The sequence below is a fragment of the Methylophilus sp. genome (assembly GCF_052437885.1).
Lineage (GTDB): Bacteria > Pseudomonadota > Gammaproteobacteria > Burkholderiales > Methylophilaceae > Methylophilus.
In genome coordinates, this window is sequence record NZ_JBQVPB010000002.1 from 286,821 (window position 1) to 332,088 (window position 45,268).

Consider the following 45,268-nt stretch of genomic DNA (forward strand, 5'->3'; position numbering starts at 1 on the left):
CTATGTGGTGATAGGCGATATAGGTGATCAGTGGTCGTATGAATTGCTGAATGAGGTGTTTCACTGCCTGGTGAATGGCGCACAACTGATCGCTATTCATAAAAACCGTTTCTGGCAGACCGAAACCGGGCTGCAAATGGACATTGGTGCATTTGTCACCGGCCTGGAATACGCCAGCAATACCAAAGCCATGCTCATGGGCAAACCTTCGCGGCATTTTTTCAATATCGCGGTCGATGCCTTGCGCCTGAAACCTTCAGAAGTAATGATGGTGGGCGACGATATTGATGCCGATGTCGGCGGCGCACAGGACGCTGGCTTGCATGGCATCCTGGTCAAAACCGGTAAATACCGTGAAACCTACACCCGGCTTTCGGCGGTAGACCCGGATGCGGTGATCGCCTCGGTGGCAGACCTGCCAGCCTTGCTCGGATGCCTGTCGGTGGCGCCGCAATAAAAGCGGCACAGCCCGCACTCGCCGTTTAACCATGCCCCATAGTATAATCGCGGCATGTCTGAATTGAATTCCGTTGGTATTGTTAAAGCGCAGGTGGCGCATTTCAACAAGCCACTCACCCTGCAAAGTGGCGCCGTGTTGCCACAATACCATCTCGCCTATGAAACCTACGGCGAACTCAATGCCAACAGATCCAATGCGGTGCTGATTTGTCACGCCTTGTCCGGCAATCACCACGTCGCCGGGCGTTACAGTGAAGACGACAAATACCCGGGCTGGTGGGATAACCTGATTGGCCCCGGCAGGCCGCTGGATACCAACAAGTTTTTTGTGATCGGCCTCAACAACCTGGGCGGCTGTCATGGCAGTAGCGGGCCGTCCAGTGTAGACCCGCTCACAGACCGGCCCTACAGTGCGACATTCCCGGTAGTGACGGTCGAAGACTGGGTAGAGTCGCAGGCGCGCCTGCTGGATCACCTGGGCATAGAACAATTAGCGGCAGTCATAGGCGGCAGCTTGGGGGGCATGCAAGCCCTGCAATGGAACATCGCTTACCCCGAGCGCGTGCGGCATGCGTTTGTGATCGCATCTGCCCCCAACCTGACGGCGCAGAATATGGCTTTTAACGAAGTCGCGCGCCAGGCCATCATCACCGACCCTGAGTTTTACGAAGGCGATTATTACAACCACGGCACCGTGCCACGCCGTGGTTTGCGCATCGCGCGCATGCTGGGTCATATCACCTATCTGTCTGATGATGTGATGGGTGAGAAATTCGGCCGCAAATTACGCCATGGCGAACTCAAATATGGCTTTGATGTTGAGTTCGAGATGGAGTCCTACCTGCGTTACCAGGGCGATAAATTCGCCGGTGAGTTTGATGCCAACACCTATTTGCGCATGACGCGCGCGCTGGATTATTTTGACCCGGCCAAAGCGTATGGCGGTGATTTAAGCCAGGCGCTGCGCAAGGCAACAGCCAAATTCATCGTCATCTCGTTCACTACCGACTGGCGTTTTTCGCCTGGCCGCTCGCGCGAAATCGTGCAGGCCTTGCTGGATAATGCTTTGCCGGTCAAATATGCCGAGGTCACCTCTGCGCACGGGCATGACGCATTCTTAATGCCTGACCCGCATTACCACGACATCATGCGCGCTTATCTAGAGCAGGTCAAAGTATGAAAAATGCAAATATTACAAATATTCGCCCAGACTTTGCATTAATAACAAACTGGGTACGTTCTAAAACCAAGGTTCTCGACCTGGGTTGCGGTGACGGCACCCTGCTCACCCATCTGCATGAGACACTGGACACCACCGGCTATGGCGTGGAAAAAGACGATGCCAACTGGCTGGCAGCGCTGAAAAATGGCGTAGATGTGATCCAGATGAACCTGGAAGACGGCTTGTCCGGCTTTGAAGACCAGTCGTTCGATACGGTGATCCTGTCGCAAACCCTGCAGGCCATGCACAACACCGAAACCATAGTAGAAGAAATGTTGCGGGTCGGCCGCGAGGCTATCGTCACCTTCCCCAACTTTGGCTACTGGCGCAACCGCCTGCAGATCGCCACTGGCAATATGCCGGTATCCAAGACCCTGCCGTATCAGTGGTATGACACGCCTAATGTGCACTTATGCACCATTCATGATTTTGACCAATTTTGCATCAACCATCATATCCAGGTGATAGAACGCAAAGTGATCACCGATGGCGAAGATGTACATGTGTTACCTAACCTGATGGGTAACCTGGCCATGTATAGACTAAAGACTGCCGGCAATTAAGTCCTGAATTTCCCGGCCCGGCCCGGGCACGCAAACACCTCAGACTCAAGCCCGGCAAGGCCAGCAGCAAGGTCACGCCTTGATCCGGGCAAACACCTGCCTGTATATCTATCTCAGTTTTACCTGTGTGCACGCCTACAGGCGTTGACTTATTTTTTTATTTATTCATAATGATAATCATTCCCATTACTATTTGTGCTGGGAGTACATGGTAAAGACGTTTGTGAGTAACGCGGCCAGTTAAAAAAATTCTGGCACTTATTAAAGATGCCAGTCATTAATAATTACTCAAAGGAAGTTAGTAAAATGAAAGCTAAATATCTGAGCATCGTTATCGGTGCAAGCCTGTTCGCAATCGCTGGTCTGGCACAAGCGAACACCACTTACGGCAGTTTTGTTGATGTTGCAAACTCTGTTTCATTTGACGGCTGGAACCAGCTGAACCGCAACCGCGTTGATGCCAACAATGTCGCTAACCCATTGACCGCTGCCCAGTTGGCCGCAGGTACAGCTGGTAACGTTGCCGGCTCTGGTGATGCATTGCTGACACAGGTTTCTGGCAGCTACTATCCGGCCGGTTTTGGTTTATACGGTGATGGCAACCTGACCTTCACTGACAATACTGTTTCAAGCAACATCGGTTCACTGGTATTCCAGGGCATCGTTAATGACTTCGATGCTTCATTCGGCGGCGATGCCTATACCATTACGTTGAGCTACAACGGTGGTAGCCAGGCAATCGCAGGGTCATTGGTCAACTTCACGAGCACAGGCACTGTTGACGATTACTACCGTTACTCGTGGGATCTGAGCGGTGTGAGCACCCCTATCACTTCCTACACTTTGAATTTCAGCGCCGGTTTCTCACAGGCACTGGCATTCCAGGTAGATCAAGTGGCAGCTATCTCTTCAGTACCTGAAGCTGACAGCTATGCCATGATGTTGCTGGGTCTGGGCGTGATGGGTGCTGTAGCACGCCGTCGCAGCAAGTAAGCGCCTGGCACTATCGCTGATAGTAAAGCCATACGCTCATAATAAAGCCATGAAAAAAAGCCCCGGCACCAGGCCGGGGCTTTTTATTTGCTGCTGGCTCAGCCCAGATGTAATGCTTTCAAACGTCTATAAAGCGTATTCCTGCTCATGCCCAGTTGGCGCGCCACCGCGGAAACATTGCCTGCATGTTGCTGCATGGCCGTAGCGATCGCTGCGTCGGATTGCGCTTTTAAGGTCAATGCCGGACGCAGCGGCTGCTCACTCACTGCCGTTTGCAGTTCGTCGAGAAAATCCTGCGTCAGATGCAGCAGGCTGATCGTGGCACCATCTGCCAGCGCGATGGCGGTACGCAATACATTATGCAACTGCCTGACATTGCCTGGCCATGGGTGGCGGGCAAACAATGCCATCACTTCGCTGCTGATCTCAGTGTGCGGCGACTGCTCTACCTGCAGGATCAAACCGATCAGGCGCTGCAGATCCTGGCGCTGGCGTAATGAGGGTAACTGCAGCGCCAGACCATTGATGCGGTAATACAGATCACTGCGGAACTCACCGGCTGCCACCTTATCTTTCAGTTTCTGGTTAGTGGCACTGATCAGCATGAAATCAACCGGGATGGATTTGCTGGAGCCTAGCGGCGTCACGCACCGCTCTTGCAACACGCGTAACAGGCGCGCCTGTAAAGACAGTGGCATATCGCCGATCTCATCCAGGAACAAGGTGCCGCCATCTGCCTGCTGGATCTTGCCGTGGTTGCCTTTGCGCTTGGCGCCGGTATAGGCACCTTCTTCATAACCGAATAATTCAGCTTCTATCAGGCCCTCGGGCAGCGCGGCGCAGTTGACCGCCACAAACGGCCGGTCACGCCGGTTGCTGGCATCGTGTATGGCGCGCGAGAACAGTTCTTTACCGGCGCCGGTGTCGCCCAGCACCAGTACGGGAATATCGCGATTTAACACCTGCTTTACCTGGCTGATGGCCAGTTTCAATTGCGGGTCGCCGGTATCCAGCATTTCCAGGCTGGCGGCTGATTCACGCGCTTGCGACACAACAGGCCTGGCACGCGTTGTATTCTGTAGCGATGTGCGTGCAAACAGACGGGCACCATTGCGCAGTTGCAGCGGGAAAAGCAGGTCACTGCCCTGGCAACGCTGCCTGAATGCGGCCCACGACTCATCAAACACATCAGCAAAAGGCACGCGGCGGTTGGCCAGCAAGTCTTCATCCAGCGGCAAGCCGAACTGAAACTGGCCGCTACGGTTGATGGCGCGCAACTGGCCTGCATCATCAAACAATGCCAGGCCTTCCCACAAGGTGCCGATAAACTCGGCACGTGCATGAAAATGCACGCCGATCTCGCCTTGTGCCGTGGCGTGGAACAAGCGGTTTTCCACCATTTGTGCCGCCATCTTCACCAGCGCCAGCGTGTGCTGCTGTGGCTGGTTCAGGTCGTTGGAAACATCCAGTGTGGCTACCAGCTGGTTATTCGCGGCAAAGATAGGCACCGCCGAGCAACTCAGTGAATGGTGATAAGCCATAAAGTGTTCGGCACCCTGCACGCTGATAGGCGCCCGCTCTACCAGGGCAGTGCCTATGGCGTTGGTGCCTCTGTGCTCCTCACTCCACGAGGCACCGGGTAACAGAGAAGCGCGTATGTCACCCTGCTCCACGCCTTCACCCATGGTGCGCAGGATCACACCATCGCTGTCAGTCAGGATCACCAGGCTGCGCGTATGCGCGATCTGACCGCTCAGGGTCAGCATCTCCGGCTCGGCATGTGTGAGCAATAAACGGTTTTTTTCCAGCCGCTGCGTTAACTCGTGTGCGGTAATGATCTGGTCATGCGCGGGCGCTTGCTCATCCACGCCTTTGACCATGCAGCGACGCCAGGAGCGTTCTATCGCTTCGGCGATCGCCAATTGATCGTCGCGCATGGCTGGCAATGATGTTTGCGCGGAGGCTGGAGAAAACTTGGACATGCACACCTGTATCACGTGATTGAACAACTGTACCAATCTGACACACCCGTGCACAGTTTTCACCGTTGCAACAGACCATGCCAGCACTGATACCAATAAATAACCGTTTGATTTTAATTCATTTTTTTCATAAACCCAAATAAAACACGTTGTTGGCACAGGCGTTGCAATCATTGCCCTGCAGGTAGCAAAAGAAGCTTTTGCCTACTGGCGTGCAAATCACTTATTCCAGCTTCAAACACACCATTTTGGAGGTATGTATGCAACACCAAATCAAGTTTGCCATCAGCGCACTGTTGCTGGGCAGCCTAAGTACCAGCGCATGGGCCAATGCAGAGCTGGATGCTTTAATGAAAGACGATAACCAGTGGGCCATGGCGCGTAAAGATTACGCGAATCAGGGCTATAGCAAGTTGTCGCAAATTAATAAAAGCAATATTAAAAATCTTAAATACGCATGGTCGTTCGCCACCGGCGTCAACCGTGGTCATGAAGGTGCGCCACTGGTCATAGGCAACACCATGTTTATCCACACTGCGTTTCCTAACAATGTATATGCGCTCAACCTGGACGATAACCAGAAGATACTGTGGTCTTATTTTCCCAAGCAGGACCCGGATGTGCAATCAGTCTTGTGTTGTGACAACGTGAACAAAGGCCTGGGTTACGGCGACGGCAAGATCTTTCTGCAACAGAATAATGGTGTGCTGGTGGCGCTGGATGCGAAAACCGGGGCCAAATTATGGGACGTGAAAGTCAACGACCCGAAAACAGGTGCTGCCAATACCAATGTGCCGCACGTATTTAAAGACAAGGTAGTCACCGGCTGTTCAGGTGGCGAATTCGGTGTGCGTTGCCATATTTCAGCCTACAGCATCAAAGACGGTAGCCTGTTATGGAAAGCCTATAGCACCGGGCCGGATAGCGAGATGCTGATAGGTAAAGACTTTAACAAAGACAACCCGCATTACAGCGCTTTGTCGGTTTACCAGGATGTGAACGGCGGTAACAAAGAGGGCGGTTCTTTCAAGCCGCTGGATAAATCGCAACTGAAATACCCTGAAGCTGACCTGGGTGTGCGCACCTGGCTGAAACCGCAACAGCAAAAGGATGGCTGGCAGAACGGCGGCGGCCCGACCTGGGGCTGGTACTCCTATGACGCTAAACTCAACCTGATGTACTACGGCACCGGCAACCCCGGCACCTGGAACCCGGACGTGCGCCCCGGAGATAACAAATGGTCGATGACGATCTTCGCGCGCGACCTGGACACCGGCATGGCGCGTTGGGCTTACCAGATGACCCCGCATGACGAGTGGGATTATGACGGCATGAACGAAATCATCCTGTGGGAAGCCAACGGCAAACAACTGGCCTCGCATTTTGACCGCAACGGCTTTGGCTACACCTTTGACCGCACCAACGGCAGCTTGCTGGTGGCAGAAAAAATGCATCCTTTCGTCAACTGGGCCAGCAAGATAGACCTGAAAACCGGCATCCCGGTCAAAGATGCCAAGTTTTCTACCCACCAGGATTACAACGCCCACGGCATCTGCCCCTCGGCATTGGGAGTGAAAGACGAACAACCGGCTGCTTACTCGCCCAAAAACAAAATGTTCTATGTGCCACTCAACCACGTCTGCATGACGTATGAGCCGGTTGAGTCCAAATACGTGGCCGGCCAGCCCTGGGTTGGGGCGACTCTGACTATGTTTGCCGGGCCTGACGGCGTGATGGGCGGCTTTATGGCGTGGGATGCCTTAAAAGGCAAATCACAGTGGTACAACAAGGAGAAATTCTCTGCCTGGGGCGGTGCGCTGGTGACGGCGTCTGACCTGGTGTTCTACGGTACGCTGGACCGCTGGGTAAAAGCACTGGACGCCAAAACCGGCAAAGAGCTGTGGAAGTTCCAGGTAGGTTCAGGTGTGGTAGGCAACGTCATCACCTACGGCCACAAAGGCAAACAATACGTGGGGGTATTGTCTGGCATCGGCGGCTGGGCAGGGGTAGCCATGAACCTCGGCCTGACCAATGAAACCGATGGCCTGGGGGCTGCCGGGGGCTACAAGGAACTGACCAAGTACAACGCTGCCCCTGGTGGTGGCGCCATGAACGTATTCAGTCTGTAATCATTATTTTTTCAAGGGACACTATGCATTTATTCATCAAAAGTCTGGCCATCACTGCGCTGCTGGGCGTGACCGCTACTGGCATGGCCGCAGGCAACGCCGAAGCACTGGCACAGAAAAGCAATTGCCTGATGTGCCACGGCGTAGATAAAAAAATCCTCGGACCTGCTTATAAAGAGGTGGCCGCCAAGTATAAAGGCGACAAATCAGCCGAAGCCAGGCTGATCCAGAAAGTCAAAGCCGGGGGTAGTGGCGCATGGGGTGATATGCCCATGCCGCCTAATAGCCCGCAAGTGAAGGACGAAGATATCAAGACCCTGGTCCAGTGGATATTGAGTCTGTAGGCTTTTAACCGAAGTAACGTAATACCAGTTGATCTCCGAGTGTGCCAACCCGCAAGGGTTGGCTTTTTTTTGCGCTGCCCGTGGCGGCCAAATAAAAGCGATTACAATGCTGGCATGACCATCACAAACACTCTGTTTAACCGCCGCATGCTGATGTGTGTGGCGCTGGGCTTCAGTTCAGGCTTGCCGCTGTATCTGTTATTGCAATTATTACCAGCCTGGTTGCGCAGCGAGGGGCTCAATCTGAAAACCATTGCCGCCTTTGCTTTTATGCAACTGCCGTATACCTGGAAGTTTTTGTGGGCGCCGTTGATGGACAGATACACCTTGCTCGCCAGGCTTGGCCGCAGGCGTAGCTGGATACTGGCCACCCAGCTGGCTTTATTCGCCAGCATCATAGGCCTGGGCATGTGCCAGCCGCAACTGGATATTTCTACCGTGGCATTGCTGGCAACGCTGGTGGCCTTATTCTCTGCCAGCCAGGACATTGTGATCGATGCCTATAGACGTGAGATCCTCAGTGACCAGGAGCTGGGCCTGGGCAACAGCATACACGTCAACGCTTACCGCATTGCCGGCCTGGTGCCAGGCTCGCTTGCGCTGATACTGGCCGACCATATGGCCTGGTCACAGGTATTTCTGATCGTAGCTTTATTCATGCTGCCGGGTATAGGCTTTACCTTATGGTCGCAAGAACCTGTCGCCACCAGTATGCCTAAGACCTTGCTGGCTTCAGTGGTAGAACCGTTTAAAGAATTCATGCACCGCAATGGCTGGCAGTACGCGCTATGGGTGTTGCTGTTTATCCTGCTTTACAAGCTGGGCGACAGCATGGCTACCGCCCTGGCCACGCCGTTTTATATCGACATGGGCTTTAGCAAAACCGATATCGGCGCCATCGCCAAAGGCAGTGGCCTGGTCATGCAGATCGCCGGCGCTTTCGTCGGTGGCTTATGGATGCTCAAGCTGGGCATCAACCGCGGCTTGTGGATATTCGGCGTGGTCCAGGCATTATCCATACTTGGCTTTGCCTGGCTGGCGCACAGTGGCCCATTTATCGAGATAGGCGCCGCTGAACGCAGCATGCTGGCGATCGTGATAGGCGCAGAAGCTTTTGGCATCGGTTTGGGCACGGCCGCTTATGTGGCCTATATGGCGCGTGAGACCAACCCGGCTTATACCGCGACGCAACTGGCATTATTCACCAGCTTATCTGCAGTACCGCGCTCTATATTCAATGCGCTGACTGGTGGCATGGTAGAGAGCCTGGGTTGGGAACAGTTCTTTTATGTGTGTACGCTATTGGCTATCCCGGGCATGCTGCTGCTGTTCAGGGTAGCACCATGGCGGCAACGTGATGGCTCCCTGGCTTAGCTGAGGGCCAGGCTGGGTGAGCGCACTTGTTCTGCTTTACCAGCCTTGCTAGCGAATAAAAAAGCGCCCTGATCAATCAGGGCGCTTTTTCTTGCTACATCACCATCACTTCAGATCAAATCTATCTGCATTCATCACCTTGGTCCAGGCCTGCACAAAATCCTGCACGAACTTCTGTCTGGCATCGTCCTGCGCATACAGCTCTGCATAAGCACGCAGGATAGAGTTAGAACCAAACACCAGATCGACCCGGGTCGCCGTCCATTTCAGCGCGCCGCTAGTGCGGTCGCGTACTTCATACAAATTGCCAGCTACCGGCTTCCAGGTGTATCGCATATCAGTCAGATTGACAAAGAAATCATTGCTGAGCACGCCCGGCCTATCGGTAAACACACCATGCCTGCTGGCGCCATAATTGGTATCCAGCACCCGCAAGCCACCGATCAACACGGTCATTTCCGGCGCGGTCAACCCCATCAGCTGGCTACGATCCAGCAGCAGTTCTTCAGCCGTAGGCACATAGTCGGCCTTCTGCCAGTTACGGAAACCATCATGCACAGGTTCCAGCACCGCAAAAGAGTCAGCATCGGTCATGTCGTCTGTGGCATCGCCCCTGCCTGGTGCGAAAGGCACTGTTATCGTCACACCTGCTGCGCTGGCTGCCTGTTCTATGGCAGCAGAACCACCGAGCACGATCAGGTCTGCCAGGCTGACAGGCTGGCTGAACGCTGATTGTATGCCGGCAAGTACCGCCAGTACTTTCTGCAACCTGGCTGGCTCGTTTCCTTGCCAGTCTTTTTGTGGCGCGAGCCGTATGCGTGCGCCGTTGGCACCGCCGCGATAATCCGACGCACGGAAAGTGCGGGCACTGTCCCAGGCGGTGGCTACCAGTTCAGCGGTGCTTAAGCCGCTCGCCAGGATCTGCGCTTTCAGGGCCGCGATATCAGCCGTGCTCAGGCTGGCATTGCCAGCAGGTGTCGGGTCCTGCCAGATCAGGTCTTCCTGCGGTACATCCGGCCCCAGATAACGTGCTTTGGGGCCGAGGTCGCGGTGCGTCAGCTTGAACCAGGCACGTGCGAATACTTCGGAGAAATAGGCCTGGTCACGGTAAAAACGCTCGGAGATCTCGCGGTAGGCGGGGTCTTTGATCATCGCCATATCCGCATCGGTCATGATAGGGTTATAACGGATGGTAGGGTCCTCCACATCCACTGGTTTGTCTTCCTCCTTGATGCTCACCGGCTCCCACTGCCATGCCCCTGCCGGGCTCTTGCTCAATGCCCATTCGTGCTCAAACAGCATCTTGAAATAACCGTTATCCCAACGGGTAGGATGCGTGGTCCAGGCACCTTCGATACCGCTGGTGACCGAATCACGACCGATGCCACGGCTGGTATGGTTATTCCAGCCCATGCCTTGCTCTTCGATAGTTGCTGCTTCAGGGTTGGGCCCCAGGTTGGTAGCCGCGCCATTACCATGCGCTTTACCTACGGTATGGCCACCGGCAGTCAATGCCACGGTCTCTTCATCGTTCATCGCCATGCGGGCAAAGGTTTCACGGATATCTTTTGCCGTGCGCAACGGGTCGGGGTTACCATCCACGCCTTCCGGGTTGACGTAAATCAGCCCCATCATCACCGCTGCCAGCGGGTTTTCCAGCTCACGTTCGCCAGAATAGCGGCTGCCTTCGGCACCGGTTTTGGCCAGCCACTCTTTTTCATTGCCCCAATAAATATCTTTTTCAGGATGCCAGATATCGGCACGGCCACCGGCAAAACCAAAGATCTTCAGGCCCATGGATTCATAGGCGATGGTGCCGGATAACACGATCAGGTCGGCCCACGAAAGCCGGTTGCCGTATTTTTTCTTGATCGGCCACAGCAGGCGTCGCGCTTTATCCAGGTTGACGTTATCCGGCCAGCTGTTCAGTGGCGCGAAGCGCTGGTTGCCGGTGCCAGCACCGCCACGGCCATCTGCCACGCGATAAGTGCCGGCCGCATGCCAGGCCAGACGTATCATCAAGCCGCCATAATGGCCCCAGTCGGCCGGCCACCACGCCTGACTATCGGTCATCAGGGCATGCAGGTCGGCTTTCACAGCAGCCAGATCCAGTTGCTTGAATGCTGCTGCGTAATCAAACTGCTCGCCCAGCGGGTTGGTTTTGCTGTCCTGCTGATGCAGGATATCCAGATTCAGGGTATTCGGCCACCAATCAGTATTTGAGGTGCTGCTGGCGGTATTCGCGCCATGATGAAACGGACATTTTCCGCCAGAAGTGTGCTGAGTATCGCTTGTGTTTTGAGTATCAGTTGTGTTTTGAGTAGCCATGATTGCTCCTTTATATTTTTATATTTCAAGCGTAGGTCGGCCTGTTGCTCCTGCTGCCCATACTTAAAATATACCATCAGTAAAATCTGTCATGCCTGCCAGCCATTTCGGGCTGTGGGTTGTTAGGCGTGTCAGTCTGAATCTTGTTTTCTGCGCTGGTGTTTTCCCCTAGCACGACAGCCATTCTAGACAGCTTAATTTCATTTGTATAATTGTGTGTTTTTATTTAATTGATTAGTTAAATTAATCAATATAGAATCCCTGCTATCCCTCAGATTAGCGGAGCAGGCATGACCTTGATTGAATTGAAATTTGTGCTGGCAGTGGCCCAGGAACGCAACTTTCGCCGGGCAGCGGAAAAATGTTTTGTCACGCAGCCGGCCCTGAGTCTGGGCATCAAAAAGCTGGAAGAAGAATTGGGCTTGTTGATCTTTGAACGCAACCGTAACGACGTGACGCCCACGCCTATAGGCGAACAGATCATTGCCCAGGCCAATACCGTGCTGGAACAGGCGGCCAAGATCAAGGAAATGGCCAAGCATGGTAACGACCCGCTCAATGGCCCGTTCAAACTGGGCATGATCCACTCGGTCGGCCCTTATCTGCTGCCGGAGATGATCCCGCCGCTGGTGAGGACAGCGCCCAACATGCCGCTGGAAGTAGAAGAAAACATCACCGCGACGCTGGAGCAGCAGTTAAGGAATGGCGTGATCGATGCGGCGGTGGTGGCTTTACCGTTTAATGTGCCTGGCATTGAGATCACCCCGCTGTATGACGAAGATTTCAATGTGGTGGTGCCGGCCAATCACCCTTGGGCACAGCGTAAAACAGTCAATCCAGATGAGTTGAGCAATGAGAAGGTATTGCTGCTGAATAGTGGCCATTGCTTTAGCAACCAGGTCACGCAGGCTTGCCCGGAGCTGGGCCGCAAGGGCGAAGTGTTACAGGGTAATTCTCTGGAAACCATACGCAATATGGTGGCTTCTAACCTCGGCATCACGGTGTTGCCGGCTATGGCGACCGTAGCGCGCTACCAAAACCCGTTGATACGGGTGATCCCGTTTACCAAGCCGGTTCCCAGCCGCCGTATCGCCCTGGCCTGGCGCAAAAGCTTTGTGCGTACCGCTGCGATAGAAGTATTGGGAAAAGTGATGTCAGACATCGGGGCGCAGGCAAAACTCAGCAGCAAAGCCTGATTGAGCAGGGTTTAATAGACGATCGCGACACGGAACCCGGTCACGGCTTTTTCTTCAATACCCAGCGTGGTTTTCACCGCTTGTTCCTGTTGCGCCGCCAGGCCTGCAGCCGCTTTGGCCGAGGCGGGTAAATATTCAGCAGGTTTCAGGGTTTTGCGTAATACCGGCTCATCCGCCATATTGGTCAGGGTCAGCTCTATCATGGGATAAGCTTGCGCGACCGCACCATGATTGATCAGCACGCTGGAAAACACCAATACGCCTTCACGCTCGCGGTGCTCCTGAATATCGGCGTCATCTATGGTCAACTGGGTGATATCGTTAGGCAGGGCCACCGCACAGTGCACCGCCTTGCAGGCAGCCTGCAACCAGGGTTTAGTCGAGGGGTAATTGGCCGCCAGGCTGGTGCGCGTGAAATACACCAGTTGCAGCAGGATGGCGACTAGCAACAGGCCGGAGAGCAGCGGGAAAACCCAGGGTAGCGCGGTTTTCTCTGGCAGGGGCTGGCGGTCTTGGTCAAAAGAGACATTGCGTAAAAATGCCGGGATGGCGGTATCATTTTCTGGCGCATGACCCAGATTCCACGGCACAACCGGGGCTGGTTCTGTTAGGTCGGGCTGGGGGTCTATTTCTGCCTGCCTGGTGTCTGCTTGTGTGGTGTCTGCCTGGCTGGCGGATTCTAATTCCTGGGTGGGGCTATCCAGTGTGGCAGGCGGCGCTGGCTGGAATTCTGCCTGGGGCTCCGCATAGGGCTCTGCTGAAATTGCGACTTCCGCATTCTCGGCCTCTACGATGCGGGTTTCTATAGATTCAGATTCTATCGCTACGATTTCTTCAGGGCTGGCTGGTACGACCTCTGTGATTGCAGGTTCGGCTGGCTCAGTTTCTGCAACCAGTGCAGATCGCGCATCAAACACATGGTTGCATTCGCCACAACGCACTTTGCCCGCATAGGCTTGCAGTTGCTCGTCGTTGACTTCAAATTGTGTAAAACAGGCAGGGCATTCGGTGATTAGAGACATTTTCTGCTTCCCGTCAGCAAGACCCATCCATCTTGCTGGATGGGGGCATCCATTTCAAACCATTCTGAGTAACGTGTCAGCAACATTCCCTGCTGGCTATCCAATATGCCGGATAATGCAACTTTGCCGCCATTTTTGCAAGATTTAGCGATCACCGGTGCCAATACCATCAAGGCACTGGAAAGAATATTGGCGACCACGATGTCGAACGGTTCATGCAGGTAGTCTGCCGAATCATAAAACACCGCGCTGACCTGGTTATTGGCTGCATTGTCGCGGCTGGCGATCACCGCCTGCGTATCAATATCCACGCCTATCACCTCACCGGCGCCCAGTTTGCTGGCGGCGATGGCGAGAATGCCGGACCCGCAGCCGTAATCCAGTACATTCGCCTGTTGCAACTCGGTTTTGGGTAACTGTGCCAGCCAGCTCAAACATAAATGCGTGGTTGGGTGGCTGCCGGTGCCGAATGCCAGACCGGGGTCGAGCACGATGTTGATCGCTTGTGCATTCGGTGCCTGGTGCCAGGAGGGTACTATCCACAAATCATCCGTCACCCGGATAGGATCAAATTGCGCCTGGGTGGCACGCACCCAATCCTGCTCCTCGATCTGCTCCAGCTGATATTTCAGGCCGTCCAGCTGTAATTCTGCCTGCACCGTCGCCAGTAGCGCCTGCACATCGGCTGCATCATCCAGCATGGCAGTCACGATATTCTGTTGCCAGATACCGGGCGGTGGATCCCCCGGCTCGCCGAAAATGGCCTGTTCGGCCAGGGTGTCGGCATGCGCATCTTCAATACTGACCGATAACGCGCCATGCTCCATCAGCACATCGCTGAGCGACTCTGCCTGAGGCTCGGTCGACTGAATTTTAAGTAACAACCAATGCACAATTATTTAGAGCTGATACCCAGCTTCTGCTCCAGGTAGTGAATGCTGGTGCCGCCCTGCTGAAAGGCCAGATCGGCCATCAGGTCAGAGTGCAAGGCAGTATTGGTCTTAATGCCTTCTACATTCATTTCGGACAAGGCCACACGCATCCTGGCGATCGCCTGCTCGCGCGTTGCACCATGCGTGATCAGCTTGCCTATCATGGAATCATAGTGCGGAGGCACGGTATAACCGCCATAAACATGGGTATCCATACGTACACCAGGGCCGCCCGGCATATGGAAACGGTTAATGAAACCAGGTGATGGCACAAAGGTATACGGGTCTTCTGCGTTGATGCGGCACTCGATGGCATGGCCATTCAGCACGATGTCACGCTGACGGAACGGCAGTTTTTCACCAGCGGCAATAAAGATCTGCTGTTGCACCAGGTCTATGCCGGTGATCATTTCTGTCACGGTATGCTCGACCTGCAAACGGGTGTTCATTTCAATAAAATAGAACTCGCCGTTCTCGTACAGGAACTCGAAAGTGCCGGCACCACGGTATTTGATCTTGCGGCAGGCTTCGGCACAACGTTCGCCTATCTTGTCGCGTAATCTTGCCGGCAATAACGGCGAAGGCGCTTCTTCAATGATCTTCTGATGGCGACGCTGCATGGAACAGTCACGGTCACCCAGGTAAACTGCGTTGCCATGCTCATCGGCCAGGATCTGGATCTCGATATGGCGCGGGTTTTCCAGGAATTTTTCCATGTAAACCACTGGGTTGCCAAACGCACTTTGCGCCTCGGCTTTAGTCATATTGACTGCATTCAACAATGCCGCTTCAGTATGCACCACTCGCATGCCACGGCCACCACCGCCACCAGCGGCCTTGATGATCACCGGGTAGCCCACACGTTTGGCGGTCCTGATGATCTCTGCCGGGTCGTCAGGCAAAGCGCCGTCAGAACCAGGTACACAAGGTACGCCGGCTTTTTTCATCGCATCCTTGGCAGAAACCTTGTCGCCCATCAGGCGGATAGTGTCAGCACGCGGCCCAATAAATACAAACCCGCTTTGCTCCACGCGTTCGGCAAAATCGGCGTTTTCGGACAAAAAGCCATAACCCGGGTGTATCGCCTGTGCATCTGTGACTTCGGCAGCGCTGATCACCGCCGGAATATTCAGATAACTTTTAGCGGATGGTGCCGGGCCGATACAGACAGACTCATCAGCCAGTTTGACGTACTTGGCATCGCGATCAGCCTCGGAGTGCACGGCAACGGTTTTAATCCCCAATTCACGGCAGGCACGCTGCACGCGCAGCGCTATCTCTCCGCGGTTGGCAATCAGAATTTTTTCAAACATAGGCGGCTTAACCAATCAGGAATAATGGTTCGCCGTATTCCACAGGCTGACCGTTTTCAACGAAAATCTTTTTAATCACACCAGCGTATTCACTCTCAATTTCATTGAGCAGTTTCATGGCCTCGATGATACATACGGTCTCACCGGCATTGATGCTGCTGCCTACATCGACAAACGCTTTCGCATCAGGAGACGAAGCACGGTAGAAAGTGCCCACCATAGGTGATTTCACTATTTTACCTTCCAGCTCAGGGGCTGGTGCACTCGCAGCCGGTGCGGCGGCTGGCGCAGCAGCAGCAGCGGCAACAGGTGCCGGCGCAGCCACATATTGTGTCACTGGCGCAACGCCAGTAATGGTGCGGCTGATACGTACTTTTTCTTCACCTTCGGTCAGCTCCAGTTCGGAAATTCCCGATTCCTCGACCAGATCAATCAATTTTTTGAGTTTGCGTAAATCCATAGAAACCTCGATTTAGAATGTTTTAATTATAGTTGTTGGATATGGCGATAAGCGGCGTAATAGCCTTCTGCGCCTAAACCGCAGATAACGGCCGTCGCAATATCGCTGAAATAGGAGTGATGCCGAAATGGCTCCCGTGCATGTACATTTGAAAGGTGTACTTCAATAAACGGTACTTTGACCGCTGAAATCGCATCACGGATAGCCACCGAAGTATGTGTGAAAGCCGCAGGATTAATAATCACATAATCGACGCGGTTGACAGACAATGCGTGTATCTTCTCAATGATCTCCGCTTCAGAATTGCTCTGAAAGGTTTCAAGCCGCGCCTGATCAGCGCGTGCAAGTGCATGCAACCCCTGGTCTATATCTGCCAGGGTCTGGTTGCCATAATGCTGCGGCTCACGTGTGCCAAGCATATTGAGATTGGGTCCATGAATCACCAGGATAGATTTGGTGCCCATTTCACATGCCTTTTAAAGAGAAATATACAACCTTCATGGCGCGAAGTTTGCCGAAGTTATTGTATTTTGTCCAGCAGAATTCTTGTTTAAGGCAAAAGTGAAAAATCGCCAATTCTGCTGTTAACTGTGGTATTCCTGCACCGAACATGCAGCCATCCCGGCACTGCCCTGTGCGCAAACAGGGTTGCGATATCCTACAAGTTGAGCGCTTTTTGCAGCATGTCGCGCGTGACGCGACCAAAGAAAACATGGGTGATTTCACCTTGTGCAGACACCACCACAGTATACGGCAACACGCCTTTATTGTTACCCAAAAGCTCTGCCAGAGGCATGCCTTCGTTCTCTGCGATCAACAGCGGATAAGACACCGGCGTGCTTTCTACAAACTCATGCACCGCTGCTGCTTCATCGATCGCCACCCCCAGTACGGCGATCTGCGGATGTGCGCTGGCAAGTTCAGAGATCTCCGGCATTTCATCGCGGCAGGGTTCGCACCAGGTCGCCCAGAAATTCAAGATCAGCGGTTTGCCTTTAAATTGCGCCAAAGCATAAGACTTGCCCTTTTGGTCACTCAGGCTGGTGTTCCACAGAGTGGCGACTGCCGATTGATCCGGCAATGTGCTGTCTGTGGCCAGAAACTGGTGCCGGTTCAGGTAGAACCAGCGGAAACCACTACCCAGCACCACCACCAGCAACAGTGTCATCACCACGCGGGCCACGTTACGCATGGGCTGCTCCCAGTGCACGCAATATGTTCAGGAAACGGTCAGCATCATGATAGCCTTTGATGACAGGCTGCATGGGCTGGCCCTGCGCATTGAAAAACACGATGCCGGGCGGGCCGAACAACTCGAATTTTTTCAGTAATGCGGCATCCTGCGCATTGTTGGCCGTTACATCTGCCTGCAGCAGCACGGTCTGACTCAGCTCGGCCTGCACCTTGGGCTGGCTGAACACGAATTGCTCATATTCTTTGCACGAGACGCACCAGTCGGCGTAGAAATCCAGCATCACGCGCTTGCCTTGCGCGGCCCGCACCGCCTGCTCCAGCTCCTGCACGCTATGCACGCGCTGGAAACGCAGCGCCTGGCTACTGGTGTGGTCGCCAGAGGCGATATTCTGCAACGGTTTTAACGGCGAACTGGCGCCTGACCAGGCCCCTATCAGCAGAGCGACCCCATACAACAGCAAAAACACCGCCGCGCCTTTGCTCAACCTTTGTGCAGTGTCGGCCGTGGCGGGTAACGGGTCTATGGCACGTAAATAGATCGCCGGCACGATGCACAGCAGCGCCCACAACAGCATTTGTACTGTCACCGGCAATATCGGGCTGATCACCCAGATGGCGACCCCCAGCATCAACACTCCGAACAGGCGGCGTATGCTATTCATCCAGGCACCGGCTTTGGGCAGCACAGAACCGGCAGAGGCACCGATCAATAATAAGGGCACGCCCATGCCTAACGAGAGTGAGAACAGTGCAACAGCCCCCAGCACCACATCATGCGTCTGGCTGATATACAGCAACGCCCCTGCCAGCGGCGCAGCCACACAAGGGCTGATGATCAGCGCGGAGATGGCGCCCATCAGGAAATCACTGAGCAGATGGCCGCCTTTAAAGCGGTGGCTCCAGTTAAAAAAAGCATTTTCTACTGCACTTGGCAGTTTCAGCTCATAAAAACCAAACATGGAAAAAGACAGGGCGACAAAGATCAGTGCCCCCGCCGTTAACGCCAGCGGCGTTTGCAGCGCATTGTTCAACAGCTGGCCGGACAATCCGGCTGCCACCCCCGCCAGGGTATAAGTCAGGCACATGCCCAGGGTATAGGCGAGTGATAAAGTAAATGCTTTGGCGCGGGAAGATTGCGCGTTTTTACCGACTATGATGCCTGACAAGATAGGGATCATGGGGAATACGCATGGCGTGAAAGCCAGCAGCAGCCCGGCGCCAAAGAAACCGGCGACGATTTGCCACCAGTGGCCGGAAGACAGTAATTTCTCGGAAACACCGTCCTCATCATCCAGCGCAGGTGGCGTGCCGGTACTGGTTGAGGTTGCCGACGTGGCCGAGGCCGCCAGCGGGGTTAATGCCAGTGATTTGGTTTGTGGCGGGTAACACAGGCCTTTTTCGCTGCAGCCTTGATAGCGGATCTGCAGCACGGCAGGGGCGGCACCGGCAAAAGCAACTTCAGCCGCTGTGTCATGATGAAACACCTGCTGCTGGCCGAAATTGGGGTCATTTTTTGCTTCACCAGCCGGCAAGCTGATTTGCGCCGTTTCACCCGCAGGCAATACCAGCTGTATGCGCTCTCTGTATAAATAATGGCCGGGCGCAATCACGAATTTGATCTGCGCATGCGTCTGGTCTACCAGCCCGGCCTCAACCTTGAAAGCTTTATCCACCGGCAGGAACTCTTGCGAGTCATCATTGGTAAACAGCTGCGAGAATCCTGTGTCTGCCTGCACAGTCACCGCCGTTGCCAGCAGCACCGCCAGGGTCACCCACGCTCTGATCCAGTTAGTCATCATGTTTGCCGCACCTTTATCTCAACACCAGTCTTATGCCAGCGTTTCAGCCGCTACCCAACGCAGGTATTCCGGCAAACCCTCGTTCACATGGATAGCTACAATCTCGGGAAGTTCATAAGGATGCAAAGCACGTATTCTTTCAGCCAGTCTGGCATAGCCCTGACGCTGGGTTTTAATGCTTAATGCGATCTCATGCGCTGTCTCGACCTGCCCTTGCCAGCGATAAACCGATCTCACAGGGCTTGAAATATTCACACATGCCGCCAACTGTTCATTAACCAGCGCGTGAGCCATGCTTTCTGCGCACGCCATATCCGGCACATGGATAAACACGATTATAATTTCCTTTTCCGGCGTCATGCGCGCTGACTCATCAACAGGATTACTGACATGCGTTTTATCATCTTTGCTATTTTACTGGCTTTTCCGTTTCTGGAGATAGCGATCTTGATCGAACTCAGCCAGCGCTATGGTTGGTGGGTGCTCGCTTACCTGCTGATCATAGGCTATCTTGGTCTGCAGCTGATACGCAGTGAAAAAGACCTGATCGCCGCACGCATGTTTCAGCAATTAGGCGCCGGCGGCAACCCGATCTCTGCCATGTTCTCAACCGCACGCAATATGTTCGCCGGTGTATTGCTGCTTATCCCTGGCGTCATCAGTGATGTGATCGCAGTAGTGTTGCTGTTGATCCCGAGCAATGGCCCCACTTCAGGCAAAGCCTCCAATCAGGCCAATTTTGATTATCGCGCCAGCGCCAATGACGAAGCGATAGAAGGCGAATATACTGAAGTCAATGAAACCAAGTCTAATGACAAAGTAGTGCGCCTGCCAGGAAAAGATTAGGCTATTTAAACCCCGCTCCTCAGATAACCCCTGACAATATAAAGCCATGAACCGTGTATTGATAGAAAACAGCGGCCACACTTTTGATGTGCGCCCCAGCCAGACCGTGCTGGAAGCGGCGATAGAGGCTGGCATCAACATGCCTTATGGCTGTCGCAACGGCGCCTGCGGTGCCTGCAAAGGCAAAGTACTCACCGGCAAGGTCTACCACGACGACTATCAGGGCAGTGCCATGAGCGATGCAGAACTGGCGAGCGGGCAAGCCTTATTCTGTTGCGCCAGACCGCTGGAAGACCTGGTGATCGAATGCCGTCAGATCGATATGGTGCAAGGCATCAAGCCGCGCATACTCCCGGTGCGCGTGCAGAAAAAAGAGCAAGTCAGCGACGATGTCATGGTGCTGCACCTGCAATTGCCAGGCACAGAACCCCTCATATTCAAGGCCGGGCAATATATTGAATTTTTGCTTAAAGATGGCCGCCGGCGCGCATTTTCTATCGCCAATGCGCCGCATGAGTCTGGCTTTATCGAACTGCATATCCGCAAGATCGCGGGCGGGCACTTTACCGAGCAAGTGTTCAACGAGATGCCCTTGAAAACCATACTGCGCGTAGAAGCGCCGCTGGGCAGCTTTTTCCTGCGCGAGCAAAATGCAAAGCCCGTCATCATGGTCGCTGGTGGCACCGGCTTTGCGCCTATCAAGGGCATGCTGGAGCATATGATTTACCAGAATATCCAGCGGCCAGTGCTGCTATACCGAGGTGCCCGTCAGCCAAGCGACCTGTATATGGATGAGCTTTGCCAGCGCTGGGCGGAATTCATGCCGAATATCAGCTATATCCCGGTGATTTCAGAGGGACAGGCACAGGATGGCTGGAGCGGCCGCCGTGGCCTGGTGCACCAGGCGGTGCTCGAAGACCATGCGGATCTGAGTGGCTTTGAGGTTTATGTATGTGGCGCACCGGGCATGGTGGATATTGCGAAAGAAACCTTTGTTGCACAGGGCTTGCCGGAGGAGGAGTTTTATAGTGATGCGTTTACGTTTGCGCCGAAATAAGCCTTCGTTATCGCCTGGAGTTAAGGCTTTTTCCTAAGAAACGTTGTTTTTGCCACTCGGCTAGTTACTTTTCTTTGCATGCTTAAGGTGTGTTTTGATTAGCATGGTTTGTCCGTAGCGGTAGGGTTATGCGTAATTGGTAGACGCTATATTCACCCGTCATTCCGGCGGAGGCCGGAATCCAGGCAATGTACATGCTTAGCTTGGTTGCAATTAAGCAACTATGTTAGACGTTGTAATTAGGTATTTCTGGGTGGTTCAGTGATCTGGTTCAGCGCTTTCTTTCGCCCCTAGGCGAGTGTCTTTTCTTTGCGTGCCCAAAGAAAAGACACCAAAAGAAAGGGCACCCTAGCTTCCGCTTATTTCCTGCGTTGCTCATCAAAATAAGCGGTCGCGAAACTCGCCCTAGCGGCCTGCACAGAACGCAGGCCACCGCGGAACTCAAACAGTCGCTCCCTTCCTCCTTATTTTGACTCCGCTACTCGGCGCGTCAGATAGGGGACCCGGAAAGACACTACGCGGTGAGTGAGGGGAGGCTTTTCATATGGTATCCCGCTCGACCAGCGAAATAAAATAAATCAAAAGCAAAGCAGAAAGATCGTTGGCGGGTTGGTCCTAGATGACACAACTCCTGAGCGCCCTCAACTCCTTGCACTTAACCGAAGTTTCATCGTGGTGGTTTTAAACGGCCCCTGTTTGACGTGCCTGGCAGGTTTCATTTGTTAATATTTTACTTTCAACTTAATTTCTGGATAATCGAGCTATATAAAAGGCGCATTAATACGCTTATAAAATAATAATTTTGGAGAGGTGTTCAAATGTATTGTGTAAGGTGTGGTGTAGAAAATATTGAAAATTCATCACGCTGCATACGTTGTGGTAACGATCTTTTGAATATTACAGGCTATAACGTTCCTAAGCTGAAAGCAGAGACAAAAGACAAATTAAACAAAACCAACTGGTGGTGGCCTGATGTCTCTACAGCTGAGTTGGCGGAGGAAGCAACCAAGCGCGGCATGTGGGCGGCAGTTGTAGTTTCAGCAGTTATTGCCATAGTTGCGACAATAGCTGCCAGTACCGGCGAGATTAGAGTGGGCAATAATTCGATAAGCGCATGGGTATTTGTTGATTCAGCCATCTTTGCTGCTGTAGCGTTTGGCCTTTACAAACGAAGCAGGTTCGCAGCAGTAGCGGGCTTGGTCTGTTTTTTAATTGAGAAAATTGATCAGATCGCAAGCAATGCTGTTAATGGTGGAAGTATGTTTAGTGCAATCATCATCTTGCTGTGCTTTGTGGGTGCGGTACGAGGTACCTATGCATTGCATCGCATGAAGTCGTCCACTAATGCCTGACCATTCAAAGCAGCCTGCTACACCTTGCGCCAGAATAAGCACCTCTATAACACACATCAATCCCGGACACTGATCAGCGACTGATTGCGCTAATTTTACCAACACCCCCTAATCTGGTTTGCAGTGTCTGCTAGAATACAAGCATGGATATTTACTTAATGCTGAAGGCCATCATCATGGGCCTGGTCGAAGGCGCGACCGAATTTATACCCGTAAGCAGTACCGGACATTTGATTATTGCAGGTGAATGGCTGAATTTTCTGGATAAAGATAAACGTGATGTGTTTGAAATCATGATCCAGCTGGGCGCAGTACTGGCAGTCTGCGTTGAGTTCAGGCAACGGCTGGTGCACACGGTACAACGTATTCAAACCGACCCTAATGCGCAACACCTGGTGCGTAACCTGTTTATCGCTTTCCTGCCTGCGGCTCTTCTTGGCCTGGCTTTTCATCACGAAATCAAAGAATTCCTGTTTTCATCTTTCACCGTTGGCATCGCGCTGATCGTTGGCGGCATACTGATCTTGCTGATAGAGAGATTCGTTCCGGCCGGCAAGGTGCAGGATATCGACCATATCAGTGCCAAGCAGGCCTTGCAGATCGGTTTTGCGCAGGCACTGGCGCTGATCCCAGGTGTGTCACGTTCTGGCGCGACGATTCTGGGCGGCATGTGTTTTGGCCTGGGGCGGCAAACAGCTACCGAATTTTCTTTCTTTCTGGCCTTGCCTATCATGTTTGCGGCGACCGGCTATGACCTGCTCAAAGCGCGGGATCTGTTATCTCTGGATGATGCATTTATTTTCCTGATCGGCTTTGTCACGGCATTTTTGTCTGCGCTGGTGGTCATACGGGCGTTGATTAAATTTGTCGGCCAGCATTCTTTCGCCGTGTTTGCCTGGTACCGCATCGTGTTCGGTATCCTGATTTTATTGTTTTTTGCGCATTAACTTGTTTAGTGTCCACTTAAAGGTGTAATGAATGAAAAATACACTTCTGAAGAAGATCCTCTACGCAGTGGCTGCTGTTATTGGCCTGGTTTTGCTGTTGGTTGTTTACCTGGCCGTGACTTTTGACCCTAACGATTACAAGGCTACCGTGATCCAGTTAGTCAAAGACAAAAAACAGCGCACGCTGGATATCAAGGGCGAAATCAAGCTGAGTTTCTGGCCCAAGATAGGCGCCGACCTCGGTGAGCTCACTTTGTCCGAGCACCAGTCAGATAAGCAGTTTGCTGCCATCAAGGGCGCCAAAGTCGCGTTGGCAATACTGCCGCTGCTGAGAAAAGAGATCGTGGTCGATACCGTTTACCTGGATGGTGCGCAGGTCAATGTGATACAGCATGCCGATGGCAGTTTTAACTTTGACGATCTGCTGAGCAAAGAAGAGCAAGAGTCAGAGCAGATCAATTTTGATGTGCAGGGCGTCAAGATCACCAATACCCAGGCCAGTTTTATCAACGAAGCCAGCGGTGCGAAATATAGTGTAGACCAGTTTAATCTGACCACTGGGCAAGTCGCGGTGAAGACACCGTTTGACCTGGCGGCAGATTTTCATCTGGTGGCGAATCAGCCGGTGGTGGATGCCCTGGCTAAGATCAAAGCCAATGTGATGGTAGACCCGGAAGCCAAACACTTTGTGGTCAAAGGCCTGGATGCCAGCCTGAAAGGCGCATTGCTGGATGGCAAGGACGTGAATGTCACTGCACAGGGCGCGGTGGATATCGATGCCGCGCAAACGGCGCTGAACGTCTCCGGCTTGAAACTCGCCATGCAGGGCGAATTCAATGGTGCCAAGCGTGATGTCAGTTTGCAGGCGCCGGCTTTGGCGGTGAACCCCAAGCAGATCGCCAGCGAAAAAGTCATATTGGCGCTTAAACAGCAGGATGCACAGGGTGATTTCAACCTTGATGTGGTGCTGGCTGAGCTGAAAGGCAATCAGCAGGCAGTTGAAAGCAAGGGCATCACCGCCGATGTGAAAGTCAATGCCGGCGCCCGCAAGGTAGATGGTCACTTTGAATCGCCGGTGAAAGCCAACCTGGCGGATATGATTTTTGATGTGCCTGCGCTGGCGGGCAAGTTTGATATCAAAGACCCGGCATTGCCTAACGGCGCCATGCAAGGCCAGTTCAAACTCTCGGCCAATGCCGACGTCAAGCAGGAAAAAGTGAAAACCAGTTTTGATTTAAATCTGGCAGAAACCAGGTTGAACGGCGATGTGAGTGTGGCTGGCTTTAAAACGCCGCATATCGGCTTTAAGGTGCACGCGGATACCTTGAACCTGAACGCTTTGCTGGGCACTGGCAAGGCTAAAAACAGCGCACCTGCAACCACCAGCACTGCCAAAGCTGACACAAAACCGGCGCAAGCTGCTGATCTGAGCGCGTTAAAAACCTTATTCCTGGATGGCAGCATCAATATCGGCAAGATCCTGTATAGCCCATATACGCTGACTGGCTTAAATGTGGGCATCAAGGCTGATGGCCAGAAGCTGGCGCTGCAGGGGCTGGATGTCAAACTGGATGAATCGCGTATTCATGGCAATGTAGGCATCAGTCAGTTTAACAAGCCGCTGTATACGTTTGATCTGAATATAGACAAGCTGGATTTGAACCGATATTTACCGGAGCAGCCAAAAACGGCCGTTGCGACTGAAAATAAACCGGTGGCGAAAACGGCGGCTAATGAAGAGCAACCTTTGGATCTGTCCGCGTTAAAAGCCTTGAATGCGCAAGGTAGCATCCGCATCGGCTGGTTGAAATATGGCAAGACCGAAGCCAAAAACCTGAATATCGGCCTTAAAGCGCAGGATGGGCTGGCGAGCCTGGAGCCACTGAATGTGGACGTCTACCAAGGCACAGTGCGTGGCGCAGTGAGTGTAGACGCGCGCGCCAACCCTGCCTTCACCATCAAACAGTCGCTGCAGAATATCGCGGTTGGCCCCTTGCTGGTGGATACCATTAATAACGATATGCTTTCTGGCACGGGTAATGTCACTCTGGATGTCACAGCACAAGGTAATACGGTGACCGCCCTAAAAAAGTCACTGGGCGGCTCGGTTGATTTACGCATGGCCGATGGCGCCGTTAAGGGCTTTGATCTGGCGGGGACTATCCGGGACGCCAAAGCTAAACTGAGTCTGTTAAAAGGCCAGTCGAATACAGTGGCAGACGATAATAAAAAGACAGATTTCAGTGAACTGACCGCGACATTCAATATTAAAAATGGCGTTGCCCATAATGATGATCTGGCGATGAAAGCACCGATCTTCCGCCTGCCTAAAGGCGAGAGCAAGGGCGATATCGATATTGGCAAGGAACAAATCAACTATCTTGCCAAGCCGACATTGGTCAACACCCTGAAAGGGCAAGGCGGTAAAGACGCCGAGCAACTTGCCGGTATAGGCGTGCCAATCAAAGTCACTGGCACATTCGCTGCGCCCAAGTTTGGCATAGATATGGCCGCTTTGGGCCAGGCCTTGGCCAAATCTGCCGCCCTGGATGCGTTGACTGACAAGCTGGGTGGCGACAAGGCCGGCGCAGTGAAATCCCTGATCGGTGGCGAAAACAAGGCCGACGTTTTGAAGGGCCTGTTAAACGGCAAGTCTGCTGCAAAAAATGCAGAAGGCGAAGCCGCCAAATCCGAATCTGAGAAAAGTCCTGAAGAAGCCAAGCCCGCAGAAGAAAAGCCTGCGGATAAATTAAAACAAAAGGCTTTGAAAAAGCTGCTCAATTTCTAAAGTGAGTGTTTTCGCAGAAAAACTGATCGCCTGGCAGCAAGTGCATGGCAGGCATGATCTGCCGTGGCAGCAAACGCGCGACCCGTATGCGGTGTGGGTTTCGGAGATCATGTTGCAGCAAACGCAGGTGAGTGCAGTGATAGGCTATTACGGCCGTTTTATGGCGCGGTTCCCTACCATTGCCAGTCTGGCCGGGGCCAGCCAGGATGAAGTGATGCAACACTGGAGTGGCCTGGGCTATTATTCCCGCGCCCGTAACCTGCACCATGCGGCACAAACCATTATGCGTGAGCATGGCGGTATCTTTCCGCAAGATTTTACCCAGATTCAAACCCTCAAAGGCATAGGCCGTTCTACCGCCGCTGCAATCTCGGTATTTTCTTTTCAGCAGCCGCAAACCATTCTGGATGGCAATGTTAAACGGGTGCTGGCACGACTGCATGCAGTTGATGGCTGGCCAGGGCTGCCACTGATTGAAAAGCGCTTGTGGACATTGGCAGAAAGCCTGCTGCCGGCAAAAAATCTGCCTGCTTATATCCAGGGGCTGATGGATTTCGGTGCCACATTATGTACCCGCAGCAAGCCGCGCTGTCACGATTGCCCTATGCAGGGCGAATGCCAGGCTTTTCAGCAACAGCGCGTCGCGCAGCTGCCGGTCTCTAAACCGCGCAAGGCTATCCCCGAAAAACAAACGACCATGCTGATGATTCTGGATGGTGGAGAGATACTGCTAGAAAAGCGCCCTGATAAAGGCATATGGGGTGGTTTATGGAGCTTTCCTGAATGTCAGCCAGACCAGATCTCGGTGCAGCAGACGCAGGAAAGGTATGGCATGCAGGCAGAGTCGCTGGAAGGGTTGCCGGTGCTATGGCATACCTTTACGCACTTTAAACTGGAAATCACACCGCAACCGTTACAGCTGATAGGCGAACGGCCTGTGTTACCAGCGCATTTGCAATGGTTGCCGCTGGCTGATGCTATCACGGCAGCGCTGCCTACCCCGGTGCGTACATTGCTGAAAACGCTGCAGCAATCACGTTATTGAAGCTGTCCCAGTCAAGACTCAACGCTCTCCAGGCGGAAGATATGGCTGGCTAATTCTGCCTGGTTGGCTTTTGCGTATTGCAATAATGCCAGCCCGTCTTCAGGCTTGATGTCGGCTTTCTGATAAATGACCGGCAGTTCAAAGATCGCGACCTCACGTTGGACGATATTCAGGTTGTTATGCGCAGAGCCCTGTAATACATCCATCAATTTATCGTAAACATTGTCTGTCACGCGTGTATAAGGAAACAATATCCAGAAATCCGTGCCTTCGCGTCCGACCAGATCGGATTTCCTGAATGAATTCTGCAAGTCATGCGTCAACGATGAGAGCTGGCGCAATGCCTCGGGCGCACCGTAAGCCTCTCCCAGGCTGTTGTCATCGCCATAGGCGATTTTTACCAAAGCGATATTAAAGTCATCAGCGTGCCTGACCAGCACCTGGCAGATCCAGTCTAATGTATCTATGAATCGACTACATAACTGAATATCGGAAATCATGAGAAGCCTCTATATATTTATAATGATTGAATATGGCTTTGAAGTGCGATGAATCAAGAAAGCCACCGCTATGCTAGCAGAAACTACCTAATAAAGGCAGTGTGAAAAGCTTGAGCAAATACAGGCCGCCCTCGTCTACTCTTCAACATATGACGCGAAACTGTTGCAAATCTACAACAATCTCAAGTTGGACTAAGCAATTTGACGTATTCACTTGCGCCATACAGCCGCATTTTGCAAAAATTGCACTGACCTTCTTGGAAATGCACAGCGATTCCGAGGGAGTTACTGGAGGTCAGGGTGTTTTTAAATCATCCGGCCAAAAGCAATATCCTTACACAAGTTGTAAAAACAACATTTTTGGAGATTCGTATGAATACAAAATTAAACGTTGCAGTTGCAGCAGCTCTGTTCGCTGCTACTACTGGCGCTCAAGCTGGTATCGTTATCCCAGCTGGTGACTGGACACTGGACATCGGTGGTGTAGTTAATGCTTTCTACACAACAACTAAATTCTCTGGTGACACTGGTGCTGGTGCTGGTCCTCTGGGCCTGGGTGCTGGTGATGCTAGTTCACAAAACAACATTACTACTGGCTTGTTGCCAAACTACCTGAGCGTTTCTGGTAAAACACGTCAGAACGATCTGGATGTTGGTTTCACAATCAGCATCAACCCAGGTGCTTCAACAAACAACTCTGGTTTCCAAGGTTCACAACAAGAAAACCGTCAGGCATTCTTGACATTCGGTGATGCTTCATGGGGTTCTATCAAAGTCGGTAAAGACTTGGGTATCTACGGTTCAGACGCAATCCTGAACGACATGACATTGCTGGGCGTAGGTTCTGGTGCTGGTAGCCTGTCAGGCAACACAACTACACTGGGTCGTATCGGTGCTGGTTACATGTATGCTGACTGGAAATCACAAATCGCTTACACATCACCAAACTGGAATGGTTTCCAATTCACAGCTGGTGTAACACAAGGCTGGAACGCAGTTGCAGCATTGGGTGGCGCAGGTAGTACTGACCGTTCAGGTTCACAATCTGCGTACGAAGCTAAAGCTTCTTACGAGTGGACAGGTGATGTTGCTGGTAAAGTTTGGGCATCTGCAATCACACAAAACATCTCTGGTGTAGGTAATGGCACTGCTAATGCATTAGGCGTAGTACCAAACACAACTGCTGGCGGTAAGGAAAGAGCATTTGCATGGGACGTTGGTACTACAATTAACTTGGCTGGCTTCGGCTTGACAGGTTACTACGGTAAGGGCGAAGGTATCGGCCAAACTCTGCAATTCAACGGTGGTTTGGATGCTAACGGCAACAGACGTGAATCTGATCAGTGGTACACACAAGCAACTTATGCCTTGCCAGGCGTAGGTACTAAACTGGGTGTTAGCTACGGTCGTTCTACTTTAGACGGTAACAGCAGCGATACATTCAGCGAAGTGCAAGATTCATTGTGGGTAGTTGGTGCTTACCACCCACTGACCAAGCACTTGAACCTGGTTGCTGAATACTCACAATCCAAGCGTGAGTTGGACCAACGTGCTGCTGCTGACCTGGAAGGTAAAGCAAAAACCATTTCATTGGGCGCTATCCTGTTCTTCTAGTTTAATTGCAGATTTTTCTGCGTAAATTAAAGTCAGTAAAAAACGGCAACTTCGGTTGCCGTTTTTTTATCTATTTTCGGCGCTTTATGCATGTCCATCAGCTAGAAACGGTAAATCATGAATTTGTATCCAGTTACGATCGTTGAAAATTTTTACGAAGATCCTGATGCAGTACGTACATTTGCATTGAGCCAAAAGTATCAATATCGCCATCAATTAAAAGAGCTGCCTTATGTTTTTCCTGGTGCGCGCACTAAAGACTTATCCGTGATCAACAGGCCTTTATTCGATAAGGTGAATCACAAAATAGTCTCGTTATTTCATAATTCTGAATATGAACACATGCGCTGGGCGATTGCTACAAACTTTCAGAGTGTCAGTGAAGATTACGGCAGGGGTGTGATCCATACCGATGGCAATACAGTCTTTGCGGCTGTGCTATATCTCAGCCCAGATGCGCCCTTGGACGCGGGGACGTCGTTGTTCAGGCCGAATAAACAGTTTGATCAGGCTGCGTATGAAAAGGCATTGAAAGACAACGATAAAAGATTCGCTGCCGGGACTATTGCGATGGATACCAGCTATCACGCTATGTTCGATGAGATCGTGCGTATCAACAACGTTTATAACACTTTGATCTTGTACGAAGGCCGGCACTTTCATGCTGCCAACAACTTTTTTGGCAAAACCCTGAAAGATTCCCGGCTGGCACAGGTGTTTTTTGTCAGCAGCATAGATGCACAGAAGCACAGTTCTTTTCCGATCTGGCGCAGCCAGCAGATCAAAATCTAATGCTTAATCATCTATCCCCAACTCCTGGATTTTGCGGGTGAGCGTGTTGCGCCCCATGCCCAGCTGGTTGGCGGCTTCGATACGGCGGCCATCGGTGTGAGCCAGGGCGCGCGTGATCAAAATACGCTCAAACTCTTTGGTTTTTGCATCCAGGATATTGGTCTCGCCACGGTTGAGCGCGTCGGTGACTTCCTGGGCGAGTGCTTCTTGCCAGGAGCCACCACTATTATGCTTGCTCGAGTCTTCTTTTAATTCTGGTGGTAAATCATTTACGTCGACGTTCTGCCCAGGCGCCATCACTGTCAGCCAGTGACAGACGTTCTCAAGTTGTCTGACGTTGCCGCTCCAGTTTACCGACATCAGATATTTGAGGGCGGCGGGAGAAAGCTGTTTTGGCTCTACGCCGAGTTGTTGGGCGCTATGTACCAAAAAGTGTTTGGTCAGGAAAGGAATGTCCTCCCTGCGCTCACGTAAAGGTGGCAAGCGCAGGCGAATAACGTTCAGTCTATGGAACAGGTCTTCGCGGAACAGGCCTTGTTTGACGCGCTCTTCCAGGTCCTGGTGGGTCGCGGCAATGACACGTACATTGACCTTGATCGGCTGGTGGCCGCCAACCCGGTAAAACTGGCCATCAGAAAGCACGCGCAACAGCCTGGTTTGCAAGTCTGCCGGCATATCGCCGATCTCATCCAGAAAAAGGGTGCCGGTATCGGCTTGTTCAAAACGCCCTCTCCTGGCGGCGGCAGCGCCGGTAAATGCGCCACGTTCGTGGCCGAACAGTTCTGATTCCAGCAAGTCTTTGGGGATGGCTGCGGTATTGATGGCGATAAATGGTTTGTCAGCACGCGGGCTATGCCTGTGCAACGCACTGGCGACCAGCTCTTTACCACTGCCGGATTCGCCGTTGATCAACACAGTCGAGTGCGAACGGCTCAGGCGGCCAATGGCGCGAAATACTTCCTGCATGGCTGGGGCCTGGCCGATGATTTCTGGTGTTGGTTCGTTATCTTCAACTTTTTCAACGGCTTGCCGCATGCTCTCATCGACTGCGCGTTTGATGATCTCGATCGCCTGGTCCACATCAAAAGGCTTGGCCAGATATTCAAACGCCCCGCCCTGAAACGCTGCTACAGCACTCTCCAGGTCAGAGTAAGCGGTCATGATAATGACCGGAATCTCGGGGTAGCGCTGCTTGACCTCGGATAAAAAGTCCAGCCCTGAGCCATTGGGCATGCGGATGTCACTGACGATCACCTGTGGTTGTTCACGGTTAAGGGCATTGAGCGCTTCCGCGGGTGAGGAGAAGGTTTTAAATTCAAAATCGGTGCGGGCTAGGGCTTTTTCAAATACCCAGCGGATTGATTTGTCGTCATCTAAGATCCAGATTGGCTTCATGGCATTTCTCTTTGAGTTACTGCTGTTTGATTGATATTGGGTGAGTTAGCTGCTGTAAAGCGCGGTATCCACTTTGCCTGCAAAAATCTCATGCTTATGATTTAAATAACGTGCTTTCAATAGGCAATAAAATATGGAAAATAGTTTTACCCGGTTGTGAGTCACAATCGATCATGCCGTGGTGCTGGGTGATAAAGGTTTGTGCAAGTGCCAGGCCCAGGCCAGTGCCACCTTCCCTGCCGGAGACCAGCGGGTAAAAAATGCGTTCTTTGATATCGGCCGGAATGCCGGGGCCGTTATCTATGATCTCCAGATGTATGCCGACCCGGTAACGTTTTCTGGCCAGGGTGATCTGACGCTCCGCACGGGTGCGGAAGGTGATGCTGGCATCTTTAGTATGATTCTGCTGCATGGCTTGCGCCGCATTGCGGGCGATATTCAGCACCGCCTGTATCAGCTTTTCGCGGTCACCGATCAGCTCAGGCAGGCTGGTGTCATAGTCACGTATCACTCTGATATTGTTGGGCGACTCTGCCAGCAGCAAGCTACGCACCCGCTCAAGCACCTCATGGATATTGGTTGGTTCGTATTTGGGCACGCGATGCGGCACCAGCAAGCGGTCCATCAGGCTATGCAGACGGTCAGCTTCTTTGATGATGACCTGGGTATATTCTTTCAGGCTGGGTTGCGGCAATTCAAATTCAAGTAACTGCGCCGCGCCGCGCAGGCCGCCTAAAGGGTTGCGGATCTCATGGGCCAGGTTGCGCAAAAGCTCGGAATTGGCCTGTTGCTGTATCAGCATGCGTTCTTCCCTGGCGATACGCAATTGCTGATCCATTTGTACAAACTCCAGAATAAGCATGTCTTCAGCTGTCTGGTTGATGCTGGTTGAGATCGGCGTCACCGTGCAGGTGACTGCGGTGGTATGCCCGCGCTGGGTGGTCAAGGTGAACTCGTGTTCGCGGAAAGGCCCCTGGGTTTGAATGGCATTGGTTACCGCCATTTGCAGGATCTCGCAATTCACAAACACATCATGAATGTGCAGGCCGTGGATCTGGTTGGCGCTAAGGGCGAATAAAGTCTCAGCGCTCGAATTGGCATAGGTGACTTCGAGCTGGGTATTCAGCAATATCACCGCAGTGGCAATATGCTCTAACCCGTTAAACCCTTTGGGAGATATCTGAACCATATCCTTAGCTTGTTAAAATAAGTGATGACGCCCTGTTTTAAAGCAAAAGCCAAGCCAATTCTATATTATTTATCTCATTGCAAATTAAAAATTCCCAAAATGGTGCATTTAGTGAGTTAACTCTTTGTTCAGCAGCTGGATATTGCGTTCGTGCGCCTGGATCTCAGCTTCAATAATGCGCAGTTTTTCTTCGTATTTGGCCACATTCCTGAAGGTTTTCCCATTGGCTCCCCTGTAGACTTCAGGGGTGTTCTTTGCTTCTTCATAAAGCAGGTGGGCATTCTCAAGTGCTTGTTTTTCCTGATCTAATTCAGTCATCAGGATCTCACGCCGTTTGTTATCGCGTTGTGTCTGTACCTGGTTATCCACTTTGGGAAAGTTGTTAGGGGTAGGCGTTTTTGCGCTAGGCTTTTTTTCGCGCGCTGCGGGCGGCGCTTCGTTTTCCCTGGGGCCGCTGATGATCAATTCGGGCTTCTGTTTGCCATCTGGCCTGATGTTGGTATAAGTGGTGACACCGTTGCTGTCGGTATATTTATAAATATCCGCAAGACTTGGGCTAGCTGCCAGCAGCGTGGCAATAAAGTAAAAAAGTCTTTTCATGGCAACAGTTTAGAGTAGATTGTGATGCTTATCAACGTGCCTAAAATCTAAATGGTTGACCCTGGCGATGGCGATAAAAAAACAGGGCAGCCTAAGCTGCCCTGTTTTGGTGCGTACTCTTGCGGTTAGCAGGAGTAAATTAGCATGAGTAATACAGGCCGAACTCAACAGGGTGAGGTGTCTGACGCAATTTAGTGACTTCTTCCATTTTCAATGCAATGTAAGAATCAATCCAGTCGTCAGTGAAAACACCACCGCGTGTCAGGAATTCGCGGTCTTTATCCAGATACTCAAGTGCTTGTTCCAGTGAAGAACACACGGTTGGGATCAGTGCATCTTCTTCTGGTGGCAGATGGTATAAGTCTTTAGTCGCTGGCTCACCTGGGTGAATCTTGTTCTGTACACCATCCAGGCCAGCCATCAGCAAGGCTGAAAACGCCAGGTATGGGTTAGCGATCGGGTCAGGGAAACGCGCTTCAACACGGCGAGCTTTATCTGAATGCACAAATGGGATACGGATAGCAGCAGAACGGTTCTTGGCAGAGTAAGCCAGTTTTACCGGCGCTTCGTAATGCGGTACCAGACGCTTGTATGAGTTAGTGCCTGGGTTGGTGATCGCATTCAATGCGCGCGCATGTTTGATGATGCCGCCGATGTAGTAAAGGGCGAAATCGCTCAGACCGGCATAGCCATTGCCTGCAAACAGGTTCTTGCCATCTTTCCATACGGATTGGTGTACGTGCATGCCAGAACCGTTATCGCCAAACATCGGCTTAGGCATAAACGTTGCAGTTTTGCCGTAAGCATGCGCGGTGTTGGTCACTACGTACTTAAGAATCTGCGTCCAGTCCGCACGTTGTGTCAACGTGGCGAATTTAGTACCGATCTCACATTGGCCGGCAGTCGCCACTTCATGGTGGTGCACTTCAACTGGCACGCCCAGCTCTTCCAGGGTCAATACCATGGCAGAACGGATGTCGTGCAATGAATCGACTGGTGGTACCGGGAAATAACCGCCTTTGACGCCTGGACGGTGGCCGGTATTGCCGCCTTCGAATTTTTCACCTGATGACCAGGCTGCTTCTTCGGAGTTGATTTTAACGAAACTACCACCCATGGTGGCATCCCATTGCACGCTGTCAAAAATGAAGAACTCTGGCTCAGGACCAAAGTAAGCTGTGTCGCCCAGGCCGCTGGATTTCAGATAGGCTTCTGCACGTTTAGCCAGGCTGCGAGGGTCGCGGTCATAACCTTTACCATCAGTAGGGTCGACCACATCGCAAGTCAGCACCAGTGTCGGCTCGTCAAAAAACGGGTCGATGAATGCAGTGTTTGCATCAGGCATCAGTTGCATGTCAGATGCCTGAATGCCTTTCCACCCAGCGATGGAGGAACCGTCAAATGCATGACCTTCGGTAAATTTATCTTCGTCGAAGTGAGAAACTGGCACGGTCACGTGCTGCTCTTTACCTCTGGTGTCGGTAAAACGGAAATCGACAAATTTGATGTCATTCTCGGCAACCAATTTCATTACGTTTGCAACGGACATTACATTCTCCTCAATGAGCAAGGTCTAAATTTTAAGTTGCACACACAAAAAACGGGACATGTTGCGGATGTCCCGGAACGTGGGCAAATACACATAATGATTTGGGATTCTGCTTCATACTGAATCCCGCTAAATCTCAGAGTGTAATATTAGCAGGAAGCATGCCACCCAAAAATATGCATTTTACGTGGTTTATAGGTAACCTGCATAAAATAGTAATAACGCCGAGCACCATTTGTGTGCATTGCAACAAATAAGGCACAAAAATAGTGCATGCACGCTAGCGTCAGCATTCAAAGGTATACTCGCTACTTTCTCTCGTCCTATCAATACTAAAGGTGTCACATTGAGTAATGTAGAAAATATTTTAGGCAGTGCCCAGGCACGCGGCACGCAAAATAACTTGTCCTACGCCGGGGCGCTTACACCAGAAGAAACTTATCAACTGGTGAATGAAGGCCAGTCAGTGGTACTGGTGGATGTACGCTCGCGTGCAGAGCTGGAACTGGTCGGTCGTGTGCCGCTAGCGACACATATCGAGTGGGCCTTTTACCCGGGCATGGTGGCTAACCCTGATTTTGCAGCCCAGTTACAGGCGCAGGTCGATAAACAGAGCACCATCGTGTTCATGTGTCGTACTGGTGGTCGCAGTCACAACGCCGCCCTGCTGGCACAGCAGCTAGGCTACGGCAACGCTTACAATATGTTGCAAGGCTTTGAAGGCGATGCCAACGAGCACAAGCAGCGCACGCTGATCAACGGCTGGAAACACGCCGGATTGCCGTGGACTAACTGATAAACACCGGCCCAATTGATAAAAGCACATGAGCACTGAAAAATTCGCAGTGATCGGAAATCCGATAGCACACAGTAAATCGCCGTTGATACACCAGGCATTTGCCAGACAAATGGGTAAAACAATTACCTACGAGAAACGACTGGCACCGCTGGATGGCTTTGCTGCAACAATCAGCCAGTTACAACTAGAGGGCTATCAGGGGGGCAATGTGACCGTGCCATTCAAGTTTGAAGCGTTTGCCATCAGTCAGGCGCTTTCAGAGCGGGCAACTGCTGCCGGCGCAGTCAATACCTTAAGCTTTCATGGTGGGCTCATCAGTGGTGATAACACCGATGGCTGCGGCCTGGTCAATGATATCCTCAAACATTGGCAGCGTACGATTGATGGCCAGAAAGTATTATTGCTGGGCGCAGGTGGTGCCGCTCAAGGTGTCATTTTGCCGCTATTGGCACAACAACCAGCCGTGCTGACCTTAGCCAACCGCAGCCTGGAAAAGGCGCAAGCCATGGCCGGGCGATTTGAGGCAGATGCACAATTGCACCAGGTCAGCCTGGAAGTGAAAACTTTTGCTGAATTATCCGAAGGTTATGATGTGGTGATCAATGCCACCTCCGCCGGATTGCAAGCTGAAGCCTTGCCGATCAGCCATGCGATTTTTTACGCCCACAGCCTGGCCTACGACATGATGTATGGGCGTGAAACGCCGTTTATGCAGCAGGCGCATGCGGCCGGAGCGCAAGTGGCCGATGGCCTGGGCATGCTGGTCGAGCAGGCTGCCGAAGCCTTTTACCTGTGGCATGGCGTGCGCCCCGAGACTGCACCCGTGATCCAGTCGTTACGCCTATCCTGATCACTTAACCACGACCCGGCATTTACATCATGAAACGCACCATCAAACTGCTGTTCGGCTTTCTGTTGCTGTGGGTGTTCCTTTACCAGATCTGGGTACTGTTACATATACTGTGGTGGATAGATCATAATCCTGATTCAAGCGCGTTTATGGAGGCCAGGCTGGAAGCGATGCAGGAAGCAAAGCCCAAGGCCAGCTTGCAGCAGCAGTGGGTGGCTTATGCACGCATCAGCCCACATTTAAAGCGCGCAGTCATTGCGGCTGAAGACAGCAGGTTTACCGAGCACCGTGGCTTTGACTGGAACGGGATAGAAAGTGCATTTGAAAAAAATCTGAAAAAAGGCAGGATAGTGGCCGGTGGTTCAACCATTAGCCAGCAGCTGGCCAAGAATCTGTTTCTGTCAGGGCATCGCACGCCGTGGCGTAAAGTGCAGGAGGCCATCATCACCTTTATGCTGGAAAGCATAATGAGCAAGCGCCGGATACTGGAGATCTACCTGAACGTGATTGAGTGGGGTGATGGTGTGTTTGGCGCAGAGGCAGCGGCCAGGCATTACTTTCATGCCAGCGCCCGCGCGTTGGGCCCCGCAGAAGCGGCGCGCCTGGCTGCCATGATCCCCAACCCCCGTTTTTATGACAAACATCGCAGCACGCGCTTTTTAAACCGACATGCATCCACGATTCAGGCGCGCATGCGATTGGTCAAACTACCCTGATTTTAAGCCTTTGTTCAAGCAATCAACGGCAGGCTGGCGCACATACAATAAGGGTCTGAATCTTTGTATGCGTCCTTTATGAGACGCAGCGCCGCACAACCGGGAAAGGTTGCATGTTGACCTTAGCTCTTTACAGCGAGATGTTTTAACAAGGGTGTAAGGTAACGGCCGGTATAACTGGCCGTATTTTTTGCCAGTGTCTCAGGTGTGCCGACACCGACTACCATACCACCACCATCGCCGCCTTCCGGCCCCATGTCGATCAGCCAGTCTGCTGTTTTGATCACATCCAGATTATGCTCAATGATCACCACAGTGTTACCCGCATCACGCAAGCGATGGATCACGTCCAGCAACAGCTGAATATCAGCAAAGTGCAGGCCTGTGGTGGGTTCGTCCAGAATATACAGAGTGCGGCCGGTGTCGCGTTTGCTTAATTCCAGTGACAGTTTCACGCGTTGCGCTTCACCGCCTGAAAGCGTGGTGGCCGATTGCCCCAAAGTGATATAGCCCAGGCCCACATCGAGCAAGGTTTTGAGTTTGCGCTCTATCACAGGTTGCGCATTAAAGAACTGGTGCGCCTGTTCTACCGTCATTTCCAGCACTTCGCGAATATTCTTTCCCTTGAACTGGATCTCCAGGGTCTCGCGGTTGTAGCGGTGGCCTTTACATACATCGCACGGCACATACACATCCGGCAAAAAGTGCATTTCTACACGCAGCACCCCGTCGCCCTGGCAGGCTTCGCAGCGGCCGCCTTTGACGTTGAACGAGTAACGGCCCGGGCCATAACCACGCGCACGACTGTCAGGCACGCTGGCAAACAGATCACGGATAGGGGTGAACAGGCCGGTATAGGTCGCCGGATTGGAGCGTGGTGTACGGCCGATAGGGCTCTGGTCTACATCCACCACCTTGTCAAAAAACTCCATGCCTTCAATGCCCTGATAAGGCGCTGGCTCGGTGGTGCTACCATATAAGTGGGCCGCAACAGCTCGGTAAAGCGTATCGTTAATCAAGGTCGATTTGCCGCTACCAGACACGCCGGTAACGCAAGTCAGCAGGCCAACCGGGATTTCAATACTGACATTTTTCAGATTGTTGCCCGTAGTGCCATTCAGTTTCACCATGCGCGCCGGATCAGGTTGCGTGCGTGGCAACTTGAAGGTGATCTGTTTTTTGCCGCTGATATATTGCCCGGTCAATGAATTGGGGTCGGCTTGGATCTCGGCGGCGGTGCCGAACGAGACTATCCTGCCACCATGTTCGCCGGCTCCCGGGCCGATATCCACAATAAAGTCGGCCAGCAAGATCGCGTCCTGGTCATGCTCAACCACGATCACGCTATTGCCCAGGTCACGTAAACGCTTCAGCGTTTCCAGCAGTCTGTCATTGTCGCGCTGGTGCAGGCCTATCGAGGGTTCATCCAGCACATACATCACGCCAGTCAGGCCACTGCCTATCTGCGAAGCCAGCCGTATACGTTGCGCTTCACCGCCAGACAGGGTTTCAGCCGAGCGCGATAGCGATAGATAATCCAGGCCGACATTGGTGAGGAATTTTAGGCGGTTTTCGATCTCTTTGACGATCTTCTCTGCAATCGCCAGTTTCTGGCCGCTGAGTTGCAGGCTTTCAAAAAAATTGAGCGCCTGTTTGAGCGGTACTTCACAGATCTGGTGGATATTCCTGTCACCCACTTTGACGTGGCGCGCTTCTTTACGCAAGCGCGTGCCGGCGCATTCCGGGCAGCTGGTGGCATTGATGTATTTAGCCAGCTCATCACGCACGGCGCTGGAATCGCTCTCGCGATAACGGCGCTGCAGGTTATTGATAATGCCTTCAAAGGTATGTGATTTGCTGAAAAAAGTGCCGCGTTCATTCAGGTACTTGAATGTCACCTGCTCGCGGCCGGAACCGAATAACAGGGTTTGCTGCACTTCTTCCGTCAAACTCTCAAACGGCGCTTCCAGGTCAAAAGCATAGTGCTGGCTCAGACTGGCGAGCATCTGGAAATAAAACTGGTTGCGTTTATCCCAGCCTTTGATCGCGCCACTGGCTAAAGATAAGTGCGGAAAAGCAACGACGCGTTTGGGGTCAAAAAAGGTGACGTTACCCAGGCCATCGCATTTGGGGCAGGCGCCCATAGGGTTATTAAAGCTGAACAGGCGTGGTTCCAGTTCTGCCAGCGAATAATCACATACCGGGCAGGAGAATTTGGCTGAGAATAAATGCTCTTTTTCGTCATCCATTTCCTGGGCGATCACTTTGCCGTCTGCCAGTCGCAAAGCCGTTTCCAGGGACTCGGCAATGCGCTGCTTCATGTCTTCGCGCACTTTCAGGCGGTCAACCACCACATCTACACTGTGTTTGGTGGTTTTGGCCAGCTGGGGCAACTCATCCATCTCATAGACTTTGCCGTCTATGCGCAGGCGCACAAAACCTTGCGCCTTCAGCGTATCAAACAGATCCAGCTGCTCGCCCTTGCGATTGGAAACCACCGGCGCTAGTATCATCAGCTTGGTGTCTTCAGGCAATTTGAGGATGCTGTCCACCATCTGGCTGACAGTTTGCGCTTCCAGTTTGATGCCGTGGTCCGGGCATTCCGGGTCACCGGCACGCGCGAACAACAGGCGCAGATAATCGTGAATCTCGGTGACCGTGCCTACGGTAGAGCGCGGGTTATGCGAAGTGGACTTTTGTTCTATGGAGATCGCCGGCGACAAGCCTTCGATCAAGTCTACATCCGGCTTGTCCATGCGCGCCAGAAACTGGCGGGCATAGGCTGATAAACTTTCGACGTACCTACGCTGCCCTTCTGCATACAGGGTATCGAAGGCAAGTGAGGATTTCCCTGAACCTGAGAGCCCAGTGACAACCACTAACTGGTTGCGTGGAATATCCAGATTGATGTTCTTCAGATTGTGGGTGCGCGCCCCGCGAATTTTGATAAATTCCATGATACTTTCACGAACAGACAGCCAACCTGATAATATACGCAATTATTCTGAATTAAGCCAAAGTTTCTTCCGGCCCCAACGTTTCTTATCACTATAGCCATGCAGTTCTCTGAAAAAATGACCCGACTGGAAACACGTGCGACCGTCGCACTCGCTTCCATCTACGGCTTGCGCATGCTTGGCATGTTTTTAATTCTGCCTATCTTTGCCATTTATGCTGAAAAACTCGAAGGTGGCAGCAACCATACCCTGATCGGTCTGGCGCTGGGTGCCTATGGCTTTATGCAGGTGATTTTTCAATTGCCGTTTGGCATTGCCTCTGACCGTTTTGGCCGCAAAAAACTGATTTACGTCGGCCTGATACTGTTCGCGATCGGCAGCCTGTTCGCCGCCACCGCCACTGATATCTATATGGTGATCTTTGGACGTGCCATCCAGGGAGCCGGGGCGATCTCTGCCGTCATTACCGCGCTGGTGGCTGACTCCACGCGTGAAGAACACCGCACGCAAGCCATGGCCATGATAGGCGCGACCATAGGCCTGACCTTTGCCGTTTCGCTGGTGCTGGGGCCGGTGCTCAACCAGTATATAGGTGTGCCAGGCATGTTCTGGCTGATGGCAGCATTGTCGATAGTCGCCATCGCCGTGGTGAAATTCGGTGTGCCGCCACCAGTCAATGTGCATGTGCATTCCGATGCGCAAGCCGTGCCCGCCAGGATGCGTGAAGTGCTGAAAGACACGCAGTTGTTACGCCTGAATTTCGGTACTTTCTGTTTGCACGGGGCGCAGATGGCCATGTTCATGGTGGTGCCGTTCGCCATTAAACACAGCACCGGGCTCAATGAAAACCTGCACTGGAAGATATACCTGCCGGTGTTGCTGGTGTCTTTTCTGCTCATGGTGCCGGTGATCATCTATGCAGAAAAAAAAGCCAAGCTAAAACCGGTATTCGTCAGTGCGGTTGGCCTGATGATGCTCACGCAGATTGCTTTTATTTTCAGTCTGAATTCGTTGACCGGCATCGTGCTCGCCTTATTCAGTTATTTCCTGGCGTTCAATATCCTCGAAGCCACCCTGCCCTCATTGATCTCTAAAATGGCGCCGGTCGCCGCCAAGGGCACGGCCATGGGCGTGCACAATACTGCACAATCGTTCGGCATGTTCCTGGGCGCCGCCATGGGTGGCTGCTTATCGAATTATTTTGGCAGCAATGCCGGTGGCGCCGTTTTTTTGATCTGTGCGATCGCCATGCTGGTTTGGCTGGGCCTGGCGCTAGGCATGCAACCGCCCCCTAGCGTGAAGACAAAAATGTTCAATATTCAAGGGTATAATGACGAGCAGGCCGCGCAGTTGGCGCACGATGTGCGTGCGATGGAAGGCGTCTATGAAGTGGTTGCCATTCCATCGGAAACCATGCTCATGGTAAAGTTAGAGAATCAGCGCAGCAAAGAATTTCAGGCGACATTGTCGCAAGCAATCATGAACAGGATAGGGAGCTAGTCATTATGGCGTCAGTAAACAAGGTTATTTTGATGGGCAATCTGGGGCGCGACCCCGAAGTACGCTTTATGCCGAACGGCGAAGCCGTCGCCAACTTCAGTATCGCAACGACTGAAAACTGGAAAGACAAATCCGGCGTCAAGCAGGAAAAAACCGAATGGCACAACATTGTGATTTATCGCAAACTGGCCGAGATCGCTGGTGAATACCTGAAAAAAGGCCGCCCGGTCTACATTGAGGGCCGCCTGCAAACCCGCAAGTGGGAAAAAGATGGCGTCACCCGCTACACCACCGAAATCGTCGCCGACCAGATGCAAATGCTGGGCTCAGGCCGCGATGGTGGCAGCACCTCTTATGATGGTGGTGACATGGACCAAAGCAGTGGCTCGGATAATTACAACCAGGCGCCTGCCCGCCAACCAGCAGCCGGCGCGAACGCTGGCGGCAACCGTAATGCCTTTAGCCAACCTGCAGCCAGCAAGCCCGCAGGCAATTTTGACGATTTTGATGACGATATCCCATTCTAATTGAGCCGATTACGCGATAGCATCTAAAGCCCGATTCTTTCGGGCTTTTTTATTGTTGACTGATTTGAGATGAGAGGCTGGCTGGGTATGAAACACGATTGTGGCATGAATGGGTGGGGAGTATTGCTATCGGCCAGTGTGCTGATGATATGCTCTGTGGTGGTCAGTCATGCGCAGGCGCAAGCTGCAAAGAAGACGCAGGCAGTCGCCCCGGCTAGCCAGGCGCAAACGCCAAAACAGGTGATGAGCCAGCATACGGATGATTTGCGCACATTGATGCAAACGCTGTACGAGTTACATCCTGAAGAGCTTGCCAAAAGTACCCAGGTGGGCGCGCGCGAAATGACAGAGTGGGTGTTTGATGGCAAAGCTGGCTGGAAATTCGATGCGATCCGGCGTACCCAGCAAGCCGAAGCGATCGCATTGGTCTTTGACCCCGAGTATACGGGCGACCGTATTCTGGCGCTGGTAGTGGGGCTGGAAACGTTGCTGTTTCATGCCTATGGTGGCAAGAATGAATACGAGATCCCGACGCATGTGGATGATAAATCGGTTGCGCAGGTAGCCTGCCAGTTGCAAAGCTTGCAGAAACAGCTGCCCGCCGGGGCGACACAGGTATCGGTATTGAATCAGGCGGCTACACAGCAACTGATACAGCAGACACTGCAAACCATTATCCAGCGCATCCGTGGCAAATATCCGAGTCAGCGAGCGGAGGATTTCAACTGCTGACCTTGTAGATGTTTAAATCAAAAGCCAGCTAGTTTGTAGCAGGTGGCTTGCAGCCTTTGAGGTGTAAGTGGTCGCTATCATCCAGCGTGGTCTGGTCACCATTCAGGCGCAGATCCATGGTGCCGTAATGATACAGCTGCTTGTCGTTCGCGTCTCTGACCAGCCCTACTTCATGGTCAGGCAGCATGACCCAGGCATCTTCCTTGTTTTCCGAAAGCTTTAGGCCAAACGACTGGTAGTTCTCACACTGGTAATGAACGGCGTCTTTGCCGTAGCGTGGCGTTTCCCGGGTGCCTTTTTCAAATACGCGTGGCATTTCAAAACTTTTGCAGCCAAACAATAAAGCTGAAACTGCAGCCAGGATTAAAAAGTGATAAGCGTTCTTCATTATGTATGGGTGTTCTGATGTCATTGAAAAGGGTGAATGGCTAGCATTGTGCCAGTCATGGTTGGCAGACTCAATCTTTTTACGCCGGTGCCTGGTAAGCGGCGCGCTGTAGCCTGTCTTTCACCGCAGCCCAGTCTGCTGTATCCGGAGGCGACTCGATCAGTATGACTGCCGCCTGCCATGCATCTAAAGTATGCAATGCGGCATACAGCTGTTCGGCGGCCAGCGCCGGGTCTGCTGGCAGGGTGATATTCCGCATGCCAGTGAGGTCTTTTTCGCCCAGCAATAAGGCTACGGCATCATCTGCCTTTGCTGCATAGTCATAAACTGCCTGGCGCGAATCGAACAGCAGGCAGCGGGTGCGTGGTGAGTAATGTAACAGATGCTGTCCTGGCGCCTTGGGTGTTTCAGCAAGCGTTGCCTGGCTGGCTGGTGAACCTGCAGCTAATGCAACTGATGCTTCAGAGATCATGCCGGGGCGCAGTAATTGCCAGCGATCACCCAAAACGCTGACAATGGTGGATTCTATACCTACCTGGCACGCGCCACCGTCCAGGACGGGGATGTCACCCCCCAGGCCGGATTCCACATGTGCCGCCGTGGTCGGGCTCAATTGTGTGTACTTATTGGCAGAAGGTGCGGCCAGCCCTAACCCGCTCTCACGCAATAATTGTCGTGTAAGCGGGTGAGCAGGCACGCGCAAGGCCACCGTAGGTTCTCCTGCGCGCACCGCAGAGCTGACCTCTGCGAGCGCAGGTAGCACCAGAGTAAACGGTCCGGGCCAAAATGCCTGCGCCAGCTTTTGTGCCAAAGGTGAAAACTCACTCGCCCAGACTACTACCTGGTCAGCGTCCGCAATATGCACGATCAGCGGATTATTCGCAGGCCGCTCTTTAGTGGCATATATCCTGGCGATCGCCTGCGCATTGCGCGCGTCCGCCGCCAGCCCATAGACCGTTTCGGTCGGGATAGCGACCACTTCGCCCTGCTTTAACAGTTCAATCGCCTTGGTCAGGGATACGCGCATCGCACACTCTAAAAGTACAAAAAAGCTATTTTACTACTGAACAACTTCACAGCTGCATAGCGGCTTCCTATAAAATGCGCGTTTTAGCTAACGATACATATCAGGGGATTTCATCATGCAAATTCAAGTTCAACATAATCCTGCCGAAACACAATTAAACAGCCTCGGTGTTTCCAAATGGCCCACCTGGCAAAAAGAAGTCTCCGTCTTTGATTGGGTATTCCATGAAGAAGAGCAGGCTTATATATTAGAAGGTGAATGCGTAGTGACCCCCATAGGCGGCATCGCTGTGTCTTTTGGCAAAGGTGATTTCGTCATATTCCCTGCCGGATTAAAAGTGAAGTGGGAAGTCAAACAACCGCTGCACAAACATTACCGCCTGGATGGCAATGCGCTGACCCAGGCATGGAAGCGCCTGAAAGCAGCATTGAAACTGGCTTGATAGCAGGCACTTTAAAGGCCGAATCTAGTAATTTGTAACAAAATTGTAAAAATGGAAAAATAAGGGTTGACCCCAAAGCTAAGCTCTATATAATGCGGACCTCGTTACGAAACAACGTTAACGAAACGGCTTAGAAGCTGACTGTTCTTTAAAAATTAGGATGACTGATAAGTGTGGGTGTTTGTAGTTGGGTGAAGCGCATTTAATGCGTAGAAGCCTCAGAAAATACAAATGCTTTACACTTAGATTTATGACAAGTATGTACAGTGTTTTTGACACACATACCTTGAAATGAATTTGAGAAATTAAGCGAAACGAATACCGCCTCGAAAGAGGTATAAAGTAA

41 protein-coding genes (1 of these 41 running past the window's edge) are annotated in these 45,268 nt (G+C 52.4%); 23 read left to right on the top strand and 18 right to left on the bottom strand.

Annotation, left to right across the window (positions count from 1 at the left end; genetic code table 11):
• The 4 genes from ACT6RZ_RS03175 to ACT6RZ_RS03190 all read left to right on the top strand — a co-directional run.
• Positions 1–457 carry the 3' portion of a TIGR01458 family HAD-type hydrolase gene (locus ACT6RZ_RS03175; RefSeq protein ID WP_444700737.1) on the top strand. Its footprint begins 341 nt before the window's first position, so the window shows 457 of its 798 coding nt (coding positions 342–798); the start codon falls outside the window, past its left edge; it ends in the stop codon at positions 455–457.
• A 54-nt stretch (positions 458–511) separates the two neighbouring features.
• The gene (gene metX / locus ACT6RZ_RS03180) at positions 512–1,639 is read left to right on the top strand and encodes a homoserine O-succinyltransferase MetX (protein ID WP_444700738.1); all 1,128 of its coding nucleotides are present in this window, start codon (positions 512–514) and stop codon (positions 1,637–1,639) included.
• The gene (gene metW, locus ACT6RZ_RS03185; RefSeq protein ID WP_444700739.1) at positions 1,636–2,244 is read left to right on the top strand and encodes a methionine biosynthesis protein MetW; all 609 of its coding nucleotides are present in this window, start codon (positions 1,636–1,638) and stop codon (positions 2,242–2,244) included. The genes metX and metW overlap by 4 nt, the downstream gene beginning before the upstream one ends.
• Before the next feature lie 306 nt (positions 2,245–2,550).
• Positions 2,551–3,237, top strand: a complete 687-nt coding sequence (locus tag ACT6RZ_RS03190; protein WP_444700740.1) for a PEP-CTERM sorting domain-containing protein — start codon at positions 2,551–2,553, stop codon at positions 3,235–3,237.
• Between the two features lie 98 nt (positions 3,238–3,335).
• Here the strand turns inward: ACT6RZ_RS03190 and ACT6RZ_RS03195 are convergent, their stop codons facing one another.
• Entirely contained in the window at positions 3,336–5,219 is a 1,884-nt protein-coding gene (locus tag ACT6RZ_RS03195) for a sigma-54-dependent Fis family transcriptional regulator (protein ID WP_444700741.1), read from the bottom strand.
• A gap of 260 nt (positions 5,220–5,479) precedes the next feature.
• On the opposite strand from ACT6RZ_RS03195, the gene ACT6RZ_RS03200 reads away from it, so the two are divergent.
• From ACT6RZ_RS03200 to ACT6RZ_RS03210, 3 genes are all read left to right on the top strand, one after another.
• On the top strand, positions 5,480–7,348 hold the full coding sequence (locus tag ACT6RZ_RS03200; RefSeq protein WP_444700742.1) for a methanol/ethanol family PQQ-dependent dehydrogenase: 1,869 nt from the start codon (positions 5,480–5,482) through the stop codon (positions 7,346–7,348).
• A gap of 23 nt (positions 7,349–7,371) precedes the next feature.
• Positions 7,372–7,692, top strand: coding sequence for a c-type cytochrome (locus ACT6RZ_RS03205; RefSeq protein WP_444700743.1), 321 nt, complete (start codon positions 7,372–7,374; stop codon positions 7,690–7,692).
• Between the two features lie 114 nt (positions 7,693–7,806).
• Positions 7,807–9,066: an AmpG family muropeptide MFS transporter gene (locus tag ACT6RZ_RS03210; RefSeq protein WP_444700744.1), complete on the top strand. Its 1,260-nt coding sequence runs from the start codon at positions 7,807–7,809 to the stop codon at positions 9,064–9,066.
• 105 nt (positions 9,067–9,171) lie between these two features.
• Here ACT6RZ_RS03210 and katG read toward each other — a convergent pair whose 3' ends face one another.
• The gene (gene katG / locus ACT6RZ_RS03215) at positions 9,172–11,394 is read right to left on the bottom strand and encodes a catalase/peroxidase HPI (protein ID WP_444700745.1); all 2,223 of its coding nucleotides are present in this window, start codon (positions 11,392–11,394) and stop codon (positions 9,172–9,174) included.
• Between the two features lie 290 nt (positions 11,395–11,684).
• On the opposite strand from katG, the gene ACT6RZ_RS03220 reads away from it, so the two are divergent.
• The gene (locus ACT6RZ_RS03220) at positions 11,685–12,590 is read left to right on the top strand and encodes a hydrogen peroxide-inducible genes activator (protein ID WP_444700746.1); all 906 of its coding nucleotides are present in this window, start codon (positions 11,685–11,687) and stop codon (positions 12,588–12,590) included.
• An 11-nt stretch (positions 12,591–12,601) separates the two neighbouring features.
• On the opposite strand, the gene ACT6RZ_RS03225 is transcribed toward ACT6RZ_RS03220, so the two are convergent.
• The 8 genes from ACT6RZ_RS03225 to cutA all read right to left on the bottom strand — a co-directional run bounded on the left by ACT6RZ_RS03225 (position 12,602) and on the right by cutA (position 19,643).
• A complete protein-coding gene (locus ACT6RZ_RS03225; protein ID WP_444700747.1) occupies positions 12,602–13,612 on the bottom strand; it encodes a DUF3426 domain-containing protein in 1,011 nt (336 codons plus the stop codon).
• Positions 13,603–14,505, bottom strand: coding sequence for a 50S ribosomal protein L11 methyltransferase (gene prmA / locus ACT6RZ_RS03230; protein WP_444700748.1), 903 nt, complete (start codon positions 14,503–14,505; stop codon positions 13,603–13,605). Before prmA ends, ACT6RZ_RS03225 begins: the two co-directional genes overlap by 10 nt.
• Before the next feature lie 2 nt (positions 14,506–14,507).
• The gene (gene accC, locus ACT6RZ_RS03235; RefSeq protein WP_442585198.1) at positions 14,508–15,857 is read right to left on the bottom strand and encodes an acetyl-CoA carboxylase biotin carboxylase subunit; all 1,350 of its coding nucleotides are present in this window, start codon (positions 15,855–15,857) and stop codon (positions 14,508–14,510) included.
• A gap of 7 nt (positions 15,858–15,864) precedes the next feature.
• Positions 15,865–16,317 (bottom strand): acetyl-CoA carboxylase biotin carboxyl carrier protein, encoded by a 453-nt coding sequence (gene accB / locus ACT6RZ_RS03240; protein WP_444700749.1) that lies wholly within the window; start codon positions 16,315–16,317, stop codon positions 15,865–15,867.
• Between the two features lie 26 nt (positions 16,318–16,343).
• Positions 16,344–16,781 (bottom strand): type II 3-dehydroquinate dehydratase, encoded by a 438-nt coding sequence (gene aroQ / locus ACT6RZ_RS03245; protein ID WP_444700750.1) that lies wholly within the window; start codon positions 16,779–16,781, stop codon positions 16,344–16,346.
• Between the two features lie 194 nt (positions 16,782–16,975).
• On the bottom strand, positions 16,976–17,509 hold the full coding sequence (locus tag ACT6RZ_RS03250) for a TlpA family protein disulfide reductase (protein ID WP_444700751.1): 534 nt from the start codon (positions 17,507–17,509) through the stop codon (positions 16,976–16,978).
• Complete coding sequence (gene dsbD / locus ACT6RZ_RS03255; RefSeq protein WP_444700779.1) at positions 17,502–19,307, bottom strand: protein-disulfide reductase DsbD; 1,806 nt, start codon at positions 19,305–19,307, stop codon at positions 17,502–17,504. The genes ACT6RZ_RS03250 and dsbD overlap by 8 nt, the downstream gene beginning before the upstream one ends.
• Positions 19,308–19,340: 33 nt before the next feature.
• Complete coding sequence (gene cutA / locus ACT6RZ_RS03260; RefSeq protein WP_444700752.1) at positions 19,341–19,643, bottom strand: divalent-cation tolerance protein CutA; 303 nt, start codon at positions 19,641–19,643, stop codon at positions 19,341–19,343.
• Positions 19,644–19,700: 57 nt separating this feature from the next.
• On the opposite strand from cutA, the gene ACT6RZ_RS03265 reads away from it, so the two are divergent.
• The 6 genes from ACT6RZ_RS03265 (at position 19,701) to mutY (ending at position 27,345) form a co-directional block, all read left to right on the top strand.
• Positions 19,701–20,156: an FxsA family protein gene (locus ACT6RZ_RS03265; protein ID WP_444700753.1), complete on the top strand. Its 456-nt coding sequence runs from the start codon at positions 19,701–19,703 to the stop codon at positions 20,154–20,156.
• A gap of 46 nt (positions 20,157–20,202) precedes the next feature.
• Positions 20,203–21,213, top strand: coding sequence for a CDP-6-deoxy-delta-3,4-glucoseen reductase (locus ACT6RZ_RS03270; RefSeq protein WP_444700754.1), 1,011 nt, complete (start codon positions 20,203–20,205; stop codon positions 21,211–21,213).
• A gap of 818 nt (positions 21,214–22,031) precedes the next feature.
• Positions 22,032–22,565, top strand: a complete 534-nt coding sequence (locus tag ACT6RZ_RS03275; protein ID WP_444700755.1) for a hypothetical protein — start codon at positions 22,032–22,034, stop codon at positions 22,563–22,565.
• 143 nt (positions 22,566–22,708) lie between these two features.
• Entirely contained in the window at positions 22,709–23,512 is an 804-nt protein-coding gene (locus tag ACT6RZ_RS03280) for an undecaprenyl-diphosphate phosphatase (RefSeq protein WP_444700756.1), read from the top strand.
• 31 nt (positions 23,513–23,543) lie between these two features.
• Complete coding sequence (locus ACT6RZ_RS03285) at positions 23,544–26,300, top strand: AsmA family protein (RefSeq protein WP_444700757.1); 2,757 nt, start codon at positions 23,544–23,546, stop codon at positions 26,298–26,300.
• A gap of 1 nt (position 26,301) precedes the next feature.
• A complete protein-coding gene (gene mutY / locus ACT6RZ_RS03290; RefSeq protein ID WP_444700758.1) occupies positions 26,302–27,345 on the top strand; it encodes an A/G-specific adenine glycosylase in 1,044 nt (347 codons plus the stop codon).
• An 11-nt stretch (positions 27,346–27,356) separates the two neighbouring features.
• Here mutY and ACT6RZ_RS03295 read toward each other — a convergent pair whose 3' ends face one another.
• The gene (locus ACT6RZ_RS03295; RefSeq protein WP_444700759.1) at positions 27,357–27,845 is read right to left on the bottom strand and encodes a hypothetical protein; all 489 of its coding nucleotides are present in this window, start codon (positions 27,843–27,845) and stop codon (positions 27,357–27,359) included.
• A gap of 372 nt (positions 27,846–28,217) precedes the next feature.
• Between ACT6RZ_RS03295 and ACT6RZ_RS03300 the strand changes: the two genes are divergently transcribed.
• Together ACT6RZ_RS03300 and ACT6RZ_RS03305 are read left to right on the top strand one after the other, a co-directional pair.
• Entirely contained in the window at positions 28,218–29,459 is a 1,242-nt protein-coding gene (locus tag ACT6RZ_RS03300; RefSeq protein ID WP_444700780.1) for a porin, read from the top strand.
• 117 nt (positions 29,460–29,576) lie between these two features.
• On the top strand, positions 29,577–30,251 hold the full coding sequence (locus tag ACT6RZ_RS03305; RefSeq protein WP_444700760.1) for a DUF6445 family protein: 675 nt from the start codon (positions 29,577–29,579) through the stop codon (positions 30,249–30,251).
• A gap of 3 nt (positions 30,252–30,254) precedes the next feature.
• On the opposite strand, the gene ntrC is transcribed toward ACT6RZ_RS03305, so the two are convergent.
• From ntrC to glnA, 4 genes are all read right to left on the bottom strand, one after another.
• Positions 30,255–31,646 (bottom strand): nitrogen regulation protein NR(I), encoded by a 1,392-nt coding sequence (gene ntrC, locus ACT6RZ_RS03310; RefSeq protein ID WP_444700761.1) that lies wholly within the window; start codon positions 31,644–31,646, stop codon positions 30,255–30,257.
• A 94-nt stretch (positions 31,647–31,740) separates the two neighbouring features.
• Positions 31,741–32,835, bottom strand: a complete 1,095-nt coding sequence (glnL, locus tag ACT6RZ_RS03315; RefSeq protein WP_444700762.1) for a nitrogen regulation protein NR(II) — start codon at positions 32,833–32,835, stop codon at positions 31,741–31,743.
• A 108-nt stretch (positions 32,836–32,943) separates the two neighbouring features.
• Complete coding sequence (locus tag ACT6RZ_RS03320; RefSeq protein ID WP_444700763.1) at positions 32,944–33,435, bottom strand: DUF4124 domain-containing protein; 492 nt, start codon at positions 33,433–33,435, stop codon at positions 32,944–32,946.
• Positions 33,436–33,574: 139 nt separating this feature from the next.
• Positions 33,575–34,984: a type I glutamate--ammonia ligase gene (glnA, locus tag ACT6RZ_RS03325; RefSeq protein WP_442585210.1), complete on the bottom strand. Its 1,410-nt coding sequence runs from the start codon at positions 34,982–34,984 to the stop codon at positions 33,575–33,577.
• A 346-nt stretch (positions 34,985–35,330) separates the two neighbouring features.
• On the opposite strand from glnA, the gene ACT6RZ_RS03330 reads away from it, so the two are divergent.
• The 3 genes from ACT6RZ_RS03330 to mtgA are packed head-to-tail and all read left to right on the top strand — an operon-like array spanning position 35,331 to position 37,349.
• Positions 35,331–35,780 carry a rhodanese-like domain-containing protein gene (locus tag ACT6RZ_RS03330; protein WP_444700764.1) on the top strand — a complete coding sequence of 150 codons (450 nt, stop codon included), beginning with the start codon at positions 35,331–35,333 and terminating at the stop codon, positions 35,778–35,780.
• 28 nt (positions 35,781–35,808) lie between these two features.
• Positions 35,809–36,633 carry a shikimate dehydrogenase gene (gene aroE, locus ACT6RZ_RS03335; RefSeq protein ID WP_444700765.1) on the top strand — a complete coding sequence of 275 codons (825 nt, stop codon included), beginning with the start codon at positions 35,809–35,811 and terminating at the stop codon, positions 36,631–36,633.
• Positions 36,634–36,662: 29 nt separating this feature from the next.
• The gene (mtgA, locus tag ACT6RZ_RS03340) at positions 36,663–37,349 is read left to right on the top strand and encodes a monofunctional biosynthetic peptidoglycan transglycosylase (RefSeq protein ID WP_444700766.1); all 687 of its coding nucleotides are present in this window, start codon (positions 36,663–36,665) and stop codon (positions 37,347–37,349) included.
• A 122-nt stretch (positions 37,350–37,471) separates the two neighbouring features.
• On the opposite strand, the gene uvrA is transcribed toward mtgA, so the two are convergent.
• Positions 37,472–40,306 (bottom strand): excinuclease ABC subunit UvrA, encoded by a 2,835-nt coding sequence (gene uvrA, locus ACT6RZ_RS03345; RefSeq protein WP_444700767.1) that lies wholly within the window; start codon positions 40,304–40,306, stop codon positions 37,472–37,474.
• A 99-nt stretch (positions 40,307–40,405) separates the two neighbouring features.
• Between uvrA and ACT6RZ_RS03350 the strand changes: the two genes are divergently transcribed.
• The 3 genes from ACT6RZ_RS03350 to ACT6RZ_RS03360 all read left to right on the top strand — a co-directional run bounded on the left by ACT6RZ_RS03350 (position 40,406) and on the right by ACT6RZ_RS03360 (position 43,065).
• Positions 40,406–41,806, top strand: coding sequence for an MFS transporter (locus tag ACT6RZ_RS03350; protein ID WP_444700768.1), 1,401 nt, complete (start codon positions 40,406–40,408; stop codon positions 41,804–41,806).
• Positions 41,807–41,811: 5 nt separating this feature from the next.
• Positions 41,812–42,333 carry a single-stranded DNA-binding protein gene (gene ssb / locus ACT6RZ_RS03355; protein WP_444700769.1) on the top strand — a complete coding sequence of 174 codons (522 nt, stop codon included), beginning with the start codon at positions 41,812–41,814 and terminating at the stop codon, positions 42,331–42,333.
• Positions 42,334–42,438: 105 nt separating this feature from the next.
• Positions 42,439–43,065: a hypothetical protein gene (locus ACT6RZ_RS03360; RefSeq protein ID WP_444700770.1), complete on the top strand. Its 627-nt coding sequence runs from the start codon at positions 42,439–42,441 to the stop codon at positions 43,063–43,065.
• 28 nt (positions 43,066–43,093) lie between these two features.
• On the opposite strand, the gene ACT6RZ_RS03365 is transcribed toward ACT6RZ_RS03360, so the two are convergent.
• Together ACT6RZ_RS03365 and ACT6RZ_RS03370 are read right to left on the bottom strand one after the other, a co-directional pair.
• Complete coding sequence (locus ACT6RZ_RS03365) at positions 43,094–43,381, bottom strand: hypothetical protein (RefSeq protein WP_444700771.1); 288 nt, start codon at positions 43,379–43,381, stop codon at positions 43,094–43,096.
• Between the two features lie 151 nt (positions 43,382–43,532).
• Positions 43,533–44,480 (bottom strand): L-threonylcarbamoyladenylate synthase, encoded by a 948-nt coding sequence (locus ACT6RZ_RS03370; RefSeq protein ID WP_444700772.1) that lies wholly within the window; start codon positions 44,478–44,480, stop codon positions 43,533–43,535.
• A gap of 115 nt (positions 44,481–44,595) precedes the next feature.
• Between ACT6RZ_RS03370 and ACT6RZ_RS03375 the strand changes: the two genes are divergently transcribed.
• On the top strand, positions 44,596–44,922 hold the full coding sequence (locus ACT6RZ_RS03375; protein ID WP_444700773.1) for a cupin domain-containing protein: 327 nt from the start codon (positions 44,596–44,598) through the stop codon (positions 44,920–44,922).
• The last annotated feature ends 346 nt before the right edge of the window (positions 44,923–45,268 follow it).

Bases quoted from the DNA above. Each gene is read 5' to 3' on its own strand.
- metX (WP_444700738.1), top strand. From the start codon at position 512: ATGTCTGAATTGAATTCCGTTGGTATTGTTAAAGCGCAGGTGGCGCAT.
- metW (WP_444700739.1), top strand. From the start codon at position 1,636: ATGAAAAATGCAAATATTACAAATATTCGCCCAGACTTTGCATTAATA.
- ACT6RZ_RS03190 (WP_444700740.1), top strand. From the start codon at position 2,551: ATGAAAGCTAAATATCTGAGCATCGTTATCGGTGCAAGCCTGTTCGCA.
- ACT6RZ_RS03195 (WP_444700741.1), bottom strand. From the start codon at position 5,219: ATGTCCAAGTTTTCTCCAGCCTCCGCGCAAACATCATTGCCAGCCATG.
- ACT6RZ_RS03200 (WP_444700742.1), top strand. From the start codon at position 5,480: ATGCAACACCAAATCAAGTTTGCCATCAGCGCACTGTTGCTGGGCAGC.
- ACT6RZ_RS03205 (WP_444700743.1), top strand. From the start codon at position 7,372: ATGCATTTATTCATCAAAAGTCTGGCCATCACTGCGCTGCTGGGCGTG.
- ACT6RZ_RS03210 (WP_444700744.1), top strand. From the start codon at position 7,807: ATGACCATCACAAACACTCTGTTTAACCGCCGCATGCTGATGTGTGTG.
- katG (WP_444700745.1), bottom strand. From the start codon at position 11,394: ATGGCTACTCAAAACACAACTGATACTCAAAACACAAGCGATACTCAG.
- ACT6RZ_RS03220 (WP_444700746.1), top strand. From the start codon at position 11,685: ATGACCTTGATTGAATTGAAATTTGTGCTGGCAGTGGCCCAGGAACGC.
- ACT6RZ_RS03225 (WP_444700747.1), bottom strand. From the start codon at position 13,612: ATGTCTCTAATCACCGAATGCCCTGCCTGTTTTACACAATTTGAAGTC.
- accC (WP_442585198.1), bottom strand. From the start codon at position 15,857: ATGTTTGAAAAAATTCTGATTGCCAACCGCGGAGAGATAGCGCTGCGC.
- accB (WP_444700749.1), bottom strand. From the start codon at position 16,317: ATGGATTTACGCAAACTCAAAAAATTGATTGATCTGGTCGAGGAATCG.
- aroQ (WP_444700750.1), bottom strand. From the start codon at position 16,781: ATGGGCACCAAATCTATCCTGGTGATTCATGGACCCAATCTCAATATG.
- ACT6RZ_RS03250 (WP_444700751.1), bottom strand. From the start codon at position 17,509: ATGCGTAACGTGGCCCGCGTGGTGATGACACTGTTGCTGGTGGTGGTG.
- dsbD (WP_444700779.1), bottom strand. From the start codon at position 19,307: ATGACTAACTGGATCAGAGCGTGGGTGACCCTGGCGGTGCTGCTGGCA.
- ACT6RZ_RS03265 (WP_444700753.1), top strand. From the start codon at position 19,701: ATGCGTTTTATCATCTTTGCTATTTTACTGGCTTTTCCGTTTCTGGAG.
- ACT6RZ_RS03270 (WP_444700754.1), top strand. From the start codon at position 20,203: ATGAACCGTGTATTGATAGAAAACAGCGGCCACACTTTTGATGTGCGC.
- ACT6RZ_RS03275 (WP_444700755.1), top strand. From the start codon at position 22,032: ATGTATTGTGTAAGGTGTGGTGTAGAAAATATTGAAAATTCATCACGC.
- ACT6RZ_RS03280 (WP_444700756.1), top strand. From the start codon at position 22,709: ATGGATATTTACTTAATGCTGAAGGCCATCATCATGGGCCTGGTCGAA.
- ACT6RZ_RS03285 (WP_444700757.1), top strand. From the start codon at position 23,544: ATGAAAAATACACTTCTGAAGAAGATCCTCTACGCAGTGGCTGCTGTT.
- ACT6RZ_RS03295 (WP_444700759.1), bottom strand. From the start codon at position 27,845: ATGATTTCCGATATTCAGTTATGTAGTCGATTCATAGATACATTAGAC.
- ACT6RZ_RS03300 (WP_444700780.1), top strand. From the start codon at position 28,218: ATGAATACAAAATTAAACGTTGCAGTTGCAGCAGCTCTGTTCGCTGCT.
- ACT6RZ_RS03305 (WP_444700760.1), top strand. From the start codon at position 29,577: ATGAATTTGTATCCAGTTACGATCGTTGAAAATTTTTACGAAGATCCT.
- ntrC (WP_444700761.1), bottom strand. From the start codon at position 31,646: ATGAAGCCAATCTGGATCTTAGATGACGACAAATCAATCCGCTGGGTA.
- glnL (WP_444700762.1), bottom strand. From the start codon at position 32,835: ATGGTTCAGATATCTCCCAAAGGGTTTAACGGGTTAGAGCATATTGCC.
- ACT6RZ_RS03320 (WP_444700763.1), bottom strand. From the start codon at position 33,435: ATGAAAAGACTTTTTTACTTTATTGCCACGCTGCTGGCAGCTAGCCCA.
- glnA (WP_442585210.1), bottom strand. From the start codon at position 34,984: ATGTCCGTTGCAAACGTAATGAAATTGGTTGCCGAGAATGACATCAAA.
- aroE (WP_444700765.1), top strand. From the start codon at position 35,809: ATGAGCACTGAAAAATTCGCAGTGATCGGAAATCCGATAGCACACAGT.
- mtgA (WP_444700766.1), top strand. From the start codon at position 36,663: ATGAAACGCACCATCAAACTGCTGTTCGGCTTTCTGTTGCTGTGGGTG.
- uvrA (WP_444700767.1), bottom strand. From the start codon at position 40,306: ATGGAATTTATCAAAATTCGCGGGGCGCGCACCCACAATCTGAAGAAC.
- ACT6RZ_RS03350 (WP_444700768.1), top strand. From the start codon at position 40,406: ATGCAGTTCTCTGAAAAAATGACCCGACTGGAAACACGTGCGACCGTC.
- ssb (WP_444700769.1), top strand. From the start codon at position 41,812: ATGGCGTCAGTAAACAAGGTTATTTTGATGGGCAATCTGGGGCGCGAC.
- ACT6RZ_RS03360 (WP_444700770.1), top strand. From the start codon at position 42,439: ATGAATGGGTGGGGAGTATTGCTATCGGCCAGTGTGCTGATGATATGC.
- ACT6RZ_RS03365 (WP_444700771.1), bottom strand. From the start codon at position 43,381: ATGCCACGCGTATTTGAAAAAGGCACCCGGGAAACGCCACGCTACGGC.
- ACT6RZ_RS03370 (WP_444700772.1), bottom strand. From the start codon at position 44,480: ATGCGCGTATCCCTGACCAAGGCGATTGAACTGTTAAAGCAGGGCGAA.
- ACT6RZ_RS03375 (WP_444700773.1), top strand. From the start codon at position 44,596: ATGCAAATTCAAGTTCAACATAATCCTGCCGAAACACAATTAAACAGC.